The organism is Kluyvera intermedia, assembly GCF_021440345.1.
Classification (GTDB): Bacteria; Pseudomonadota; Gammaproteobacteria; order Enterobacterales; family Enterobacteriaceae; genus Kluyvera; species Kluyvera intermedia_A.
In genome coordinates this window covers 1-56944 of record NZ_JAKCNS010000058.1, presented here as the reverse complement: position 1 = coordinate 56944, position 56944 = coordinate 1, and the positions used below count along the sequence as shown (strand labels likewise).

At 55.4% G+C, this 56944-nt stretch carries 58 protein-coding genes; 13 read left to right on the top strand and 45 right to left on the bottom strand.

All coding sequences use genetic code 11. The annotated features are described in order from the left end of the window. Nucleotides 1-62: 62 nt before the first annotated feature. Entirely contained in the window at nt 63-644 is a 582-nt protein-coding gene (locus LZ634_RS16595) for a nuclear transport factor 2 family protein (protein ID WP_234507228.1), read from the top strand. 35 nt (nt 645-679) lie between these two features. Here the strand turns inward: LZ634_RS16595 and LZ634_RS16590 are convergent, their stop codons facing one another. Then, on the bottom strand, nt 680-1276 hold the full coding sequence (locus LZ634_RS16590) for a hypothetical protein (protein ID WP_234507226.1): 597 nt from the start codon (nt 1274-1276) through the stop codon (nt 680-682). A 234-nt stretch (nt 1277-1510) separates the two neighbouring features. Here LZ634_RS16590 and LZ634_RS16585 point away from each other — a divergent pair, with 234 nt between their 5' ends. Continuing rightward, a complete protein-coding gene (locus LZ634_RS16585) occupies nt 1511-2197 on the top strand; it encodes a helix-turn-helix domain-containing protein (RefSeq protein ID WP_234507224.1) in 687 nt (228 codons plus the stop codon). Here the strand turns inward: LZ634_RS16585 and LZ634_RS16580 are convergent. From LZ634_RS16580 to LZ634_RS16460, 25 genes are all read right to left on the bottom strand, one after another. After that, nucleotides 2194-3894, bottom strand: coding sequence for a PglL family O-oligosaccharyltransferase (locus tag LZ634_RS16580; protein WP_234507222.1), 1701 nt, complete (start codon nt 3892-3894; stop codon nt 2194-2196). The genes LZ634_RS16585 and LZ634_RS16580 overlap by 4 nt on opposite strands. Next, complete coding sequence (locus LZ634_RS16575) at nt 3895-4569, bottom strand: molecular chaperone (protein ID WP_234507221.1); 675 nt, start codon at nt 4567-4569, stop codon at nt 3895-3897. A 15-nt stretch (nt 4570-4584) separates the two neighbouring features. Then, entirely contained in the window at nt 4585-5103 is a 519-nt protein-coding gene (locus LZ634_RS16570; RefSeq protein WP_234507219.1) for a fimbrial protein, read from the bottom strand. Beyond that, nucleotides 5103-5642 (bottom strand): fimbrial protein, encoded by a 540-nt coding sequence (locus tag LZ634_RS16565; RefSeq protein WP_234507217.1) that lies wholly within the window; start codon nt 5640-5642, stop codon nt 5103-5105. Before LZ634_RS16565 ends, LZ634_RS16570 begins: the two co-directional genes overlap by 1 nt. 8 nt (nt 5643-5650) lie before the next feature. Then, a complete protein-coding gene (locus LZ634_RS16560; protein WP_234507215.1) occupies nt 5651-6664 on the bottom strand; it encodes a fimbrial protein in 1014 nt (337 codons plus the stop codon). A gap of 16 nt (nt 6665-6680) precedes the next feature. Next, nucleotides 6681-9311 carry a fimbrial biogenesis usher protein gene (locus LZ634_RS16555; protein ID WP_234507213.1) on the bottom strand — a complete coding sequence of 877 codons (2631 nt, stop codon included), beginning with the start codon at nt 9309-9311 and terminating at the stop codon, nt 6681-6683. A 25-nt stretch (nt 9312-9336) separates the two neighbouring features. Continuing rightward, nucleotides 9337-10044 (bottom strand): fimbria/pilus periplasmic chaperone, encoded by a 708-nt coding sequence (locus LZ634_RS16550; RefSeq protein WP_234507211.1) that lies wholly within the window; start codon nt 10042-10044, stop codon nt 9337-9339. Between the two features lie 40 nt (nt 10045-10084). Further along, the gene (locus tag LZ634_RS16545; RefSeq protein WP_234507209.1) at nt 10085-10390 is read right to left on the bottom strand and encodes a fimbrial protein; all 306 of its coding nucleotides are present in this window, start codon (nt 10388-10390) and stop codon (nt 10085-10087) included. After that, nucleotides 10374-10616: a hypothetical protein gene (locus tag LZ634_RS16540; RefSeq protein ID WP_234507207.1), complete on the bottom strand. Its 243-nt coding sequence runs from the start codon at nt 10614-10616 to the stop codon at nt 10374-10376. Before LZ634_RS16540 ends, LZ634_RS16545 begins: the two co-directional genes overlap by 17 nt. A gap of 52 nt (nt 10617-10668) precedes the next feature. Then, nucleotides 10669-11223, bottom strand: coding sequence for a fimbrial protein (locus LZ634_RS16535; protein WP_320673465.1), 555 nt, complete (start codon nt 11221-11223; stop codon nt 10669-10671). A 607-nt stretch (nt 11224-11830) separates the two neighbouring features. Then, complete coding sequence (locus LZ634_RS16530) at nt 11831-12139, bottom strand: hypothetical protein (RefSeq protein ID WP_234507203.1); 309 nt, start codon at nt 12137-12139, stop codon at nt 11831-11833. Nucleotides 12140-12569: 430 nt separating this feature from the next. Continuing rightward, entirely contained in the window at nt 12570-13496 is a 927-nt protein-coding gene (gene catA / locus LZ634_RS16525; protein ID WP_234507201.1) for a catechol 1,2-dioxygenase, read from the bottom strand. Between the two features lie 39 nt (nt 13497-13535). Then, the gene (gene catC, locus LZ634_RS16520; RefSeq protein ID WP_234507199.1) at nt 13536-13814 is read right to left on the bottom strand and encodes a muconolactone Delta-isomerase; all 279 of its coding nucleotides are present in this window, start codon (nt 13812-13814) and stop codon (nt 13536-13538) included. A gap of 11 nt (nt 13815-13825) precedes the next feature. Further along, nucleotides 13826-14938, bottom strand: coding sequence for a muconate/chloromuconate family cycloisomerase (locus tag LZ634_RS16515; RefSeq protein ID WP_234507197.1), 1113 nt, complete (start codon nt 14936-14938; stop codon nt 13826-13828). A 27-nt stretch (nt 14939-14965) separates the two neighbouring features. Next, complete coding sequence (locus tag LZ634_RS16510; protein WP_414467747.1) at nt 14966-16216, bottom strand: MFS transporter; 1251 nt, start codon at nt 16214-16216, stop codon at nt 14966-14968. An 84-nt stretch (nt 16217-16300) separates the two neighbouring features. Next, a complete protein-coding gene (locus LZ634_RS16505; protein WP_234507195.1) occupies nt 16301-16789 on the bottom strand; it encodes a flavin reductase in 489 nt (162 codons plus the stop codon). Between the two features lie 10 nt (nt 16790-16799). After that, complete coding sequence (locus LZ634_RS16500; protein WP_234507194.1) at nt 16800-17732, bottom strand: PDR/VanB family oxidoreductase; 933 nt, start codon at nt 17730-17732, stop codon at nt 16800-16802. Nucleotides 17733-17743: 11 nt separating this feature from the next. Further along, nucleotides 17744-18478 carry an SDR family NAD(P)-dependent oxidoreductase gene (locus LZ634_RS16495; RefSeq protein ID WP_234507193.1) on the bottom strand — a complete coding sequence of 245 codons (735 nt, stop codon included), beginning with the start codon at nt 18476-18478 and terminating at the stop codon, nt 17744-17746. A gap of 10 nt (nt 18479-18488) precedes the next feature. Then, on the bottom strand, nt 18489-18971 hold the full coding sequence (locus LZ634_RS16490; RefSeq protein ID WP_234507191.1) for an aromatic-ring-hydroxylating dioxygenase subunit beta: 483 nt from the start codon (nt 18969-18971) through the stop codon (nt 18489-18491). Continuing rightward, a complete protein-coding gene (locus LZ634_RS16485; RefSeq protein WP_234507189.1) occupies nt 18972-20282 on the bottom strand; it encodes an aromatic ring-hydroxylating oxygenase subunit alpha in 1311 nt (436 codons plus the stop codon). It lies immediately after the preceding gene. After that, nucleotides 20272-20826: a nuclear transport factor 2 family protein gene (locus tag LZ634_RS16480; protein WP_234507188.1), complete on the bottom strand. Its 555-nt coding sequence runs from the start codon at nt 20824-20826 to the stop codon at nt 20272-20274. The genes LZ634_RS16485 and LZ634_RS16480 overlap by 11 nt, the downstream gene beginning before the upstream one ends. Nucleotides 20827-20834: 8 nt before the next feature. Beyond that, on the bottom strand, nt 20835-21194 hold the full coding sequence (locus LZ634_RS16475; RefSeq protein ID WP_234507186.1) for an IacB protein: 360 nt from the start codon (nt 21192-21194) through the stop codon (nt 20835-20837). Between the two features lie 22 nt (nt 21195-21216). Then, complete coding sequence (locus tag LZ634_RS16470) at nt 21217-22344, bottom strand: acyl-CoA dehydrogenase family protein (protein WP_234507184.1); 1128 nt, start codon at nt 22342-22344, stop codon at nt 21217-21219. Between the two features lie 100 nt (nt 22345-22444). Next, nucleotides 22445-23569, bottom strand: a complete 1125-nt coding sequence (locus LZ634_RS16465) for an amidase (RefSeq protein WP_234507182.1) — start codon at nt 23567-23569, stop codon at nt 22445-22447. Nucleotides 23570-23902: 333 nt separating this feature from the next. Next, nucleotides 23903-24376 carry a MarR family winged helix-turn-helix transcriptional regulator gene (locus tag LZ634_RS16460; RefSeq protein ID WP_234507181.1) on the bottom strand — a complete coding sequence of 158 codons (474 nt, stop codon included), beginning with the start codon at nt 24374-24376 and terminating at the stop codon, nt 23903-23905. Nucleotides 24377-24632: 256 nt separating this feature from the next. Here LZ634_RS16460 and hpaX point away from each other — a divergent pair, with 256 nt between their 5' ends. After that, nucleotides 24633-26036, top strand: a complete 1404-nt coding sequence (hpaX, locus tag LZ634_RS16455) for a 4-hydroxyphenylacetate permease (protein ID WP_234507179.1) — start codon at nt 24633-24635, stop codon at nt 26034-26036. Nucleotides 26037-26075: 39 nt separating this feature from the next. Here hpaX and LZ634_RS16450 read toward each other — a convergent pair whose 3' ends face one another. After that, the gene (locus LZ634_RS16450; protein ID WP_234507177.1) at nt 26076-28196 is read right to left on the bottom strand and encodes a TonB-dependent siderophore receptor; all 2121 of its coding nucleotides are present in this window, start codon (nt 28194-28196) and stop codon (nt 26076-26078) included. A 162-nt stretch (nt 28197-28358) separates the two neighbouring features. Beyond that, complete coding sequence (locus LZ634_RS16445) at nt 28359-28613, bottom strand: GlsB/YeaQ/YmgE family stress response membrane protein (protein ID WP_052285463.1); 255 nt, start codon at nt 28611-28613, stop codon at nt 28359-28361. A 269-nt stretch (nt 28614-28882) separates the two neighbouring features. On the opposite strand from LZ634_RS16445, the gene ycgR reads away from it, so the two are divergent. After that, the gene (gene ycgR / locus LZ634_RS16440; RefSeq protein ID WP_234507176.1) at nt 28883-29614 is read left to right on the top strand and encodes a flagellar brake protein YcgR; all 732 of its coding nucleotides are present in this window, start codon (nt 28883-28885) and stop codon (nt 29612-29614) included. Here ycgR and emtA read toward each other — a convergent pair whose 3' ends face one another. Next, entirely contained in the window at nt 29615-30226 is a 612-nt protein-coding gene (emtA, locus tag LZ634_RS16435; protein ID WP_234507173.1) for a membrane-bound lytic murein transglycosylase EmtA, read from the bottom strand. Between the two features lie 93 nt (nt 30227-30319). Here emtA and ldcA point away from each other — a divergent pair, with 93 nt between their 5' ends. Both ldcA and LZ634_RS16425 read left to right on the top strand, forming a co-directional pair. Continuing rightward, nucleotides 30320-31234 (top strand): muramoyltetrapeptide carboxypeptidase, encoded by a 915-nt coding sequence (gene ldcA, locus LZ634_RS16430; protein ID WP_234507171.1) that lies wholly within the window; start codon nt 30320-30322, stop codon nt 31232-31234. 95 nt (nt 31235-31329) lie between these two features. Beyond that, nucleotides 31330-33063 carry a potassium/proton antiporter gene (locus LZ634_RS16425; RefSeq protein WP_234507169.1) on the top strand — a complete coding sequence of 578 codons (1734 nt, stop codon included), beginning with the start codon at nt 31330-31332 and terminating at the stop codon, nt 33061-33063. Nucleotides 33064-33154: 91 nt separating this feature from the next. On the opposite strand, the gene dadX is transcribed toward LZ634_RS16425, so the two are convergent. Both dadX and LZ634_RS16415 read right to left on the bottom strand, forming a co-directional pair. Further along, nucleotides 33155-34225 carry a catabolic alanine racemase DadX gene (gene dadX, locus LZ634_RS16420; protein WP_234507168.1) on the bottom strand — a complete coding sequence of 357 codons (1071 nt, stop codon included), beginning with the start codon at nt 34223-34225 and terminating at the stop codon, nt 33155-33157. A 9-nt stretch (nt 34226-34234) separates the two neighbouring features. Further along, a complete protein-coding gene (locus tag LZ634_RS16415; protein WP_234507166.1) occupies nt 34235-35551 on the bottom strand; it encodes a D-amino acid dehydrogenase in 1317 nt (438 codons plus the stop codon). Between the two features lie 320 nt (nt 35552-35871). Between LZ634_RS16415 and LZ634_RS16410 the strand changes: the two genes are divergently transcribed. Further along, entirely contained in the window at nt 35872-37404 is a 1533-nt protein-coding gene (locus tag LZ634_RS16410; protein ID WP_234507165.1) for a SpoVR family protein, read from the top strand. 58 nt (nt 37405-37462) lie between these two features. Here the strand turns inward: LZ634_RS16410 and fadR are convergent, their stop codons facing one another. Continuing rightward, nucleotides 37463-38182, bottom strand: a complete 720-nt coding sequence (gene fadR / locus LZ634_RS16405; RefSeq protein WP_234507162.1) for a fatty acid metabolism transcriptional regulator FadR — start codon at nt 38180-38182, stop codon at nt 37463-37465. A gap of 212 nt (nt 38183-38394) precedes the next feature. Here fadR and nhaB point away from each other — a divergent pair, with 212 nt between their 5' ends. Then, nucleotides 38395-39948, top strand: a complete 1554-nt coding sequence (gene nhaB, locus LZ634_RS16400) for a Na(+)/H(+) antiporter NhaB (protein WP_234507161.1) — start codon at nt 38395-38397, stop codon at nt 39946-39948. A gap of 138 nt (nt 39949-40086) precedes the next feature. Beyond that, nucleotides 40087-40617 carry a disulfide bond formation protein DsbB gene (gene dsbB / locus LZ634_RS16395; protein WP_234507160.1) on the top strand — a complete coding sequence of 177 codons (531 nt, stop codon included), beginning with the start codon at nt 40087-40089 and terminating at the stop codon, nt 40615-40617. Between the two features lie 264 nt (nt 40618-40881). On the opposite strand, the gene LZ634_RS16390 is transcribed toward dsbB, so the two are convergent. The 3 genes from LZ634_RS16390 to LZ634_RS16380 form a co-directional block, all read right to left on the bottom strand. Beyond that, nucleotides 40882-41328 carry a YcgN family cysteine cluster protein gene (locus tag LZ634_RS16390; RefSeq protein ID WP_112204301.1) on the bottom strand — a complete coding sequence of 149 codons (447 nt, stop codon included), beginning with the start codon at nt 41326-41328 and terminating at the stop codon, nt 40882-40884. Nucleotides 41329-41421: 93 nt separating this feature from the next. Next, nucleotides 41422-42081 (bottom strand): fumarylacetoacetate hydrolase family protein, encoded by a 660-nt coding sequence (locus LZ634_RS16385; RefSeq protein WP_234507158.1) that lies wholly within the window; start codon nt 42079-42081, stop codon nt 41422-41424. A 54-nt stretch (nt 42082-42135) separates the two neighbouring features. Continuing rightward, nucleotides 42136-42417, bottom strand: coding sequence for a YcgL domain-containing protein (locus LZ634_RS16380; protein WP_234507155.1), 282 nt, complete (start codon nt 42415-42417; stop codon nt 42136-42138). A 126-nt stretch (nt 42418-42543) separates the two neighbouring features. On the opposite strand from LZ634_RS16380, the gene minC reads away from it, so the two are divergent. Genes minC through minE form a run of 3 tightly spaced genes read left to right on the top strand, consistent with a single transcriptional unit; the run spans nt 42544 to nt 44359 of the window. Next, the gene (gene minC, locus LZ634_RS16375; RefSeq protein ID WP_234507244.1) at nt 42544-43251 is read left to right on the top strand and encodes a septum site-determining protein MinC; all 708 of its coding nucleotides are present in this window, start codon (nt 42544-42546) and stop codon (nt 43249-43251) included. A gap of 22 nt (nt 43252-43273) precedes the next feature. Next, nucleotides 43274-44086 carry a septum site-determining protein MinD gene (gene minD, locus LZ634_RS16370; protein WP_234507153.1) on the top strand — a complete coding sequence of 271 codons (813 nt, stop codon included), beginning with the start codon at nt 43274-43276 and terminating at the stop codon, nt 44084-44086. A 3-nt stretch (nt 44087-44089) separates the two neighbouring features. Further along, nucleotides 44090-44359, top strand: coding sequence for a cell division topological specificity factor MinE (minE, locus tag LZ634_RS16365; protein ID WP_052285609.1), 270 nt, complete (start codon nt 44090-44092; stop codon nt 44357-44359). A 77-nt stretch (nt 44360-44436) separates the two neighbouring features. Here the strand turns inward: minE and rnd are convergent, their stop codons facing one another. From rnd to LZ634_RS16340, 5 genes are all read right to left on the bottom strand, one after another. Further along, nucleotides 44437-45552: a ribonuclease D gene (gene rnd / locus LZ634_RS16360; protein WP_234507242.1), complete on the bottom strand. Its 1116-nt coding sequence runs from the start codon at nt 45550-45552 to the stop codon at nt 44437-44439. 81 nt (nt 45553-45633) lie between these two features. After that, entirely contained in the window at nt 45634-47319 is a 1686-nt protein-coding gene (gene fadD / locus LZ634_RS16355) for a long-chain-fatty-acid--CoA ligase FadD (RefSeq protein ID WP_234507151.1), read from the bottom strand. Nucleotides 47320-47526: 207 nt separating this feature from the next. Continuing rightward, complete coding sequence (locus tag LZ634_RS16350; RefSeq protein ID WP_234507149.1) at nt 47527-48108, bottom strand: Slp family lipoprotein; 582 nt, start codon at nt 48106-48108, stop codon at nt 47527-47529. A 37-nt stretch (nt 48109-48145) separates the two neighbouring features. After that, nucleotides 48146-48841 carry a tRNA (adenosine(37)-N6)-threonylcarbamoyltransferase complex dimerization subunit type 1 TsaB gene (gene tsaB / locus LZ634_RS16345; RefSeq protein ID WP_234507147.1) on the bottom strand — a complete coding sequence of 232 codons (696 nt, stop codon included), beginning with the start codon at nt 48839-48841 and terminating at the stop codon, nt 48146-48148. Between the two features lie 109 nt (nt 48842-48950). After that, nucleotides 48951-50861 carry an ATP-dependent DNA helicase gene (locus LZ634_RS16340; protein ID WP_234507145.1) on the bottom strand — a complete coding sequence of 637 codons (1911 nt, stop codon included), beginning with the start codon at nt 50859-50861 and terminating at the stop codon, nt 48951-48953. A gap of 206 nt (nt 50862-51067) precedes the next feature. Between LZ634_RS16340 and LZ634_RS16335 the strand changes: the two genes are divergently transcribed. Then, nucleotides 51068-51412, top strand: a complete 345-nt coding sequence (locus LZ634_RS16335; protein ID WP_234507143.1) for a RidA family protein — start codon at nt 51068-51070, stop codon at nt 51410-51412. Nucleotides 51413-51455: 43 nt separating this feature from the next. Here LZ634_RS16335 and LZ634_RS16330 read toward each other — a convergent pair whose 3' ends face one another. From LZ634_RS16330 to LZ634_RS16310, 5 genes are read right to left on the bottom strand one after another with little or no spacing between them, the layout of a single operon-like run. Then, nucleotides 51456-52595 (bottom strand): alginate lyase family protein, encoded by a 1140-nt coding sequence (locus LZ634_RS16330; RefSeq protein WP_234507240.1) that lies wholly within the window; start codon nt 52593-52595, stop codon nt 51456-51458. Nucleotides 52596-52602: 7 nt separating this feature from the next. Beyond that, nucleotides 52603-53697: an ABC transporter ATP-binding protein gene (locus tag LZ634_RS16325; protein WP_234507141.1), complete on the bottom strand. Its 1095-nt coding sequence runs from the start codon at nt 53695-53697 to the stop codon at nt 52603-52605. A gap of 10 nt (nt 53698-53707) precedes the next feature. Continuing rightward, nucleotides 53708-54547 carry a carbohydrate ABC transporter permease gene (locus tag LZ634_RS16320; RefSeq protein WP_004121979.1) on the bottom strand — a complete coding sequence of 280 codons (840 nt, stop codon included), beginning with the start codon at nt 54545-54547 and terminating at the stop codon, nt 53708-53710. A 9-nt stretch (nt 54548-54556) separates the two neighbouring features. Next, nucleotides 54557-55498, bottom strand: coding sequence for a carbohydrate ABC transporter permease (locus LZ634_RS16315; protein WP_234507139.1), 942 nt, complete (start codon nt 55496-55498; stop codon nt 54557-54559). A gap of 11 nt (nt 55499-55509) precedes the next feature. Next, nucleotides 55510-56799 carry an ABC transporter substrate-binding protein gene (locus LZ634_RS16310; protein ID WP_234507137.1) on the bottom strand — a complete coding sequence of 430 codons (1290 nt, stop codon included), beginning with the start codon at nt 56797-56799 and terminating at the stop codon, nt 55510-55512. Between the last annotated feature and the right edge of the window lie 145 nt (nt 56800-56944).

Sequence of the window (56944 nt, the reverse complement as noted above, 5' to 3'; positions counted from 1 at the left end):
ATTTGAGCTTACGCTAATTTGCGACCAAACTGAATCTCAGTTCACTTACAGGGGATCCTACAATGCAAACTACCGACACCGATCGCCAGCAGCTTAATGACTTGATGAATGGTTGGATCCATCGTGATTTAGGCGAATGGGCACAGCTACGCAATTTGTTCCACCCCGACGGCACCATTGAAATAACCTGGTTTGAGGGACTAGCCAGTGATTTTGTCGACGGTTCAATGCGGATGGGAGCATCCGATTTACGCACCAAGCACCTGATTGCCTCACCGCGAGTCACTTTTAACGCCGCTGGCAATAAAGCCCTGCTGGAAACCAACGCCATTATCATCGCTGAAAATGTCAAACTTAACTTAGGCTGCGAAAGTCATAACCGCTTCTACGACCTGGCGGAAAAAAGAGATGGCGACTGGAAGCTATTTCATCGACAAAGTATTTATGACATGGGGACCTTCACTTTCCCGCAAGGGATAGTCGAGATAGACCCAGCGACGGTGGCCAAATATCCGCGTGAATACGCTGCACTGGCATATCTGCTGGAAAAAAGCGGTTTCCCGCTTGGGCGGGAATTTGCCACTCGCGGCAGCAAACTCGAAGCCGACATGAAAGCGGCGGGTCAACATTGGCTGTCGGTGTAAAAAAAATTACCCGCAGTCTGTCGACGTTGCGCCGTCTACGGACTGCGGGTCAAAGCCATAGGATGGGCTATTTCAGCATTATTTTTATGGAGAAAAATTGCGCTGACCACCTTATAGAAAATCTTGCTGTTGTTGATGTTAAGTCTATTCATCACATCGCGCTTAATCGCACTAATTCTTTTTTCCGAACGCCCGGTTATCTTTGCCACCGTTTCCGGACGGACTCCCAGGCTTAATGACAAAATAATAAATAGCTGGTTATCAGAGAACGGGAAATCATGCTCTTGCTCTTTACCGGCATCTGTCTCGCTGCAATGTACGTCGATCAATACCTCGCAATGATTCTTCCTGGTGTTGTAGACAACCAGCCCGCGAGCCTTGCGTAACAGATAGCCAACAATCAACGGCGAGACCGACTCGGTCAGCACCATAACGTTTTGTCCGGCAAAGCGCGCAGCATCACTGAGCACCCGCTCAATTGTCTGCGAGATATCCAGATCGTTAAAGATCAGAATGCTATCGAGTACCACATTTCCCAGGGTATATATCCGCTCGCTACCCTCTTTAAACCGGAGCAATTCAGCAACACCATAATTAAGGAAGAAGTTATCACTATAACTTACAAGTTCCATTTGTTTTACTCCATCTCAACCTACGATAAAACATTAATCAATCATCTATATTCTTTCAACAACTGACTGCGTCCATAATTGGACAGCATTTTTATATAGTTAAATATATTTTTTGGTAAGTTGAGAGATTAGTCCTATGCCTTAAGATAAATCCAAATCAATCATTAACATCAGCTATAGAATCCGCTATCGCCGTGCTATACTTAATTCAATATTATTAGTAGGGAAATATAAATGTCGCAATCAGACGATTCGCCTCGTCCACTGCATGCCTTCGAGTTCGGTCAGCAGACAAAACCGCTACAGGCAATAATGGATCTCCATCAGGCACTGGCGCCTTTCGGTACCGCATTTACCTTAAAAGCATCAACCAAAATGTTACTCAGTGACGACCAGGAAACCGCATTCATTTTATTGATTTCTACCGGCTGCTTTTCCATCAGCCATAAGCAAGATGATTTACATATTGCTACGGCATTCTCCCCAACCGTTGTGGGGCTTATTGATGGCTATAGCCTATATTACGACGTCCAGTCCAGACCGCAGCACTATATCCGGGCCGAAACGGACTGCAGCGGCTGGGTTGTTCCACTGAATCTGTTTGTGGAAAAATGTGACGAATTAAGCTTATGGCACGACATCGCGCGCATTCTGGCACAGCGGGTAATGATGATGAGCGCCCGGGATAGCGAACTGGTTGGTAACGACGCCTACAGCAAAATTCGCTCGCTGTTGATGGAACTGTGGCTTTATCCAGAAGAAATTCGTCGGCAAATAAAAGTCTCTTCATTTATCCAACGACGCACCCGGATCTCTCGAAGCCGTATTATGGATGTATTGGCTGAACTTAAAAAAGGTCATTATATTGAAATGAAATCAGGCGTGCTGGTTTCGATGGAAAAATTGCCTTCCGCTTTTTAACGTAATTGAAAACGTTTATCTTCGGTAAATATTTTTCCTGCTTCTAATTGTAACAATTTACCCGTCATTGGATTCCCCATAAAGATATTCACGTTGATCAGATTATCGTACATATCGGCATCGACCCATAAATTTAACCAGCGTGTGGCTTGCGGGATAAAACAGCGCAGCGCATTAATATCGCCCGAATGCTGATATTCCACAATCAGTGCCGCCGCACGATCCTTTCTTAAACGCGCCGTCGCCAGCCCGGTTTCATGCAGCGCCAGCACGCTGGCGTAATGGTCGTCGGGTCGTCGCTCAAACTGGGTGAGGTTGCTTTGCTGACGCAGAGTGACCAACACGACGGCCGCCATGGCCAGACAAACCAATGCCAGCGGCGGCGCCAGCCACTTGAGGCCGCGGTGGCAGGCTTCAAGTGGCTGGCGTTGTTGCCCGGCCGCCAGACTCACCAACACAATAAACGTCAGCCAATGGGCACCGGACTGGTAAAAAGGATATTCAACCTGAGTATGTAAAAGCAGCGGCAGTATGCAGCACAAGCAGGCCAGTTTCTGCCGCGTGGCCGAGCGTAAAAAGATAACGACTCCGGCATAGGCCAATAACAGTAGTCCGCCCAGCGCCACGCCCCCACCTTCAACCCACCAATAGAGAATTTCATTATGCGGATGCGTCAGTACCAGCAGGCCGTTCTCAATCGGTTTCGCTCGGTCGGCAATAAAATGGCTAAACTGCCATTCGAAGCTGCCGTATCCCCAACCCGTAAGGGGAAAACGACAAATCATGTGCCATGTTTCACGCAGTATCATCAGCCGCTGCACGTTAGAACTATGATGCTGGGAAAGAGCCTGATGGAGCGAAACCTGCATCAACAATACGCCAGCAATCATCCCCAGCAGTGGCGTAAGAACCAGTAAACTTCGCCGCCAGCGAGACGCCCGCCGCCAGTAAAGCCCGCTCATCGCCGGGTAAATACACAGCGCGCTTAACCAGCCAATTCGCGAACAGATAAGCGTCAACGTGGTGAACAGCAGCATAATTATCGCGCTGACAAGCCCTGCGCGAACCGTCTCGCCATGGCGATTCGCAAACCTGAAAATGGGGGCGCCCATGAGAAACAGCCATACCGCAGCGCCGGTTGCCAGAAAAGAAGCGGTGACATTACGTTGTTGAAATACGCCAATATTCCCCGGATTGGCCCGCAGCACCTGTTGCTCAAACCCAGACAATACAGTTGGATGATACAGACCAAGCAGGCTATAAATGGCCTGAATCAATGCCGCAAAACCGATGCTGTACAGTAGAATTTCCCGCTGACGGGCGTTGAACCGGCAACGAATCAGCACCAACAGAAGTAGCACCCCAGCCCACAGTGCGACAAAGCGCGGGAGTGCATCCAGCAGCCACTCCTGACGCGGACACCAGGCGAGGGGCAACGTCATCAGCACCACGCCTGACAGCACCGCGTAAATACCGGGGATAAGCGTAATGGCCGTACGCAGCAGGAGCAGCGTCCCCACGCTTAATGTCAGCAGCAGTACCAGCCATACGCACAATGACGTCGGCATATCGCTGCCGCTGCCGCCCATATTCGGGATAACCAGGTGCATAACGCACAGATAAACCGCGGCCAGCAGGCCGACAATCAGCCAAACGGCGCTTCGTGAATCATCGCGTTGCATTGTATTAATAGCCATCTATAGCGTTCGTTTGATCACCGGCATCACCCGGCCATAATCGTTGATCGTTTGCCACTCGAGAGCGCAGGCCTGTGCCGCCGGGCAGCCGCTTACAGTCCGGGTCGCAAACGGTGCGACCATCCCGGCGTTGCTAAGCGCATTGCCGTTAATTCTTAGCTGAAACAGAGTGACGTAATAGGGCGTCGGGTTGCTCACCTGCAGCCCTGTCCCGGCCTTTTCCCAGCGCAATTGGGTATAGGCATCCTCTGCCCGTCCTTTCAGTCCAGTCGGGCGAAAAAAGACTTTCATCCGGCTACGGATAGCCACCTGTAGGGAATTCGTCGACGGTTTACCCTCGATTTCCGGAATGCTGGCAACGCTCAGCCAGAACAGGCTTTCGCGATCGGCGGGCAGGTCGCCGCCGGTACGCATAATACGCACAATATTGCTGTGCCCCGGCGGCAGAGAAAACAGCGGCGGCGTGGTAGTAAACGGAACCTGCGACGCGGATTTCCCCTGATCGTTAAGCACTTTGGTCAGCACAAGGTAGCGCTGCGCGGCGGTATTGTTCAGCGTAAAGCTGATGCTCGGTTTATCGGCAGCGAAAATAAAGCGCGTACCGTCGATAACCACACCGGCGCGCGCAGCGGTGCTACACACCAGGGCCACCAGCATAAGGGCTAAAAATTTCATCCGGGGAGTCCTTAATCACTGCCAGGTCAGCGTGAAGGTCGCGGTCGCGTTAGCCTCACCGCTGGTCACGCTGTTCGCAGTGGCAACATAGCGGGCATAAAAAGTGAACGGGTTGTCGGTACGCGCAGGGTCTATCTTGTAAGTCGTGGACGCCTGGTTTATCGGCAAACGTACGTGGTTTGCATCCTGAAGTTCAATCGCAATATCAGCGGCCGAACCGCTGCCGCTTGCCAGCGCCAGCAGCGTCTTATCGGCAGAACTGGGGACGCCGCCAAAAGTGAAGTCCACGCCGGAAGCCGCCGCGCCGCAATCCTGCAGGTCAATCACGAAGGCGACCGGCGATGAAGCGCTGCCGCTGGCTGAAAACTGTTTTGCCGAAATATCACCTAATGGCACGGTCTGTTCCTGGGTAGACGCGGAGACGACACAGGTATTGTCGAGGATGGTGCCCTGCACGTTTACCGTCCCGTCATGCGCCTGTGCCAGCGGGCTAACGGCCCAAATAACGAATAACAGCGGAGAGAGAGTTTTCATCACTGGTAGCTCAGGTCAAAGTACATGACTGATGATGCATTACCCGCTGTGACCGGCATTTTTGTTGCCTGGTAACGTAGGTAAAAGGTCAGGGTATTGTTATCGCCTTCGGCTAAAGGCTGGCTATCGCTGGCGGTATTAATCGCCAGGCTTTTCCGGTTGCGGTCAAGGATCTCCACCCCTACGCCGGAAGCCATTGCTCCTGCCCCGGACGTATCTGAAAGCGCCAGCAGTTTGCTGTTGTGACTGTCCGGAATGCCGCTAAACGTGACCGTCGCCCCCGCGATACCGCTGCTACAGTCGGTCAACCGAATCTGCAAATCGGCCGACGCCGACACATCTCCCACGCTATGGAAGGTATTGCTGCCAAAACTGCCGATAAACACGGTTTGGTTGGTGTCCGCCGTATTCACATCACAGGTTGCCGCCACCACCGTACCGCTCATGTCAATCGCCACGCCGTTGCTGGCGGCATGCGCGGTAAAGACCATCACGCTGCCAATGATGGCGACCAGCCAGGTAATCGTTTTATTCATCATGTCGCCCCCTAATCAAAATCGACCACGATATAGGCCTGGGCATGGAACACCCCCTGCAACGGCTTATTGCCCGTTGCACTTATCGGGGCGACGCTAAACGGCACCGTGGCGATGTAATTTTGTAGCTGGAAAGGAATGGTGCCGGTATTCGGGATAATCACGTTGCCGCTGTTGTCGGTAAACTGTACGGCGATATCTTTGTTGTCGGTGGCAATAGCGGTAGGTTCGTTGCTGTCCGCTGTCCCCTGAAAACGGAAGCTAAGGCTGGCCATTTCCGTCACCCCGCCCGAACATTTCACCGGCACCTGTTCTGTCACCGGCATAAATCCCGCAGGCTTTTGACCTTTCGTTTTAAAATTGCCCGACGAGAGAGTGCCAAAATCAATGGTAATGACCTGGTTACTGTTTACCTCACAGCTCTGCGGCACGGTAATCGAACCGCTGAATGAGATGGTGTAGACCGGGGTGCCAAACGATGACGTATTAGTCCGGTTGATATACACATTGAACAAGTTGGTCTGCGGGATGGTCACATTACCGACAAACGGTTTGGCTATTTTTATTTGCAGCGTAATGTTCGAATCCGATACCGGGAAATTACAGCCTTTCGGTACGCAGCTATCGCCCCCCATTTTGGCGTAATTCGCCGGAGCATAAATATCCCCCGCCACGCTATCAGTGACCTTCAGCGCCCCTTCCAGATAGCCATTGAGCTGCAGGTATTTCCAGTTTCCCGAGGTCTCCACCACCGGATAATTAGAGACGTAGGAACGATAGGTATAGGTGTTACTGTTGCCCGCCTCTTGTGGGCAAACCGCATTCATATGAATATCGCCGGAGCGCACCACCTGGGTGGTTTTCCCCGCCACGTTGGTATCCGCCGTTAATGAGGTGGTGACATCAAAGTTTTCGTTTTGCGTCGACCCAGTTGCATTGGAGCAGCTATTTAAGGAATCGGCCAAAGCGGTATTGGCCGCCAGCAGCAGCACGCTGCAAAACAACATCGGTATTATCTTCTTCATGGTCATCCCCAAAGGATCAATTACAGGTCGCCGTCACCCGGCTAAAGTCAGTCATCTGGTCGGCGCTGAGCTGATAGCTTGCCGAACATCGCTTATCAGCGCCCTGTCCCCATTGCGCCGTCAGTGCGCCGGACTGCGACAGTCCGGAGAGATAAACCTGACCGTCATCGCCCACCAGACTGCTCTGTTGGCCGTCGCTCAGCGTCACCGTCGCGCCGAACGGCAGCGGTTTTTTATGGTTAAGCAGCGTCATCAACACACGAGCACCCACATGGGCAGCAAACTCCGCCCGCGCCATCGCCCCCTGGGTCGGCACGACGTTCACCACCGCATCATCGATGTCAACGTTCTGCCCCAGGGAGTTGGTGTCCAACGCCACCCGGTTTTGTCGATAGGTCGTGGCATAGGGAACCACCGCATATCCGCGCCAGTCGGTTTTTATCCCGGTGGTATTTTCCAGCGCCACGCCTGCCGCACCCGGTGCTTTCACCAGGATATTGGTGTCGCCCAACGGTTGGCTCAGCGTAAGACCATCCCGGTGCAATACCGCACCGCCGCTGAGTCCGTAATTGCGCTGGTGATAGCCGTCGCTGTAGTTGTATCCGGCCTTGAGGTTGCCGTAAGTGCCCTGATAATTCAGGCTGGCGTTACCGCTGTTGCCAACGCCGTGGTTACCATCGCTTTCCTGCACGTTGTAGCTGAGATTATTTTCATCCAGCAGCGTGCCGTTCACGCCAGCCGTCTGCGAGGCCTTCCCGTGGCGGTCTGTTCTCATGTTGTAGGACGCATTAAGCGTATTAGCCGTGTGGTACATATCGGCGTTACCGTGGCGGGAAAGCCATTCCCCCAGCGGCAGCGAGACGTTAAAAGCGAACACCTGGTCGGCTTCATCTTCGCCCGGCGAGCGGTCGTAGTTCCACGTCACGCCGTATGAGATTTCATGCCAGTTGCCGTTGTAGCCAACCTGGATAAGTTTGTCGGTCTCATCGGTATGCCAGTAGCTTTGCTCGGAACCGGTGACAAAAAGCGACCCGTTCTCACCCACCGTCTGCGAGATGTTGATCTGCACTTTGCCTTTTTTGGTGTAGTAGAGGTTATAAAAGTCGGTCCAGTCGGGCTCATCCTGCTTACCGTCATGATCGTCATCCTGCCAGGCATCATCACCGGTATAGCCTTCCATATGCCGATAGGTGGTTTCATCGAGGGTATAAAAGCCCTGCGTCGAATAGCGATAACCGAGCAGCTGAAAGTTGGTTCCCAACGTATTGAGCGCCTTGGCATACAGAAAACGTACGGACTGACCTTCATGCTGGCTGCCGTCAATCAAGGTGCTATTGGCCTGAGTCACATCCATCGATATCGCGCCGATATCGCCCATGTTTAGCCCCAGCCCTAATGCGAACGCCCGATAATCTGCCGATGCCTGGCTGCCGCCATAGGCGGTAACGCCTTTCGGCAGCCCCCAGATTAAGGTGCCCTGCGCGAAATCGACGTCTTCTTGCTGATCGTTACTGCTGCGGTACTTCCCGGCGGTCAGCGCATATTTAAGATGGCCCTCGCGCTGCAATAAAGGCACCGCCGAGTACGGAACCGAATAGCTATTTTCACTGCCGTCCGTCTCCTTCACCGTCACCAGCAGATCGCCGCTTGATGAGGTTGGATAGAGGTCAGTAATAGTAAATGCGCCAGGGGAGACGTAGGTCTGATAAATGACGTAGCCGTTTTGCTTAATCGTCACTCTGGCATTACTGCGGGCTATCCCGCGTACCGTGGGCGCAAACCCCTTGAGGCTGTCGGGCAGCATATTATCGTCAGAGACTATCTGGGCGCCGCGAAAGCTCAGGGAATCAAAAACATCCGCTGGCGTATAGCTCTCACCCAGCGTCATCTCCGCTTTCAATGGGATCAGCGTTCTTTCGACATAGGTACTGATGTGCTCCCATTGACTCTGCGAGCTGCCCTCACCCTGGCTGTAGTTCCAGGTGGAATAATCCCGCAGACGCCAGGCGCCCAGATTCAGCCCACTTTGTAGATTGAGGTAATAACTGTCTTCATTACTGACGCCGCCGCTGTTGCTGCCGGAAAAATCGTAGTTCAGGGTCATGGCATTAATCCCCTGATCCCATTGCTCCGGCGGAATATAGCCACGCGCACTCTGCATCATTCCGGCCTGCGGAATGCTGATATCCAGTTTCAGATGGGCGAAGTCAAAACGCGTACTCGCATCGGGAATAGCCGCGAACGGCACGCATTGGTCCGCCGCAAGCGTCTTCAGCGCAGGGAAAGCGTTGGCATTTAGCCCCATCGCCTCCAGCCGCGTCAGCGTAAAGCACGGCGCTAACCCGGTATCGTCCTGACTTTTCTTGTCAGCCTGAAATTCAACATCCTCGCTGGCGACAAATTGCTGGTTGATATAAACATCAACCCGATATTTCCCCGGAGCCTGACCATCGCTATTTTCAAACTGCGAAAGATCGGCAACCGCCGAGCTGTCGCCGGAGAGAAACGCGGGATTAAAGTAATTATCCGCACTGGCGGTAAACGAAATAAAGCCCAACGCCGCCGGCAAAATATATCTGTAGCCGCGTTTACGGCACAGTAAAACCTGGGCAATCGCCCGGGCTATATAGCAAATACGAATTGTCATTATTTTGCCGACCCAATTCCGCGGGTTATTCGATTACTGCATTTTGCTTCGGCGTATTCGCGCCATAATCATTCACCGTCTGGAAGGTAATTTGCCCCCGAGCACTCTCCGGCACCACAATCGTACTTTGGCCCAGCGGCGGCACCATCGTCGCCGGCAATTCAGTGGTCCCGTCGTTGAAATGGACCAGCGTGATGTAATATGGTGACGGGTTTTTTATCATCAGCTGCTTCCCGTCCTTGTGAAAGCGTAACTTCTCCGGCGCCTCAGCCACGCTCATCGCCAGACCTTGCGGGCGAATAAAAAGTTTAATGCGGTTGAGTACCGCAATTTGTAAGGTGTTCTTAGTCGCGGCATCTTTATTCGCGGCCGGAATCGCTTTGACATTCATCCAATACAGACTTTCCCGGTCTTTTGGCAATGATTCGCGCGGCCCGATATACATCACCCGCAGCGTATTTTCTTTTTCCGGTTTAATCACAAACAGCGGTGGGGTGACGACAAAATTGCTGCTTTTTTTACTGTCCGAATTCTCGACCCACGACTGAACTAAAAAGACCCCTTTACTGTCGGTATTATTGACCGACAGCGAAATCTGTTCACTGCCCTGAGGATAAACAATCCGCGTGGCACCTAAGGCAATGCCACCGTAATCCGCAGCATGAGTCATCATTGAGGCTAGCGACAGGCTGATTATCGACAGCGCAGAACAGGTACGAGTAATAATGGACATAATGAGCCTTTAAATAGAAAACGCCTGCTGCGGCGAAAAATTATAGGTAAGTCAGCGTGAACCAGGTCTGAGCATCCGCTTCACCCGGCGAAATATTTGCCGCCGTCGCCCGATATTTAGCGATAAAGCTCAAGACCGTGGTGTCGTTATTTAACGAGGTAAAATGCTGCGGTGACGTATTCGGAATCAGCAAATTGCCGACGCTATCAAAAATGCCCACCCCAATATTTTTGGCGCTGCCCGCTCCGCCGGTGACGGCTAATACCGACGGATCTTTCACATCGGTGACGCCGTTAAAAGCCACACCGACCCGCTGGCTAACGTTGATATCACAGTCTTTCAGCACGATAGTGAAAGGCTGCGGATCGCCCCAGGAACCGACGCTGGTAAACGTGCTGGAGCGAGGTTTGCGCCTCGCTGTCGGTATCGACCACGCAGGCGGCTTCAACAACCGCACCCGAGAAATGCACATCGCCGCCGGGTACGGTGACAACATGATGATTCCCAGCCCACGCCAGTAGAGGCAAAAAAGCAAACAGCACAACCGCCTGACCCGACAGAGAAATATTCATCCCAACTCCCGTTAGCGAAAGCGCCATCCGTGGCATCTTATTTCCTGAAGGGTTACTGGTAGGTGACGTTAAAAGTCGCCGTCGCGTCTACGTCACCAGCACTCAGCGTGCCGGATGTCGCGATATAGTCCGCAGTAAACGCCATGGTGTTGTTGCCATCGATAAGGGTGGCTGCTTTCGACTCTTTCCCCAGATCCAACGCAGTACCGTCAGTATCATAGAGCTGCACGCCGACACCCTGCGCACCACCGGCACCCGCCGTGTTATCCAGTACGCTCGCGTTACCGGCAGCGGCCGGGCCGTTAAAGGTCACGGATGCCTGAGTCGAAACGTTGGTATCGCAGTCGGTCAGCTTGATGCTGAACGGGGTTTTCTGGTTAGCCACGTTGCCCTCAGTCGGGGTATCGCCAAATGCCGCCAGACGAACCTGCCCCATATTGACCGTTTGGTTGATGGAGTCTTCCGCTACGGCACAGGCTGCGTTAACCACAGCGCCGGTAAAATGAACGGAGCCACCGGTTACCGTGACGGGCCCGGTTCCACCACTGATGCCAGCAGCCATTGCAGAGCCGCCAACCATCATTAATGCCAGCGTCAGTCCTTTAATCGTAAAATTTTTCATGCTCATTGCCCTTGAATAGTCAAACCGAATATTTCCCTGATTTTCAAGACAAAAAGGGAACGTTCCCATTTAATTAAATAAATAGTATGTGAAGTCATTAGAATTTAAACCGCGTTGCCCACAGTACTCGCTATAAATAATATTTTGTCATCGGATCATCCTGACCCGACGCCGCTAATTATCTACAATATGATTAATCTTTTACAACGCCGTTTTTATCCGATACTGGACAGTGCGCTTTTAAATTGACAAGTAACCCTTAGAACAAAAAATAACAGGTGATTGTTTTTTAAGGATTATCTCGTTAATGGAAATGTTAATTTTTATGGTTTAATACCACCAAGGTGTTATTTGATCAGTGCGTAAAATGCCTATATCATTCTCTTTAGATATATTTTATCGAGACCGAAAAACGCATAAATTTTAAATTATTAAGAGTGGTGTGTATTTCAGAATATTTCTTTTGGGCCCGATATTTATCCCTTTAGCCGTTACTGATTTATTAAGTAAATGTTCTTATTTGGTGAAAAGGAAAAGACCTAAAATGTGCGCCAAAGTCAGCCTTCCCCTGGGGATGAGGAAGGCAAAAAACTCACAGATAGGTGATCGTCAATTCCTGGAGCTCAGGATGACCGTTCAATGAACGCTGAGTGACGGTAGCGATGCCCGGCATCGCAGAGATGTTGCCGATTGATTTAATGGCAACATGCTGAATGTGGTTGACGCCATTGTAGTAGCAGGAAATCTGTGCCTGCGAGCGCTGGAGCGCAACCCCGCAGCCCCCTTCCACGACCTGGCCGATAAAGCGAATTTTCCCGGAGCTAGCTCCGTTTTGCGCCTGCGCCACCGTGGCAAACGCCAGACCCATTACGGCGAGAAAAATGGTACGTACTGTTTTCATATTCTGACCCCACATCCTGTGAGTATTGTTAATATCGGCAACACCGCCAATGATCCTTTTACATCAACGCTATTTACATATTTATCGCTAAAACAAACGAGTGCTGAATTGACTATACCGCTCTGCGCCCTTCCCGGGTATCCGTCATTCTTCGTATTCATCGACATTGCTTATGATTACCAATCACTATTCGCGGTTAAGGATGAACTCATCCATAAGACAATGGCGAATAATTGGCCTGAATGCTGATATTGGTGGGACCGTAAGAGGTGATTAAATTGGCTAAAAAACCACCGGGAAATGTCACATTCCTGATATTTCACCGCCTAAAGATCCCCGCCTGTAACGCTATTATCCGGCAATGGCAAGATATGAACACTGTCATAAGGACAATCCCAGGGCGAGGTATTACCTCACCCTGGGCCGTCTTTTACTCCATCACGCGCGCGCGCTTAATCCGGCTCTCTTCAGTCGTTTGAGCGGAGTCCACCAGCGTGAAATCGAAGCTGACTTCAGTATGCGGCTGGTTAATTTTACGCGCCTGCGATAACTGCTCATCGGTGATTTTCACCGGATCGGCAATCAGCTCTTCGCGGGTGGCAAACGCAAAATCGTCCCACAGATAGGCATCGCCGTTGAGGTTAATCTGCGTGGTCAGGTGCTTATAACCCGGTGCAGAGACGAAGAAATGCACGTGCGCCGGACGATTTCCGTGACGGCCTAACTGGGTCAGCAGCTTCTGGGTTGGGCCATCCGGCGGGCAACCGTAGCCGCATGGCACGATGCTGCGCACCGCATAACGGCCATCGGCACCGGTCTCCACGCGGCGGCGCAGGTGATATTCGCTCTGGGATTGATCGAAGAACGAGTAGCCGCCCAGGGTGTTGGCGTGCCAGATATCGACAATCGCCCCGGCTACCGGGTTGCCTTCTAAATCGCGCACCTGGCCGTGCAGCCACATTGGCTCGCCCGGCTCGCTGCCGTCATCCATTCGCGCGTACTGCTGGCTGAGCGGCGCGCCTGCCACATACAGCGGCCCTTCGATGGTACGCGGCGTGCCGACATCCTGACCGGTTGCGGCTTCTTTTTCATCGGCACGCATATCCAGATAGTGCTCAAGCCCCAGGCCCGCCGCCAGCAGCGCGGCCTCTTTGCGTTCGCCCAGCTCGTTTAAATAGTTCACCGCCAGCCAGAACTCTTCATCGCTGATATCGAACTTCTTGATGGTCTGGCACAGGTCGCTCAGTACCTGATGCATAATGGCCTTGAAGCGTTCGTTGCCCTGTTCGGAGTTTAAGCCGCTGCTGATCGCCAGCAACGATTCCAGTTCGGTCTGTTTTGCAGGATTCACTGACATTGCATATTCCTCTTTTTTGTAGGGTAAGGTTTGTTGTTGTTAGTTCACGGCGGAGGGATGTCGGCACAGCGGCTGCACCGAAATCGCCATAAAGGGATACAGCGGTAGCCCGGTCAAAATATCGTGCAGCTCCTGGTTGTCGGCGACGTCAAAGATGCTGACGTTGGCGTAAAGCCCGGCGACGCGCCAGATATGCAGCCACTTGCCTTCGCGCTGCAGGCGCTGCGAGTAGGCTTTCTCCTCGGCTTTGATAGCATCGGCCTGGTCTTTGGGCATAGACGCCGGAATATTGACGGTCATTTCAACTTTAAACAGCATGCGGATGTCCTCTATTTTCGGGCGTAGAAACGCAATTTATCGTCATCGATTTCCACGCCCAGCCCCGGCCCCTGCGGCAGCGTGACCTGCCCCTGGCCGAAGGCGAGCGGCGTCACCACGATGTCGTCTTTGAGCAGCAGCGGCCCGAACATCTCGGTGCCCCACTGCATTTTCAGGGTCGACCAGGCGTGCAGCGAGGCCACCGTTCCCAGCGAGCCTTCCAGCATGGTGCCGCCGTACAGCGCAACACCCGCGGCCTGCGCCACGTGCGCCAGCTTCAGCGCCTGCGCCGGGCCACCGGCTTTGGCAATCTTCAGCGCATAGGCGCCGGTAAAGCCGCCGTTGGCCAGCGCGTAGCCATCGTGGCTGGTCGCCACTGCTTCATCGGCCAGAATCGGCAGCGTGAAACGCTGGCTCAGCGCGATAAGTCCCTGCCGGTCCCACAGCGGGATCGGCTGCTCAACCAGAGCAATACCGCCAGCCTGCAGCTGGCTCATACCTTTCACGGCGGTGGTGAAATCCCACGCCTGGTTGACGTCAACGCGAATGCTGACCTCATCTCCCAGCGCGGCTTTGATTGCCAGCGCGTGGCGGACATCGGTCGCCAAATCGCGGGCACCAATTTTCAGTTTGAAAGTGTCGTGCCGCCCTTCCGCCAGTAGCCGTTTTCCTTCGTCGATATCTTTCGCGGTGTCACCGCTCGCGAGCGTCCACAGCACCGGCAGGCGATCGCTAAGCGCACCGCCCAGCAGCGCGCTGACCGGCACGCCCAGCGCTTTGCCTTGCGCGTCGAGGAAGGCGGTTTCCAGCGCCGATTTAGCAAAGGTGTTGCCCTTCACGCTGGCATTCATCGTTTCGGCAAGCGCCGCCACGCCGCTGAAGGTCTGCCCGCACAGCAGCGGCGACAGATAGGTTTCAATCGCCAGCTTCATCGCTTCCGGACTTTCCGCGCCGTAGCTCAGGCCGCCAATGGTGGTCCCCTCGCCCCAGCCGACCACGCCGTCGGCACACTGCATGCGCACAATCATCAGGGTCTGGCAGCCCATCGTCGCCATCGACAGCTTGTGCGGGCGAACGGTGGGAATATCCACCAGCCAGCAGGCCAGTGATTCAATCGTTAACATCGGTTGCTCCTGCAAAGAAAAAAGGGATCAGGGTGTTGTTTTGCCCGATGGCAGGCTGCGTAGTGCGATCCACGCCAGCAGCGCGTAGGCGATAAGCAGCAGCGAAACCGGCCACGAAGCGTCGAAGGCCATCAGCAGCGCTACTGCCAGCATTGGCCCAAGTCCACCGGAGAAAATCGAGCCAACTTCATGCCCCAGCGCAAGGCCGGAATAGCGCACGCGCACCGGGAACAGATCGCTCATGATGCACGGCTGGGTGCCAATCATCGCGCCGTGACAGACCGGCAGGCCGAGGAACATCGCCAGCAAAATGTAGCCGTAGCTGCCGGTAGACAGCAGCCAGAAGAATGGGAACGCCATCACCAGCAGGCCAATCACGCCGATGTAGTACACCGGTTTTAAGCCAATGCGATCGGACAGCGCCCCCCAGAACAGAATCGAGAAAAACTCGACCAGCATGGCGAGGGTGACGGCACTGATTATCTCCCCGGTGCCAATGCCGATATGTTTGGCGTACACCACCGAGAAGGTGAAGAAAATATAGGACGCACCGTTTTCCGGCAGGCGCAGCGCAATGGCCTGCAGCAGCGCTTTCCGATGGTCACGAACCAGGATCAGCAGCGGGATCTTCTCGTGCTTGTCTTCAGGTTTGGCCTGGGTAAAGGCTTTGCTCTCGCGAATGTTTTTGCGGATATAGACGCCCACCAGGAAGATGACGATGCTCAACACGAACGGTACGCGCCAGCCCCAACTCATAAAGTCGCTTTCCGGCAGCTGCTGCACCAGATAGAAGGCAAACGCCGACAGCACAAAACCACCGGAGACGCCCATCTGGCTCCACGCGGTGTAGAACCCGCGCTTTTGCTCAGGGGCATTTTCGCTGAGCATGAGCACCCCGCCGCCCCACTCGCCACCGGAGGCCACGCCCTGGAGAAAGCGCAGAATAATCAGCGCCAGCGGCGCCCACAGACCAATCTGCGCGTAGGTTGGCAGCAGACCAATGACAAAGGTGGTCGCCCCCATCAGCGTCAAGGTCATGATCAGCGTCATTTTGCGGCTATAGCGATCGCCAAGATGGCCGAAAACAATGCCGCCGAGCGGCCGCGCCAGGAAACCGACCGCAAAGCCGGAAAACGCCAGCAGCGTGCCCTGCAGCGGGTCGCCGCCTACCGGGAAGAACAGTGGGCCAAACACCAGCGCCGCCGCGGTGCCGTAGAGGAAAAAGTCATACCACTCCAGCGCATTGCCCAGCACCGAAGCCATCACCAGCTTGCGCATCTGTTGCGCATCGTGGCGGGTCTCGGCGGGCGTGACTACGGTTTCAGAAACGACATTACTCATCCGGCATCCCTCTTTACATGGTTATGCTTCGTGACCGACGGCGTGATAGCGACGGTTGAAATAGACCAGCCCGCGCGGCTGCTCGCTGATGCGAATCGCCTGCACCCGGCAGTAGAAGACCGAATGGCTGCCCACTTCGTGGCAGTCATCGATCAGGCAGTCGAAGCTCGCCACCGCCGAGCTGAGCACCGGCGCGCCGCTGGCCATCACCTGCCAGCTGTCGTGGCAAAACCGTTCTTCCGAACGCAGGTTAGCGTTGGCAAATACACCGGACAGCGCCTGGTGATCGCTGGAGAGCACGTTGACGCACAGCGTGCCGTTTTGCTTAAAGTGCGCGTGGGCGAATGAATTACGGTTCATACACACCAACAGCGTGGGCGGCTGGTCGGTCACGCTACAGACGGCAGAGGCGGTAAAGCCAAATTTACCCGCAGGGCCATCGGTGGTGATAACCGACACCGCGCTGCCCAACTGCGCCATGGCGTTACGAAATTCGGTTTGCAGAGTCATTAGAAGATCCTCAAAGATCGATAATCAGACGGGCGCTTTTCGCCCGGGAACAACACAGCAGAATCTGATCGCCATCGGCCTTCTCATCGTCGGTCAGATAGTGGTCACGGTGATCCGGTTCGCCTTCCAGCACGTCGGTCAAACAGCTGCCGCAGATCCCCTGCTTACAGGAGACGCAGACCTTCAGCCCCGCCAGCGCCAGCGCTTCGACGATGGTTTGGTTGGCGGCAACCTGCACGGTAATGCCGCTGGTCGCCGCCACCACTTCAAACGGCTGGCCGCCGGTTTCCACCTCGGCGCTAAAGCACTCCTGGTGAATTCGATCCGGGTCGTAGCCCTGCGCGAGCGCGCGTTCATGAACGGCATCCATTAACCGCGCCGGGCCGCAGACGTAAACATGCGTTCCTTCCGGCACGTCGCACAGCACCGCGTCGAGGTTGATACGTTGTTCATCGCTACAGTGCAGATGCACCTGCGGCGCATAGGCCGAGGCTTCCAGCTGCGGGAGAAACGCCGCCTGATCCCGCGTTTTTGCGCAGTAATGCAGGCTAAACGTGCGTCCGGCGGCCAGCAGCTCTGCCGCCATCGCCAGCATCGGCGTAATGCCAATCCCCCCGCCAATCAGCAGGCTGTGACGCGCCTTCTCGTCAAGCGCGAACAGATTGCGCGGTTCGCTCACCGCAATGGCGTCACCTTCGCGCAGCGCATGCACCGCCAGTGAGCCGCCCTGCGATTGGCTGTCTTTGAGCACGCCGAGCTGATAGAAATGCCGCTCCTGCGGGCTGCTGCACAGCGAATACGGGCGCAGCAGATCGTCGCTCAGCTGCAGGTCGATATGCGCCCCGGCGGTAAATTCGGGCAGCGCCCGTCCGTCGGCATGCGCCAGCGTCAGCAGCACCACCTCGCCGCGCAGTTCGCGGCGGACTACCTGTAATGTCAGCATCAACCTCTCCTTTAGCGCATAAACAGCCCGCCGTTGATGTCCCAGGTTGCCCCGGTGACAAACGACGCGTGTTGAGAGGCCAGCAGCGCCACGGCGTGGGCGACAAATTCCGCCTCGCCGAGCGCGCCTACCGGGATCATCTGTAGCAGCCCGGCCATTTTCTCTTCCGGCACCAGCGCGTGAACGGTCGGCAGGTCCATCGGCCCCGGTGCGATGGCGTTAACGGTGACGCCGGATTTCGCCAACTCGCGGGCAAAGACTTTGGTCAGCGTCAGGATCCCGCCTTTCGACGCCGCATAGTGCGCCCCGGAAGCGGTGCCGCCATTTTGCCCCGCCAGCGAGGCCAGGTTGATGATTCGGCCGTAGCCGCGGCTGGCAAAATAGCGCCCCATCGTCTGGCAGCCGACAAAAGTGCCGCGCAGATTGGTGGAAATCACCCGGTCAAACTCATCAACGGTAATGTCCATCACCGGCGTCGCCAGCGTCAGCGCGGCGTTGTTGACCAGCACGTGCAGGCTGCCAAAACGCGCCACGCTGGCGTTAAGCGCGGCGTCAAAATCGCGCGGCTGGCGAATATCCAGCCCCAGCGCCAGCACGTTGTGGCTGTCCAACTCAGCGGCGGCGGCTTCGGCGCGGGCGGCATCAACGTCGGTCAACACCACCTGATACCCCTGCGTCAGCAGATGGCGGGCGATAACGTTGCCCAACCCGCTGGCCGCGCCGGTGACTAATACGGTTTGCGTCATAAACGGCTCCTTACAGGATGTAACCGATGCTGTGCAGCACATCGTCGCTGTTGACCAGGCGGATCACTTTCTGGCTTATCCGCCAGCCGTCGGCCTGCGGCTGCAGGTGCCAGGTGATATCGGCGGCATAGTGGCGGCTATGGCCTTTGCGGTGTTCCCACAATGACTGTGCGCCGCGCACTACCACTTCGCTGTCGCTGGCCTCCAGCAGGCGAAAACGCGACAGCGTGCGCAGGGTTCTGGCACGCGGAGTGGTCGAGATAGACTCGCCGCTGTACAGGCGTTTCACCCGTTTAGCGCGCATTTCGTGGTCGTCACAGGCGTAGTTGAGGGTGTTTTTGAAATCGATCTCCTGCGGATCGATTGGCACCACGTACAGGCCGTCGGGCTGCCACAGATCCAGCCAGGCATTGAATTCGCCCTGATCGAGGAGATCGCCTTCGAGGTTAATCACCGCGATGGCCTTAAACAGTACAGATTCAGCGGTCGTCATTTATTCCATCTCCGTCATCAGTTTTTTCCACTGCTGATAGGCAGCGCGCATCCCGGTCTCGGCGCTGACATCGCTGCGCAGACCGTCATCGGTGCGGTATTCGCCCGCCAGGCCGCGGTTGAGCATGATCCACAGATCGTCCCCGGCGGTGGCGCCGCGCTGAACGCGTTCCCACGCTTCCGAGTCATCCGGCGTGCCGAAGCCCATCGGCCCCTGGAAGTGCTCGTGCAGACGCAGGCGCGCCTGATTGGCGATTTCCGGGCCGCCGTCCATGGTTATCACCGCGTGGTGAATTTCGGTTTCATTGACCGACAGCGGTTGCAGGACGCGGAAGAACGCCATCGAGCAGGCGATGTTGGGGAAGATATTGAGGTTGAAGCCGGAGCCGCCGACCGCACGCACGATACGGCGCACCTGGTCTTCATCGTGGTCGGCGCGCAGGGCCTCGGCCAGTTCATTAAAACGCTCCGGGATCGGCGCATCGAGATTGGCTTCCAGATCCACCAGTTCCGGGATCATCACCATCACGCTGTGGCCGTTGCCGAGATCTTCGACGTAGCCGCTGCCGTCGACAAAGTTGAGCATCTCTTCGGTCTGCTTATCGACCGAGCTTAAGAACGAGCGGTGCACCACCGGGAAGTGGTAGCCGTCGGTGGTGTTCTCGAGCTGGATTTTCCAGTTGCCCGGGAAGCGGAATCGATGCGCCGGGCCGGTTTTAATCGGGTAGCCCGCGCCCTGCTTCATAAACAGATCCATCCACTTTTTCGCCGCGCCGAGGAAATCTTCCAGCGGTTCAATACGATCGTTAAAGGTGGCGAAAATCATTCCCGCGTACTGTTCGGTGCGCAGTGATACCAGCCCCAGCTCGCCTTTTTCCAGCTGGTCGGCGTAGCTTTCCGGATGCGGCACGCCGCGCAGGCTGCCGTCCAGCGCGTAGCCCCAGCCGTGGTATGGGCAGACAAAGCTGTTGGTTTTGCCGCTGCGGTGTTCGCACACGGTGGCCGCGCGATGGCGACAGCGGTTCAGCAGCGTGTGTACGGTGCCTTTACGATCGCGCACCACGATAACCGGCTGGGTGCCGATCTCGGTGGTTTTAAAGCTGCCGGTGTCGGGGATTTCGCTGGCGTGCGCTACCCAAACCCAGGTTTTGCCGAAGACTCGGTCCAGCTCCAGCGCAAACAGCTCTTCGGAGGTGTACAGCGAGGTGTGTACACGGTCGTGCTTCACCAGCGATGCAATCTCTTCGCGGCTCGGCGCGTTGGGCATCGTAGTATCGATATTTTTCACATTAATGAGGTGGTCACACTGCATGTCCATTCTCCTGCACGTCTTCGACGGTCTGATGGTTTTCCGGCACCGGGAGCGTGTCCTCGGCGTGCCAGTGGCTTACGGGTCGGCTAAACAGGTTGCGGGTGGTGAAATGGTGCATCACCATCTCCCCCGCTTCGCGCCGAAAGGTGACGTTGATTTCAGCGGCGTTGAGATGCGCGCCGCCGGCGCTAAACGCCGAGGTTTGCAACATCAGCCAGCGGCCGTGCAGCTCGCCGTCGGCCGATGCGCTAAGCGCCTCGGAGCACAGAAAATGCGCGTTCATGGCGAAGTGGGCCGGTTTACGCACATACCCGGCCATCATGGCGATAATCGCCGCGCGCCCGACATGACGCCCCAGGCGCGTGGCATACGGTTCGCCCACCCCTTCCCAGCAGGCATCGACGGTGAACAGTGCGCCGATGGCGCGTACGGTGTCGCTGTCGTCGAGCCGGTCGCACAGGTGCATGTACTGGCTTATGCTCACGCGGGCGGCCTGCTGATCTTCGAGCTGCTGTAAGCGCTGCGCATCCTGAGAGGTCATCATCGACTCCGTTAGCTCTGAATAATCAGTTCGCGGCCAACGCGGGCCTCGATTTTGCAGTACTTCCACAGCTTGCTACCGCCGTCGCCAACGGGCGTGGTGCGGAACAGGTTGCAGACGGCGGCGACGTTCTCCAGCGCCTGAGCGTCGGCCAGCACGTAGGTAGTCCACGGGGCGGTGGTCGACGGGCCAACCATCAGTTGGTCATCGTCCATGTTGCCGATAACGGTGATCCCCGGCGTTTCATCAATGCCTTTCATCATCACGCCGAAAGCGGCCCACACCTGCTTGGCTTCCGCCGCGCTGGCATCGAAAAAGTTCTGGTTCACGCCGATGCAAAACAGCACGCGTAAGGTTGTGGTCTGGCTCATCTGATGCTCCTTAAGTTAAAAATCACAGGTAGCCGGGCTGCGGCTTGCCACCGAAGAAGACGGTGCCTGCGTTGAGATATGAGAGATCGCCCATAAAGGCGTGTTGGGTAATGACCATGGTGTCGCGCACGTAGCGCTGCAGCGGGCTGGTCATGGTGACGCCGCCCATGCCGTTTAACGCCAGCGCCTGACGCGCCACGTCGGCGGCCACGCGCGTCACGTGAGTCGATGAAAGACGCAGCGCGTTAATCTGCTCGCAGCTGGCGTCATCGCCGGACAGCAGCTGTTGCCAGACATCGTCGATAGCGTCATAGAACCAGGCGCGGGCGGAACGTAAGTCCGCCTCGCAGCGGGCAATTTGCATCTGCGCCTGCGGGCGGTCGGCCAGACGCGGCGCGCCGGTCACCGACTGCTGGCGATGGGCAATGGCGTAGATTTCGTTGAGCGCCGCACGCGCCACGCCAAGCGCCACCACTGACAGCACCTGGGTAGCCAGCGACAGCACCGGATAGCGGTACAGCGGGCCGTCGAGATTCAGCGCGCCGCCGCGAATAAAGGTCCACTCCTGCGGTACAAACACATCGTCCACCAGCAGATCGTGGCTGCCGGTACCCGCCAGACCGACGGTGTTCCACACCGGATCGATCTGCACGCTGGCACGCGGTAACACCGCCATGCGCGGCAGCGGCTGTTCGCTGTCTGGCAGAATGCCGACGCCGAGTACCGAGGCGCCCATACGGCCGCTGGCAAAGCTCCAGCGCCCGCTGACCCGGTAGCCACCATCGGCCTGCCGCGCCTTTTGCGTGGGGAAAATACCGCCGGCGAAGACCACATCCGGGCCGTCACGATAGAGTTCTTTCAAGGTATCGACCGGCAGCGCACCGAGATAAAACGGGCTCATGCCGAAGCTTGCCACCCAGCCTGCTGAACCGTCGGCGGTGGCAATCTGCTCAATCAGCTCACAGAACTGCGCCGGGGAACACTCGTCGCCACCGTAAATTTTCGGCACCAGCGCACGGTAGACGCCGACCTGTTTAAAGCGGCTGATAATGTCGTCAGAAATATGACGTTGATGCTCAAAATCCTGGCTACGAGTCGCAACTTCGCTTAACAGCGGCTCTAGCGCTTCACGGGCGTGGACGGCAGACATAGCGTTCTCCGGTTGTGGTCGCGGCGGGCGCAGAGCGCACGAGGCCGCAATGAGTCGAACTCACTGAGTCATCAGGAATAAAGAAAAAGAGAGTGTGCGGTTAGCGACGTCGTCGCGCGGTCAGCCACTCGGCGGCTTGCACCAGCAGCCCTTCAGCCCCTTTACGGGCCACCAGCTGGAGGGCAATCGGCCTGCCTTGCAGTTCGCCTGCCGGAAGCGTCAGCGCCGGGTGCCCGCTGAGGTTGAACGGGCGTACCAGGCGAGTCAGGTTGACCACGCTCAGAGGATCGGCCGCTTCGGCAAGCGTCGGCGGCAGCTCCGGGAGCGTAGCCAGCGCCAATAAAGGGTTTTTCTCCAGCAGCGCATCGACATCGGCGGTAAAGCGCTGGCGGATCTGTTCAGCTTCTTCCAGCGCCTGCTGGCTGACCGTTTCACCGGCGCGAATACGCGTGGCAACATCCGCAGACACCGCGCCAGACGTCAGTAATGGGCTAAAGGCCTGCCAGTTTTCATGGCTGATAATGGCGATGCCGGCGCGGTGCGCATCGGCAAGCGTGGGCAGTTCTGCGCGATGCGGCTGCACGCCCGCATGGGCAAGGAATTGCGTCAGCAGCGCATCGATTTCCGGCAGCGCGGCGGCAATAAAAGCCACCTCGGGAAGATCGGCAAGAGGGGCGGCAACCGGCAGATTAAGGTGATTCAGCGCCAGGCGCAGGACATGGGCATCGCGGGCAAACAGGCCGACGCAGTCCAGCGAGCTCTCGGCGGGCAATACGCCTTCGCGGCTGAGCACACCGTAGCCCGGCTTCAGCCCGAGAATACCGCAGCAGGCGGCAGGCATCCGCACCGAGCCGCCGGTATCGGTGCCCAGCGAAAAGTCGACTTCACCGGCAGCGACAACCGCCGCCGAACCGCTGGAGGAGCCGCCGGGGATCAGCGCTGGATAGAGAGGATTGACCGGCGTACCGCCCCAGGCATTAATCCCGGTGACGCCAAACGCCAGTTCATGCAGCGTGGTTTTCCCCGCCAGCCGACAGCCGCTGGCGAGAAGCGTTTCGACCACGCCGGCGTGCTGTACTGCGGCGGTCGTTTCCGCCAGCGCCGGACAGCCCGCCTGAGTGCGGTATCCCGCCACGTTGAGGGTATCTTTGACGGCAAAACTAAGCTCTCCCTCACCGAGGGTAAAGCGTTCGACAAACCCATTGCTCTCGTAAACTGGCTGCATGATTAACACCTTAACCAGAAAAAATGAATCATATTCAGGCGAGCAGTCGATGCTGCTTTTTTGTCCTGAGTTGCGTTAAATCAATACTGGCAAATTTAGATGAATATTCAAGTAATATTTCACGCTAATTTTACGCGCACGCAACAATTCATTAACCTTTAAAAGACCATGGTTAATCTCGCAGTTTGATGAAATATAAAGCAAATTAGTGCATATAGGCGGGCATGGCCTGCGAAGTGAATTTCGCAGGCCGTGTTTAAAAGGTGTTTATTTACAGGTGGTTATAAATATTTTCTACGCGAGTCACAATTTTGTCATTGTGGCGGTGAAGGGTCAGAGTTCGTTGAGATTATCGAGGACTCTGGCCAGCGACTGGTTCATTTTTTCAACCTGACTGGCGCTCATTCCTTTAAAACCTTTATCAAAAATCTTGCCCACCAGCGGCATGGCTTCCGCCACTTTCTGCTGCCCGGCTTCGGTCAGCATCACCACCGTTACGCGGGCATCGCGCTCGCTGCTGGCGGTGGTCACCAGGCCGTCATCGCGCAGGCGGCCAACGATTTTGGTCACGGTAGGCATTTTCGCCAGCGCATATTCCGAGATTTGCGAAATGCTCGCTTCGCCATACTGGTGGGTGATCATCAGCACGCGAAAGCGCGATACGTCTAGCGCTATCTTTTTGAGGGCGATTTCTACGGTCTGGGTGTAGCGCGCATAGACGTTAACAATCCAGTAGAACGGAAACTCTTCCCGGTGAAACTCGGTCTCATCAGACAGACCGGCAGGATTCTTCTTTGTCGGACTCATGCGTTTCCTTACCCCAAATGCAACAGATTTGCCGATTATACCCTGTGTCTGTGCGCCCGTCCTGACACCATTACGTCCACTCCGCTTCCCTCTTGCATGTTTACGCGACACAGATCGCATTATGATTCATAAATGCCACACACATAACAATTACGTATCATTTTTTACACACAAAATTGACACTCATCATGGCTATTTTCTATACGTTAGCAGCCTGTACCTCACTCATACTAATAAACACAATGTGGAGCTTTTGATGAACGATAGCCCTTCTACGGAACAGACCCGCTCCGGGCCGCAAACCTCAGCGCAAATACCGCTGAATCCCCGCCAGCAGGCGGTTATCAATAAACTTTTTCGCCGTCTGGTCGTTTTTTTGTTCGTGCTGTTCGTCTTCTCCTACCTCGACCGCATCAATATCGGTTTTGCCGGTCTGACGATGGGCAAAGATCTCGGCCTAACCAGCACCATGTTTGGGCTGGCGACTACGCTGTTTTACGTGATGTACGTGGTCTGCGGGATCCCCAGCAACGTGATGTTGACTATCGTGGGCGCGCGGCGCTGGATTGCTATCCTGATGATCGTCTGGGGGATTGCTTCTACCGCCACGCTGTTCGCTACCGGGCCGAATAGCCTGTACGCGCTGCGCATGCTGGTGGGGATTGCCGAAGCGGGCTTCCTGCCGGGCCTGCTGTATTACATGACCTACTGGTTCCCGGCGCACTACCGCGCCCGCGCCAATGCCCTGTTTATGATTGCCATGCCGGTGACCATGGCGCTGGGTTCGCTGGCGTCCGGTTATATCCTCAATATGGACGGCATGCTCAATTTGAAAGGCTGGCAGTGGCTGTTCCTGCTGGAAGGTTTCCCGTCGGTACTGCTGGGGCTGGTGGTCTGGTACTGGCTGGATGACAGCCCATCGACCGCAAAATGGCTGACCGACGACGATAAAGCCTGTCTCAACGAGATGCTGGAAGCCGATAAACAGCAGGCGCTGCAAACTCAAAACGCCATTGCGGCGGCCTCGGTGGGGCAAAAAAGCGTGATGCGCGAGCTGTTCACGCCGGTAATTATTCTCTACACCCTCGCCTATTTCTGTCTGACCAACACCCTGAGTGCCCTGAGCGTCTGGACGCCGCTGATTTTGCGCAGCTTTAACGCCGAAAGCAGCAACGTCACCATCGGATTACTCAGCGCCATTCCGCAGGTGTGTACCATTGTCGGGATGATTTGGTGGAGTAAACGTTCCGATCGCTACAACGAGCGTAAGCTGCATACCCTGCTGCCGTATCTGTTTGCCGCCGCCGGTTGGATTCTCACCGCCACCAGCCCGAATCCGCACCTGCAGTTTACCGGTATTGTGATGGCATCGATGGGGGCGTTCGCGGCGATGGTTATTTTCTGGACCACGCCGGACAGAGCCCTGTCGCTGCGCGCTCGCGCGCTGGGGATTGCGGTGATAAACGGTACCGGGATGACCGGTGCGGCGCTGGGGCCGTTGCTGATGGGCTGGATGAAAGATGTCACCGGCAGCTTTAACGCCGGGATCTTTATGGTTGCCGGCTTCCTGGTGCTGGGAGCTATCATCGTGGCGTTTATTCCGATGAAGACCGTGGCGAAACCGGTGATGAATGCCGGAACCGCGCCAGAGTCGGCGTAAAGGATTGTCCGGGCGATAAAAGTCGCCCGGACATTTCACTTAGAAGGTGTAGCTCGCCCCGACCTGTACCGTACGGTCGCGGCCAATCCAGCAGTTGCTGCTGTCATAGCAGGTAAACGTCTCTTTATTGGTCAGGTTCTGCGCGCTGGCTTTGAGCATCAGCCCGCTCAGGCTGCTGTCCACCGCCGACATATCGTAAGAGAGCGACATATCGTACTGCGTGGTGCCCCCCAGCTTCCCTTCATCGTTAGCCTGTGAAATCTCCATCGGACCGGTATAGCGCACCCCGCCGCCTACGGTCAGCCCGCGCACGATGCTCTGGTCGAAGGTGTAATCGCCCCACAGATTAAACGCATTTTCCGGTACCTGAGTCGGGCGTTTGCCCTGATAGGTCTCGTCTTCGGTGTTGATGGCGTGGGTATAGGCATAGTTGGCTATCAGGTTAATGTTGTCGGTTGGACGGCTAATCGCCGACAGTTCCGCACCGTTCGACTCAATCTCCCCGGTCTGGTGGTAGTTCCAGCTTGGGTCAGCGCTCAGCACGTTTTTCTGACGAATATTAAACACCGAGGCGGTAAAGGTCGTGGCGTAGTCAGCCAGCAGATACTTCACGCCGCCTTCCAGTTGTTTACTGGTGGTCGGTTTCACCTGATCCGCCGTCAAGCCACGGGCCGGTGAAATGGGTTTGAAACCTTCCGAGTAGCTGATGAACGGCGAAATACCGTTGTCGAAGGCATACAAAACGCCCAGGCGTTTGGTCACGCGGTCTTGCGAGATCCACTCTTTCTGGTCGCTATTGAGGTAGTCGGTGGTGCCTGACTGGTACTCGTCGTAGCGCAGGCTGGCGAGGATATTCAGGCCGCCGTAGGCAATTTGATCCTGCAGGTAATAGCCTTTCTGGTTATAGGAAAGTCGGTTTTTCTGTGCAGTATAAAGACCTAATGCATCTTCATGGACTAGGCCAAAATCCGGATTGCGCATATCAAGATTTGGCGGTGGAGTTAAATAGTTTGAATAGCGGTAGTGGTAATGCGAGTTCAGCTTCTGATAGTCAAACCCGGCCAGCAGATGGTGCTGCCAATCGCCCAGCGCCAATGTGCGCGTGAGCTGGTTATCAATGTTAAAGCTGTGCAGATCTTCATCGGTGGTATAGGCCGCACGGCTGATGTCATAGACCGCCGTCGCGCTATTGCCGGTGGAGTAAACGCTCTGCTGATGGGTGTCGATATCAAAGTAGCGCGCTTTCTGTGCAATGCCCCAGCCGCTGTCAAACTCATGCTCGAAGCTATAGCCAATCATCCATTGGCGCTGCTTGAAGCCGCTCCAGTCATCACCGGCAAAGGCGCGTTTATCCGCATATTGGGAGCGGAGATAGGAGAGCGGCAGCGGGTTCGACGGCGTCAGGCTCGGGGTGTTTTGCGCCAGCGCGTCAATGGTCAGGCGCGTTTTGTCGCTCGGCTGCCAGGTCACGCTCGGTGCCAGCAGATAATCTTCATAGCGAGTGGTATGCGGCTGATCGTCGCCTTCGGTGGCTTTGCCCAGCAGGCGGTAGCTCCAGTCGCTGTCGGCGAGCTGTCCGGTGGAGTCGATGTAACCCTCTTTCAGATTACGGGTACCGGTGTTAAAACCGATTTCTGTCCGCGGGGTGGTCTGCGGCTTTTTACCCTGAATGTTCACCAGCCCGCCCGGCGAACCGTTGCCGTAGAGAACCGACGACGGCCCTTTCAGAATATCGACGCTCTCAATCAGCAGCGGATCGATCCGCGCTTTGGTATTGCCGGTGACGTTATACGGTAGCTGTAGGCCGTTGTAGTATTCGTTATCGACGCTAAAACCGCGGATTTTATACTCGCTCATGTAGGTGGTGCTGCCGCGTGATTCGGTGGACACCCCCGGTGCATAGCGCAGAATCTCGTTCACCGAGGTGGCGTGACGCTCGCTGATTTCATGCTGACTAATGGTGTTGATGACCTGCGGTGTTTTACTTTCCGGTACCGCCGACTTGGTGGCACTGTTGGTCCAGCCGGGCAGTTCACTCCCCTCACCGTTTGCCGAACCGGTGACCACCATGGTCGATTCCTGGGCAGCATACCCCTGTGTTGAAAGTGCTAGCGCAATCATCCCGGAAAGCGTACAAACGCGAAGACCTGTCTTATTCATTATGTGTGGCTCAAATCAAATAAAGAACGATAATTATTATCATTAATATTTGTAATTCAACGCCAAAATAAACAGGGCTTTAGGAGTGTGATGCAGGTAACAGATTTGATGAAACGACAACGGCCCCTTTCGGGGCCGTTGTAAGGTAAAACGCGGGAAACATTATTCGCGGCGAATCAGGCGGAATACCGCCAGTACAACAATGGCGCCCACTACCGCTACCAGGAAGCTGTGCAGATTAAAGCCACTGACGCTGCCGCCAAGACCAAACGTGGTCGCTAACCAGCCACCGACAACGGCACCGACAATACCCAGGATACAGGTGAGGAAGAAACCACCCCCATCACGCCCCGGCATAATCAGTTTGGCAATAACACCGGCAATCAGACCAAAAATAATCCAGGCAATAATACCCATTTTTCCCACCTCTTCAGTTCCATTAACACCAATAAAAGCGCCGTCATTCTGCGCCGCTAATGTTTCAAGTATAGGTAATTGTTCTTAAAAAGCCTGGTTCGCCGATGATATTTTATGCAGATAAATACGAATATTGACGTAGGCACTGCCTTAAGTGCTTTACGCAGCCGAAACCGATAGAAATGTTAAAAAATTTTACGAGGAGGCTGAAGTTCTGTTTTTCAACGCCGATAGATAATTGAGAGTCTGCCATTCAGGAGCCATTCCCGGTGAGTGAGCACAACACACAGTTTCTTAAGCAAAACCCGTTAGCGGTATTAAACGTTCTGCGCGATCTTCAGCAGGCTAACGCCGCGCTGCGCGTGAGCTGGTCTTCGCGCCAGTTTATTAGTCGTATTCTCGACGTCAGCCAGCAGCAGTTGATTATCGACTTTGGCAGCCGTGAAGAAGATAACAATGCCGCCTTGTCGGCGAATAATATCGCCATGGTTGCAGAAACAAATGGCGCCAAAATCGAATTCACGGTGCCACGAATGCAGGTGGAGAATTATCAGGGCCTGCCCGCCTTCGTGATGCCGACGCCACCTGCGGTATGGTGTATCCAGCGCCGTGAGTATTTCCGTATTCCGGCCCCGCTGTATCCGCCTTATTACGGCTGTGCCGCCCTGCCGGATAAAAGTACGCTGCGTTTTCGTCTGTTTGATTTGTCGCTAGGTGGGATGGGCGCTTTGCTGGACGCGCCGCCGCCGGAGATGCTGGTTCCGGGAATGGAGCTTAGAGAGATTGAACTGGATATGGGGCAATGGGGGCGTTTTCGCTTTGACGTCCAGCTGCTGGCCATCAGCGAGCGCAAAGTGGTCGACAGTAAGAATGAGACGATTGTGACGCCGCGCCTGAGCTTCCGTTTTCTGTATATGAATCCGGTGTTGGAGCGCTCGCTCCAGCGAATTATTTTTTCGCTGGAGCGTGAAGCGCGCGAACGGGCAAATAACGTTCGCTGACTACATGGCATCCATGGCTTTCTGTACTTTCCAGATATAGCGTGGCGCCTGAGGCGCAGGATGGTTCTTCACTACGTGGTCGAAGAATTCATCCGCGTCCAGATCGTTAATTTTAGAAATCGCCTTTTTCCTGTCGGACGAGAAGGTGCGCAGCAGCGCGCCCGCGCCGTTGGCATAGGAAACGACCAGCGCATACTGCATAACTTCAGGATCGGTAATCCCCGCCAGCGAGCCGTGTTCCAGAATGCTCAAATAAGCCGCGCCCATTGAGATATTCCGCTCCGGGTTTTTCAACTCACTGGTCGACGGCTGACCGCTCCAGCCCATGTGGCGATAAACATCCAGACCCGACGTTGACGCTTTAAGCTGCATCAGCCCCACCGCATTAGATTTACTCACCAGCGTCGGATTACCGCCGGATTCTACGGCAATAATGGCGGTGATAAGGCGCGGGCTGACGCCCCAGGCGGCACCGGCTTTTTCAGTAATTGGCATCCACTGCATTGCGCGTTTCACCGGAACCTCAGGATTCCACGGTGGATTGCGGTAATCCGATTTAGAACTACACCCGGCAAGTAATACAATTAAAAAAGCAAACCATCTTAATTTCACGCATCTATCCTTTTAGCTGAACTTTGCTGCCGTTAATGACAACCACTGGCTCAGGCGGCATGATACCCGTTTCATTCTCAGCAAGGAAATGCCATGTCTTCGTTTCATCTCATCGCCCCGTCCGGCTACTGCATCAACCAGACCGCCGCACAGCGTGGCGTTACGCGGCTGGAAGCGTCCGGGCATCAGGTGGCGAACCAGCAGGTGATTCCTCGTCGCAGCCAGCGTTTTGCCGGAACCGAGGCCGAGCGGCTGGCGGATATTAACGACCTTGCCACGCTTAGTGGGGAAAACCAGATTGTGCTGGCGGTGCGCGGCGGCTACGGCGCCAGTCGTCTGCTGGAGAGCATTGACTGGCCGTCGCTGATAGCCCGCCAGCAGCGCTCGCCGCTGTTAATCTGCGGCCACAGTGACTTCACCGCGATTCAGTGCGGTTTGTTAGCCAAAGGCAACGTCGTGACCTTTAGCGGTCCTATGCTGGCAGGCAACTTCGGCGCAGAAAACCTCGACGACTTTACCGAAGAACACTTCTGGCGCGCGCTGCGCAGCCCTACCTTAACCATCGAATGGGACGGCGACGGGCCACAGTGCGCCGCCGAGGGAACGCTGTGGGGCGGAAACCTGGCGATGATCGTCTCGCTCATCGGTACGCAGTGGATGCCGGAAATCCGCGATGGCATTCTGGTGCTTGAAGATATTAACGAGCATCCGTTCCGCGTTGAACGCATGCTGTTGCAGCTGCTGCATGCCGGTATTTTGCCGCGCCAGCGCGCCATCGTGCTGGGGAGTTTTACCGGGGCTAGCCCGAATGATTATGACGACGGTTATGATTTAGCCACCATGTACAACTACCTGCGTTCACGGCTGTCGATTCCGGTCATTAGTGGGCTTGATTTTGGCCACGAGCCGCGCACCGTGACCCTGCCACTGGGCGCCAACGCGCAGCTTATGCACAATCAGGGGCATTCCTCGCTGATGGTCACCGGCCATCCGGTATTAGCCGAATAAAAAACAATAATCACCGCTTATTAATTCAATGTTTGCGCACTAATTATGGTAACGTTTTGTAACTAGCTTGTACGTTATCGGGGAGTGCGTGAACATTGGACGCCGCGGCAGTCATTAGTCTCTTTATTTTGGGTTCGGTCTTAGTAACCTGCAGTATTCTCTTAAGCTCATTTTCTTCTCGTCTTGGTATTCCAATTCTGGTTATCTTCTTAGCCATCGGCATGCTGGCGGGCGTTGACGGCATCGGCGGCATCCCCTTCGATAACTACCCTTTCGCCTATATGGTGAGTAACCTGGCGCTGGCGGTTATCCTGCTGGACGGCGGGATGCGCACTCAGGCCAGCTCCTTTCGCGTCGCATTAGGCCCGGCATTATCGCTGGCCACCGTTGGGGTTCTCATCACGTCGGGACTCACCGGGATGATGGCTGCCTGGTTATTCAATTTGAATATGATGGAAGGAATGCTGATTGGCGCAATTGTCGGCTCCACCGACGCCGCGGCGGTATTCTCACTGCTTGGCGGTAAAGGGCTGAACGAACGCGTGGGGTCGACGCTGGAGATTGAATCCGGCAGTAACGATCCGATGGCGGTGTTTCTCACCATTACCCTGATTGAGATGATCCAGCAGCACGAAACCGGCCTCAGCTGGATGTTCCTCGTGCACATCATTCAACAGTTTGGCCTCGGTATCGTGATTGGTCTTGGCGGCGGCTATCTGCTGCTGCAGATGATCAACCGTATCGCCCTGCCCGCCGGGCTGTATCCGCTGCTGGCGTTAAGCGGTGGGATCATGATTTTCGCCGTCACCACGACGCTGGACGGTAGCGGTATTCTGGCGGTGTACCTGTGCGGCTTCCTGCTGGGCAATCGGCCTATTCGCAACCGCTTTGGCATTTTGCAGAACTTTGATGGCCTGGCGTGGCTGGCGCAAATCGCCATGTTCCTGGTGCTGGGCCTGCTGGTGACGCCATCGGATCTGTTGCCGATAGCCATTCCGGCGCTGCTGCTCTCCATCTGGATGATTTTTATTGCTCGCCCGCTGTCGGTCTTCGCCGGGCTGCTGCCGTTCCGCGGCTTTAATCTACGCGAGCGCACCTTTATCAGTTGGGTTGGGCTGCGCGGTGCGGTACCTATCATTCTCGCCGTATTCCCGATGATGGCTGGCCTTGAAAATGCGCGGCTGTTCTTTAACGTCGCCTTCTTCGTGGTGCTGGTGTCGCTGCTGTTGCAGGGAACTTCGCTGTCGTGGGCGGCGAAAAAAGCCAAAGTCGTGGTGCCCCCGGTGGGCTGGCCTATCTCCCGAGTTGGCCTGGATATTCACCCGGATAATCCGTGGGAACAGTTCGTCTACCAGCTCAGCGCCGACAAATGGTGCGTGGGGGCAGCACTTCGCGATCTGCATATGCCGCAGGAAACGCGCATTGCCGCACTGTTCCGCGACAATGTGCTGCTGCATCCAACCGGCAGCACGCGTCTGCGGGAAAACGATATTCTGTGCGTCATCGGCCGTGAACGTGACCTGCCATCATTGGGCAAAATGTTCAGCCAGTCGCCGCCGGTCGCACTCGATCAAAGTTTCTTCGGTGACTTTATTCTCGAAGCCGGGGCTAAGTTTGCCGACGTGGCGCTGATTTACGGTCTGGACGGCGGCGAGGAGTTTCGTGATAACCAGCAGTCGCTCGGCGATCTCGTAGAGCATTTGCTCGGTGCAGCGCCGGTGGTCGGTGACCAGGTCGAGTTTGCCGGTATGGTGTGGACGGTCGCAGAGAAAGAAGAGAACCAGGTGCTGAAAGTCGGCGTCCGGGTCGCAGAAGAAGAGAGCGAGTGATTGCTGTTGGCCGGATAGCGTGACGCCAATCCGGCCAACCAATGACGTTCTGCCCAAAAGCCCGGTTGGCATCGCGCCACCGGGCAATAAGTTACACTGTCACGACAGGAACGCGCGGCGCAACCGCACACATCAACTCGTAGCCCACCGTTCTGGCGCTGGCCGCCACTTCATCAATCTTAATTTCCTTACCCCACAACTCAACCGGGGTGCCGATCCCAGCTTGCGGACACGGCGTTAAATCCACCGCCAGCATATCCATCGAAATCGCCCCCACCGTCCCGGTGCGAATGCCATCAACCAGCACCGGTGTGCCGTTGGCGGCAATACGCGGGTAGCCGTCGGCGTAACCGCAGGCGACGATACCAATCCGCTGCTCTTGCGTCGCCCGATAGCGGCTACCGTAGCCTACCGCACCCCCCGGTTTTAGCGTCTGAACGCCGATTATCTCGCTGCTTAGCGTCATCACCGGCTTCAGGCCGCTGTTGGCGATGTCCTGCCACTGACCTGACGGCGATGCGCCGTACAGTACAATCCCCGGGCGCACCCAATCAAAATGCGTTTCCGGATGCCATAGCGTGGCCGCCGAGTTGGCTAGCGAGCGTGGGCAATCCAGCCCTTCTGCTGCCTGCTCAATCCGCTGCATCGGTTCGGCTACACCATCGGTATTTTCCGCCTGCGCGAAATGCGACATCAGGGTCATTGAGCCGACGTTGCTCATGCCACGCAGCTGCTGCCAGACGGTGTGTACCCGCTCCGGGGCAAACCCCAGGCGGTTCATGCCGCTGTTCACCTTCAGGTAAATATCGATGGGTGAATGCAGTCGCGCGTTTTGCAACGCCTTAAGCTGCCAGTTGCTGTGGACGCTGGTAGTCAGGCGATACTTATCAAACAATTCCAGTTCATCGGCATGGAAAAAGCCTTCAAGCAGCAGAATTGGCCCTTTCCAGCCGCGCTCGCGCAGCAAGATGGCCTCTTCGAGATTGAGCATCGCAAAGCCGTCGGTTTCTCGCAGGGCATTCCAGACCCGCTCTAATCCATGTCCATAGGCGTTGGCCTTCACCACCGACCAGATACGGGCATTGCCCGCCGCCCGGCGGACAATGGCTAAGTTATTACGTAACGCCTGTAGGTCGAGGCTGGCAAGCACGGGACGTGACATGCGTTCTCCTTATTGGTGTGCGCCATGCAGGTGCTGCGCGCGGGCGGGCGTGAATCCCGGTGAATAACGAGCCACGCTCAGATCATCATAGGGAATGGCCGGGGTGCGGCCAGACATCAAATCGCTGAGCAACTGGCCAGAGCCGCAGGACATGGTCCAGCCTAGCGTGCCGTGTCCGGTGTTGAGCCACAGGTTTTTAAACACCGTTTTACCAACGACCGGCGTACCGTCAGGCGTCATCGGACGCAGCCCGGTCCAGAAGGTCGCTTCGGCGATTTTACCGCCGCGTGGGAACAGATCCCCCACCACCATCTCCAGCGTTTCCCGGCGCGGTTGCAGCAGTTCAGTATTGAAGCCGACAATTTCCGCCATCCCGCCGACGCGAATGCGGTTATCAAACCGGGTGATGGCAATTTTGTAGGTTTCATCAAGGATAGTCGAAACCGGTGCGCCGCTCTCTTCTACAATCGGAATCGTCAACGAGTAGCCTTTTAGCGGATAGACCGGAATATCCACCAGCCCTTTGAGCATCGCCGTTGAATAGGAACCAAAGGCCATCACGTAGGCATCGGCAGTCACGACTTCATCGCCGCACTTCACGCCCACGATACGGCCACCGTCCTCAATCAGGCTGTCTACCGGTGTATTAAAGCGGAACTGGACGCCCGCCTGTTCGGCCATTTTCGCCAGCCGCTGGGTGAAGAGCTGGCAGTCACCGGTTTCGTCATTGGGTAGACGTAGCCCGCCGGTTAGCTTGTGCGCCACGTCGGCCAGCGCCGGTTCAACTTCAGCAAGCCGGGAGGCCTCCAGCAGTTGATACGGAACGCCCGCGTCTTCCAGCACCGCGATATCGCGGGTGGCGCTCTCGTATTGCTGAGCGGTACGGAACAGCTGCAAGGTGCCGCCCTGGCGGCCTTCATAGCTGATACCGGTGGTGTCGCGCAGAGTTTTCAGGCAATCACGGCTGTATTCGGCGAGGCGGACCATCCGCCCTTTGTTTTCCATGTAGTGGCGCGTGTCGCAGTTACGCAGCATCTGCCACATCCATTTTAACTGGAAGCCGGTGCCATCGAGGCGTATCGCCAGCGGCGCGTGGCGCTGGAACATCCATTTAATCGCTTTTAACGGCACGCCTGGTGCTGCCCAGGGCGCGGCGTAGCCCGGTGAGATCTGCCCGGCGTTGGCGGCGCTGGTTTCTAACGCCGGCCCCGCTTCGCGGTCAATCACCGTAACCTGATGCCCTGCCTGACTTAAATCCCCGGCGCTGGNNAAATACCCGGCGCTGGTGACGCCCACGACTCCACTTCCCAGTATGACAACGTGCATAGCCACTCCAGAATCAGTAAAAGAACAATCATCTAATTACAAATTGATAACCTAGATGAAAATATTATTCAACATAGGCTTTTTTTATGGTGACTTACCTCACAGAGTGCCCACGGTGCGGGGATAGCGAGAAATTGCGATCTCCTGCTGCCCGTTATTTTTTGTCAGCATAAAATCCTGCAAAGGAGGCAAATAATCGTCCAGAAAATGAATTAATCATGAAGAAAAAAAATGCTGCTTGTTACAGATTTTCTGCGGTGTTCTATTCTTTATTTGAGGCTCTCCACACAGAGAGAGTCGCCAACAATGAGGGCGCGCTAATGGCTACGATTGACTCGATGAATCAGGACGCAACTCGTCTGAGCGATGGACCCGACTGGACGTTTCCGCTGCTTGAAACCTACCTGGCGGAGATCGACCGGGTAGCGAAGCTGTATCGACTGGACACCTATCCGCATCAAATCGAAGTCATTACCTCCGAGCAGATGATGGATGCCTATTCCAGCGTAGGGATGCCGATTAACTACCCGCACTGGTCATTTGGTAAAAAGTTTATCGAGACCGAGCGCCAGTACAAACACGGGCAGCAGGGTCTGGCGTATGAAATCGTCATCAACTCCAACCCGTGTATCGCTTACTTAATGGAAGAGAACACCATTACCATGCAGGCGCTGGTGATGGCGCACGCCTGCTATGGCCACAACTCTTTCTTTAAAAATAACTATTTGTTCCGTAGCTGGACCGATGCCAGCTCCATCGTCGACTATCTGCTGTTTGCGCGTAAATACATTACCGAGTGCGAAGAACGTTACGGCGTTGACGAAGTGGAACGGTTGCTCGACTCCTGTCATGCGCTGATGAACTACGGCGTTGATCGCTATAAACGTCCGCAGAAAATCTCACTGCAGGAGGAGAAAGCGCGCCAGAAAAGCCGTGAGGAGTATCTGCAAAGTCAGGTGAATATGCTGTGGCGCACCCTGCCGAAGCGCGATGAAGAGAAAGCTTCTGAGGCGGCACGCCGTTATCCTTCTGAGCCGCAGGAAAACCTGCTGTACTTTATGGAGAAGAACGCGCCGCTGCTGGAGCCGTGGCAGCGCGAGATCCTGCGTATTGTGCGCAAAGTCAGCCAGTATTTTTACCCGCAGAAACAAACCCAGGTGATGAACGAAGGCTGGGCGACTTTCTGGCACTACACCATCCTCAACCATCTGTACGATGAAGGGAAAGTGACCGAGCGTTTTATGCTGGAATTCTTACACAGCCACACCAACGTGGTATTCCAGCCGCCTTACAACAGCCCGTGGTACAGCGGAATAAACCCTTACGCGCTGGGCTTTGCCATGTTCCAGGACATTAAACGTATTTGTCAGAATCCGACCGAGGAAGACAAATATTGGTTCCCGGACATCGCAGGTTCCGACTGGCTGACGACGTTGCATTTTGCGATGCGGGATTTTAAAGACGAGAGTTTTATTAGCCAGTTCCTGTCGCCGAAAATCATGCGTGATTTCCGCCTGTTCACCGTGCTGGATGACGATCAGCATAACTATCTGGAAATTTCGGCCATTCACAATGAGGAAGGTTATCGGGAGATTCGTTCGCAGCTCTCCTCCCAATATAACCTCAGTAATCTGGAGCCGAATATTCAGGTGTGGAACGTTGATCTGCGCGGCGACCGTTCGCTGACGCTACGCTACGTGCCGCATAACCGCGCACCGCTGGATAAAGGCCGTCGCGAGGTGCTCAAGCATGTACAGCGCCTGTGGGGCTTTGACGTGCATCTGGAACAGCAGAACGCTGACGGTAGTATTGAGCTTCTGGAGCGCTGCCCACCGCGTCCTAACTCGCTGTAGCGGCTAAATGCAAAACACCCCGGCATAACCGGGGTGTTTTATTTTACGTTGGCGGTGATTAACGGCCGTGAATAGCCAAATCGCCCGGCAGATTTTTCTGCATCCGATGCCAGATCTCGCCACTGTCGTGACCATACCGGCGCACCGTTTCATACACTTTATCGTGATCGCCCTGCTCGCACAGTTCAGCCAACCGGTGATAGAAGCCCAGTGCCAGGCTGCGCGCTTCCGGGCTGGAGAAGTAGTGACGACCCAAGCGGGTGTACAGCCCCTTCATGCCGTTTAAGATCAAACCGTAAATCGGGTTGCCGGAGGCAAACGCCAGACCGCGGAAAATGCCGTAATCCAGCTCGGCAAACGCGTCGGCGTAGTCTTCGACTTCACGCGCATTGGCCAGCACTTCCAGCGCTTTTTCCGGATGTTGACGGAATGCGGTGCGAATATAGATGGTCGCGATGTTGGTACGCACGGAGAGCAAATTATCAATCAGCTGCGGTACGCTATCGTGATCGAGGCGTGCCAGCGTTTCGAGGATATTGAGCCCGGACGTTTCCCAGAAATTATTGACCTTCGTCGGCTTGCCGTGCTGAATGGTTAACCAGCCGTCGCGAGCCAGACGTTGCAACACTTCACGTAAGGTGGTGCGAGTCACACCAATTAATTCAGAGAGTTCACGTTCAGCAGGAAGAATTGAACCTGGAGGAAAACGGTTATTCCAGATACTTTCAACAATATACTCTTCCGCGAAACCCGCCGGGCTTTGCGCCTTAATAACCATAGTAAAAATTCCATTACACAGCGTTGCAATTGGACTCATCATACCAGAGCCAACATAGTGCAGATAGCGCAACGATGGAATTAAAAAGGGATCGCCGTTTCATTTTTCACATTTCTTTTTTAGCACGGAAACCATCCTTCCCGGGCCATTTCTGGCAGTGAACCGGAATAAATGGTAAAAAATGTCATCTTTTCAGGAGGAAAACGGTTGTCATGGAAATTTCTTACGGTCGCGCCCTGTGGCGTAACTTTCTCGGCCAGTCACCGGACTGGTATAAGCTGCTACTGATTATTTTCTTAGTCATCAATCCATTAGCCTTTTTACTCAACCCATTTGTCGCCGGATGGATGCTGGTGGTTGAATTTATCTTCACGCTGGCAATGGCGCTGAAATGTTATCCACTCATCCCCGGTGGTCTGTTGGCTATCGAAGCGGTATTTATCGGCATGACCTCGCCCGAACACGTGCGCGATGAGATTGCAGCCAACCTGGAAGTATTGCTTCTGCTGATCTTTATGGTCGCCGGCATTTACTTTATGAAGCAGCTGCTGCTGTTTATCTTCACCCGCCTGTTGCTCAATATCCGTAGCAAACGGCTGCTCTCTATCGCCTTCTGCCTCGCCGCCGCTTTTCTCTCGGCGTTTCTCGATGCGCTGACGGTAGTGGCGGTCATTATCAGCGTCGCCGTGGGCTTCTACAGTATCTATCACCAGGTCGTCTCCTCCCGCCCTGACGATGTCGATCTGCTTGATGATAGCCATATCGACAAGCATAACCGTGAAGTGCTGGAGCAGTTCCGCGCCTTTTTACGCAGCCTGATGATGCATGCAGGCGTCGGCACCGCGCTTGGCGGCGTGATGACTATGGTTGGCGAACCGCAGAACCTGATTATTGCCAAGGTCGCGGGCTGGCATTTTGGTGAATTTTTCCTGCGCATGTCGCCAGTCACCGTTCCGGTCTTTTTCTGCGGCATCCTGACCTGCTTCCTGCTGGAGAAATGTAAAGCCTTTGGTTACGGTGCTGAACTCCCCGACGCAGTTCGCAAAATTCTCTATGACTTCGACGAGCGCAGCCGTAAACAGCGTACGCAGCAAGAGACTATGCGCCTCATCGTGCAGGGCATTATCGGCGTCTGGCTGGTTCTGGCGCTGGCATTGCATCTCGCGGAGGTGGGCCTGATCGGCCTGACGGTGATTATTTTCGCCACCTCGTTCACCGGCATTACCGATGAGCACGCTATTGGCAAAGCCTTCACCGAAGCGCTGCCGTTTACGGCCCTGCTGACGGTCTTCTTCGCCGTGGTGGCGGTGATTATCGACCAGCATCTATTTGCGCCGATTATCGACTTCGTGCTACAGGCATCGCCGCATGCACAGCGTTCGCTGTTCTATCTGTTTAACGGCGTGCTGTCATCGATATCGGACAACGTTTTTGTCGGTACTGTCTACATTAACGAAGCCAAAACCGCGCTGGATAATGGGGCCATCACCCTGCCGCAGTTCGAGCTGCTGGCGGTCGCTATCAATACCGGAACCAACCTGCCGTCGGTGGCGACACCAAATGGCCAGGCCGCGTTCCTGTTCCTGCTGACCTCGGCGCTGGCGCCGTTGATTCGGTTGTCCTACGGGAGAATGGTATGGATGGCATTGCCTTACACCCTCGTGCTGACGCTGGTGGGTCTGCTGTGCGTGGAGTTTACCCTCCAGCCAGCAGTTGATTGGATGATGAGCCAGGGCTTATTAGGGCTCCCGGCAATAAGCCACTAAATTCACTGCGCTTCTCCATGCCGGCGGTTTTCTCGCCGGCATTGCATGACCATTTACGAATTATTGCGTATAGCCAGATGGCACGGCTAACGTTTTCGTTTACACTGCGTTTTCAAAGCTCGTTCCAGGGAAATGATTATGTTGCGATATTTAAACCAGAGCTCACGTGGCCGCAGTGCCTGGTTATTAATGGCGTTAACCGCTTTTGCGCTTGAGCTAGTGGCATTATGGTTCCAACACGTGATGCTGTTAAAACCGTGCGTGCTGTGTATTTACGAGCGCTGCGCGCTGTTTGGCATCATGGGGGCAGGATTGGTTGGTGCCGTCGCGCCGAAGAGTCCGCTGCGTTACATTGCGATTTTTATTTGGATCTACAGCGCATTTCGTGGCCTGCAGCTGGCGTGGGAACACACCATGATCCAGCTTCACCCGTCACCGTTTATGACCTGTGATTTTATGGCGCGCTTCCCAAGCTGGCTGCCATTGGACAAATGGTTACCGCAGGTGTTTGTCGCTTCAGGCGACTGCTCGGTTCGTCAGTGGGAGTTTTTAACGCTGGAGATGCCGCAGTGGCTGGTGGGTATTTTTGCCGCCTATCTGATTGTGGCGCTGCTGGTGCTGATTGCCCAACCGTTTAAACCGAAAAGACGCGACCTGTTCGGCCGTTAATCGTTTTCATTGCCAGCTGCAGAGTATTGCGGCTGGCATTCCTTCCTGACTAATTCATCAACGCCCAAATACCGTACCCCGCCGCACACAGCAGTCCCCAACCGCTCAGGTTTATCACTACTGCCAGCATTAAGAGTCTTATTGAACTATTCATCAGGAACCTCATACCAATGCGAATAGAGTCACTATCGGCACGGTACGACGTTTACCCAGCGATTTTGTTACTAAAAAGTAAAAACAAAGCAATATCGCGGAAATTGCGAATTAGTCAGCCCATTCGGGTTTGTTCATGATGTGGTCCTGCCAATCGATCACTTCGGACTCTTTCACCGCGATATGGCGCACGGAAATACGCTCGCCGTGCATCGCCGCTTTAGAGCCGGCGATCAGCGGGTGCCACTGTGGCAGCGGCTGCCCTTCCGCCAGCAGGCGATAGGCGCAGGTATGCGGCAGCCACTCGAAGGTCGGTAGGTTGTCGCGCGTCAGCTTGATGCAGTCAGGCTCGTACTCGAAACGACGCTCGTAGTTACGGCACTGGCAGGTTTTGATATTCAACTGACGACAGGCAACGTTAGTAAAATAGATTTCATCGGTGTCTTCATCCATCAGCTTGTGCAGGCAGCACTGTCCGCAGCCATCGCACAGCGACTCCCACTCGGCGTCGGTCATATCGTCAAGGGTTTTGCTCTGCCAGAAAGGTAATTCGCTCATCAGGATGTCCACATCAAAAATCGGGTTGCATCTTATAACCAGTCTGGCACAGGGATGCAAGTTTTGCCGCCCGATTGGGGCGGCAAGAAGGGATTACAGCACGCGGGTCGTCAGGGATTGGCCGTTAAACTGCACTTCCAGTTCGTCGCCGCTGTGCAGCGGGCCGACGCCTTCCGGTGTCCCGGTCAGCACCACGTCACCCGGTTTCAGAGTGAAGAAGCGGCTCATATAGGCGATCAGCGGCACAATTTTGTGGATCATGTCGGCGGTCGTGCCCTGCTGGCGCACTTCGCCGTTTACCGTCAGGCCCAGCGTGGTATTTTGCGGGTCGCCGCTAAAAGCAGAAACGGGAATAAAACCGGAGATCGGACAGGAATTATCGAACCCCTTCGCTTTCTCCCACGGCTGGCCGGCTTTTTTCATTTTGCCCTGCACATCGCGCAAGGTGAGATCCAGCGCAACGCCGTAACCGGCAATGGCCTGCTGTACGTGGTCCGGCGTGGCCTGGCGCAGCGTGCCGCCAATCAGTACCGCCAGCTCAACTTCATGATGCACAGAACCCAACCCCTGCGGCAGGATCAGCGGCTGGCGCAAATCGCACAGCGCCGTTTCCGGCTTAATAAACAATACGGGTTCTTCCGGCGTCGCGCTGCCCATTTCCTGGATATGTTTTGCATAATTACTGCCAACACAAACAACTTTGCTTACCGGGTAATCCAGCAGAGCACCCTGCCAGTTATGATGCTGATACATGCGTTTCCCTTACTCGTTGTTACCATGGACATACATCTGCCGGAAGCGAATGAATTAATCGCCCTTATTTTGTGAGTCGGCCAGATGCTGTTTTAACAGATTTTCAGGCGGCGGCGGGAGCTGTAAATAATACCCCTGCTCAACTAATGCCTGTTTTACCTTTTCCCAATCGGCATTGACCGGTTTCTTACGTCCGTCCAGCGGCAGGACCATTGCCAGCTTCGGCTGACCGAATCCCTGCATTAATTCCGCAGGCACACGTGAGAAGTCGTCTTTTTTTTCGACATATAAATAGGTTTGATCGCGTTTAGTACTACGATAAATCACACAAAACATACTTTTACTCTGAATTAGGACTGTGGTTGCTTGCTTGAATATATTAGTGACTATAACATGCCTGATAGTCTTCGGAATATCATCGCGTATTATGCGATGATAAATAGCAAATTGAGTAAGGCCAGGATGTCAAACACGCCAATCGAACTTAAAGGCAGTAGCTTCACCTTATCCGTGGTTCATTTGCATGATGCAAATGCCGAGGTTATTCGTCAGGCGTTAGAAGACAAAGTCGCCCAGGCTCCGGCTTTTTTCCGTCATGCACCGGTCGTGGTTAACGTCAGCCGCCTTGAGGAGTTTACCCAATGGCGCGCAATCCAGCAGGCAATCATGTCTGTCGGCTTACGTATTGTCGGCGTCAGCGGCTGCAAGAACCCGCAGTTCAAAGCCGCAATCGACCAATCGGGCCTCCCTTTACTCACTGAAGGGAAAGAAAAAGTCACCCGGCCGCAGCTCGTTGAGCCACCAGCACCCGTCGAACCACCACCAATTGTTAATTCGATCACAAAAACGCGAATGATTGATACGCCGGTACGTTCCGGTCAGCGCATTTATGCACCAAACTGTGATCTGATTGTAACAAGCCACGTGAGCGCAGGGGCGGAACTTATCGCCGATGGCAATATTCATGTCTATGGCATGATGCGCGGTCGCGTTCTGGCTGGTGCCGGCGGAGACCGGGAAGCACAGGTATTTTGTACCCACCTTGCGGCGGAGCTGGTCTCCATTGCAGGGGAATATTGGCTGAGCGATCAAATCCCAGCCGAATTTTATGGCAAAGCGGCGCGTCTGCGTTTAGACGATAACGCTTTGACTATTCAACCGTTAAATTAATCCCTTTTAACAAGGAATTTCTATGGCACGCATTATTGTTGTGACTTCAGGTAAAGGGGGCGTGGGTAAAACCACCTCCAGCGCGGCCATCGCGACTGGTTTGGCGCAAAAGGGAAAGAAAACGGTCGTTATCGATTTTGATATCGGTCTGCGTAATCTTGACCTGATCATGGGCTGCGAACGTCGTGTAGTTTATGATTTTGTTAACGTTATCCAGGGCGATGCCACGCTGAATCAGGCGTTGATCAAAGATAAGCGCACCGAAAATCTCTTTATTCTCCCCGCTTCCCAGACGCGTGATAAAGATGCGCTGACCCGTGAAGGCGTCGAGAAAGTGCTCGACGAGCTGAAAAAGATGGAGTTCGACTTCGTCGTCTGCGATTCCCCTGCGGGTATCGAAACCGGCGCGCTGATGGCGCTGTACTTCGCCGACGAAGCTATTATCACCACCAACCCTGAAGTCTCGTCCGTACGTGACTCCGACCGCATCCTGGGTATCCTGGCGTCAAAATCACGCCGTGCGGAAAATGGTGAAGACCCAATCAAAGAACACCTGCTGTTAACGCGCTACAACCCTGGCCGCGTGAACAAGGGCGACATGCTGAGCATGGAAGATGTGCTGGAAATCCTGCGCATTAAGCTGGTCGGTGTTATTCCAGAAGATCAGTCGGTACTGCGCGCCTCAAACCAGGGCGAGCCGGTTATTCTGGATGAAGTGTCTGACGCGGGCAAAGCCTACGCGGATACCGTAGATCGTCTGTTGGGAGAAGAACGTCCTTTCCGCTTCGTTGAAGAAGAGAAGAAAGGTTTCCTCAAACGCCTGTTCGGAGGATAAATCATGGCATTACTCGACTTTTTTCTCTCACGGAAAAAGCATACCGCTAACATTGCTAAAGAACGTCTGCAAATCATCGTCGCGGAACGCCGCCGCAGCGATGCAGAACCACACTATCTGCCGCAGTTACGCAAAGACATTCTGGAAGTGATTTGCCGCTACGTGCAGATCGACCCGGAAATGGTCACGGTGCAGCTGGAGCAAAAAGACGGGGATATTTCGATTCTGGAACTCAACGTCACGCTGCCGGAAGCAGAAGAGTCAAAATCCTGACTTTCGGTGGTGTACGAAAAAGGCGCTAGAGATAGCGCCTTTTTTGTTTTTGCTGCACTCACGCAGAGCGCAGTAAGTTAGCGCGGATATTGCGCTAACAGTGCGTCCAGACGCCCTGCCAGCAGTTCACCGCGCCAGCCGGAAATCATCTCCGGGGCGGTGGTGCGCGGCTTCAGCTGCCAGTGCCAGTTCAGCAGTTGGTTAATCTGGCGGCGCGATGCCAGCATCTCGGCGCTCACGCCGTTTTCCTGCCCCACGTCCTGCACCAGCGCCTTAATCTCTTTAAACGCTTTGCGGTAGCCCGACATATCCATCAGGTTGAGCAATGGCTCCGGCAGCGACGATTCCGGCAGCGCCTGCGCTTTCTCAACGAGGCTCAGCAGCGTTTTACCGTGGAAGCGAATTTCGCTCCCCGACAGCCCCAGGCTATCGAGTTCACCGAGGCTACCCGGCATATAGCGCGCCACGCTCCACAGGTGCTCTTCGCGGACCACAAAGTTAACCGCCAGATCGCGCTCACGGGCTTTACGCAGGCGCCAGTCAGCCAACAATTGCAGGCAGGCCAGCTGACGGGTACGCAGCTGCCAGGCGTTGGTAATGTCACGCCATGCATCGCTCGGGTCGGTCACTTCCTGACGACGCTGCTGCATCAGCTGGCATTCGTTCAGCGCCCACGCCAGACGACCCGCCTGTTCGGTTTCAGCCATCAGCTTGTGGGCAATCGGCAGCAGATACCAGACGTCGGCGGCCGCATATTCACACTGACGCGTGGTCAACGGACGCGCCAGCCAATCGGTGCGCGATTCGCTCTTATCAAGCTCAACGCCGGAATACTCGGCAACCATCGCCGCAAAGCCCCAGGACATTGGGCGACCACAGAAAGCGGCCAGCACCTGGGTGTCAATCAGCGGCTGCGGCATCGCGCCAAAGGTATTCATGAAAACTTCTAAGTCTTCGCTACCCGCATGCAGGTATTTAGTGATGTCCCGGTCCTGCAAAATCGCCTGCAGCGGCGACCAGTCAGTAATACCCAGAGGATCAATCAGCGCCGTACGCTCACCGTCAAAAAGCTGAATCAGCCCCAGCTGCGGGTAGTAGGTGCGGGTACGGACAAACTCGGTATCCAGCGCCACAGCGGTTGTCTGACGAACCGCATCGCACAAGGTGCTGAGCTGGTCGTTGGTGGTGATCATCTGATAGTTCAAATCGTACTCTCTTATTTTTTGCCAAAAAAAACGCCAGCAGAGCTGGCGTTAGGCATCATGACTCGTGGCTTATCCCTTATTGTCCACTTTGGCACGGGCTTCGTCACGTAATTCTCGTCGTAAAATTTTCCCGACGTTCGACTTCGGCAGTTCATCCCGGAATTCAACCAGTTTCGGTACTTTGTAGCCGGTGAGCTGGCGGCGACAGAAGGTGATCAACGCCTCTTCGGTCAGGCTGGCCTCTTTTTTCACCACGAAAATCTTCACTGCTTCGCCGCTGTTGCCGGACGGAACGCCAACCGCCGCCACTTCCAGCACGCCGGAGTGCTGCATGACCACGTCTTCAATTTCATTCGGGTAAACGTTGAAGCCGGAGACCAGAATCATGTCTTTCTTACGGTCAACGATGCGCAGGAAGCCTTCGTCATCCATCACCGCGATATCGCCGGTATGCAGCCAGCCATTTTTGATGATTTCATCGGTCGCATCCGGACGCTGCCAGTAGCCTTCCATCACCTGTGGCCCTTTCACGCACAGTTCACCCGGTTCGCCGGTGGCGACTTCATTATCGTCATCATCGACTAGCTTCACGTCGGTAGAAGGCACCGGCAGACCGATGCTACCGCTGTGGTAATCGATATCGTGCGGGTTCACGCTCACCAGCGGCGCACATTCGGTCAGGCCGTAACCTTCCAGCAGATATTGCCCGGTCAGCTTCACCCAGCGATCGGCAACCGAGTGGTTAACCGGCATCCCACCGCCTGCAGACAGGTGCAGAGTAGAAAAATCGAGCTGCTGGAAATCTTTGTTATTCAGCAACGCATTGAACAGCGTATTCACCCCGGTCATGGCGGTGAATGGGTACTTCGCCAGCTCTTTGACCAGCCCCGGAATATCACGCGGGTTGGTTATCAGGATATTTTTACCGCCTAACTCAATAAACAGCAGGCAGTTCATCGTCAACGCAAAGATGTGGTACAGCGGCAGCGCGGTGATGACGACTTCTTTACCTTCATGCAGCAGCGGCCCGTAGGTGGCTTTGACCTGCTCGAGGTTGGCCAGCATATTACGGTGGGACAGCATCGCCCCTTTCGCTACGCCAGTGGTACCGCCGGTGTATTGCAGGAAGGCAATATCATCCGCTTTCACTACCGGTTTTACGTACTGTAAACGGTAGCCGGAATGCAGCGCACGACGGAAAGAGATAGCGTCCGGCAGATGGTATTTCGGCACCAGTCGTTTAATGTACTTCACCACAAAGTTAACCAGCGTTCCCTTAGCGGTAGAAAGCTGATCGCCCATACGGGTCAAAATCACGTGCTTCACCGAAGTCTTGTCCACCACCTTTTCCAGGGTGTGGGCAAAGTTCGAGACGATAACAATCGCCTGGGCACCACTATCGTTAAGCTGGTGCTCCAGCTCGCGCGGGGTGTACAGCGGGTTGACGTTAACCACGATCATCCCGGCACGCAAGATACCGAACAGCGCGACCGGATACTGTAACAAGTTAGGCATCATCAGCGCGACGCGGTCGCCCTGCTTGAGCCCCAGCCCCTGCTGGAGATACGCGGCAAAGGCGCGGCTGCGCTCTTCAAGTTTACGGAAGGTCATCACTTCGCCCATGTTGACGAAGCCAGGCTGATCCGCGAAGCGGGTTGTTGCCTGTTCAAACAGTTCCACCAGGGATTGATAGCGGTCAGGGTTGATCTCTGCCGGGACATCGGCAGGATAACGGTTGAGCCAAACCTTATTCAAAGCATCACCTCTAAAATACGTATTTGTCGTCATCACAACCCCAATTGGCAAACTTTCGTTAACATAATATTAACTCAGCGTACCAGTTTAAGAATCACTCGAAATTAAGGTTGCGAAGCACGTCACTCTTTATTTTTTTTATATCCATTACAACGAAGAAACAGCGGGCTAGCCGCTGTTTCTTTTTTGTCTCTCAGACTGCAGATCTTATTCAGTTACGACGTTCCGGACTTCTGCGGGCCCCGTGTTATACCAGCCCCAACCACCGTAGCCGTAGTTCCAGGGGCGAGCACCAAAGGCCCACGGGTCAATGGGCTGTGGCGGCATCACCACCTGCTGGGTAACGCGCCAGCGTTTATAGCCCGTCGCCTGCATGTGCAGGAAGGTATATTTGGTGGTACCCACCTTCCCTTCCAGCGTCCCGACGATAGGGCCGACAACCGTCACCAGTTGACCACGGAAGTCCACCGGGTCAAGGAAACCGTTAATATCGGCATAGATACGCCCGCGAGAGGCTTCACCCAGCGTTGGCCGCGCGCCGCTGTCGAGAGGGACAGTGGCAATCTCCAGCCGGGTGCGCCCCTGCTGGTTTTCAATACCGACCACCGTGCCGCCAAAGCGCGACTCCTGGCCCACATACAGTTGCGGCGCGGACATAACGCGTACCAGGTCCTGCTGCGGCGTGGGGCTACTGCCCTGAATGGCATCAGGCACGGTGACACAACCGCTTAACGCAACCGCGATAAGCCCTGCGATAACACCCCGAATGACCCTTTTTTTAACTGCCATGATGCTGCTCCTATTCTCAATATCTCTCTATTGAGATTCATTCGCGGCCAGGAAGTTTCTTCCACGCAACTTCATTACGCAAATAAACTGGTTCCGCTTTGTCGACGGCGACCGTTTTGCCCTGTTCCAGCAGTTGGCAGGCAATAGGGAGCATATCTTCAGCTTCCGGCAGCAGCACATCGCCATCGCTCAGCGTCACGTTCGCGCCCTGGGTCATATCAGGCCATGCGGCCCAGCCGGTTCCGACAGTCGCCCACTCGCCTTCCAGCTCGGCCAAGCGCTGCTGTACCGCTTCTGGTTTGAGCACCGCTTCGGTGGCTTCACCGTGCCAGACACCCTGCGCATCACGCTGATATTCAGCCCAATACACTTCTCCCATACGCGCATCGATGGCGGCGAGCACGCGGGACGCGCCCTGCTTACGCCATGCGCCCTGCGCCATGGTCGCCAGCGTCGAAACGCCGATCATCGGCAGCTCGGCGCCCAGCGCCAGCCCTTGTGCGATACCAATACCGATACGCACGCCGGTGAAGCTGCCCGGACCGCGACCAAACGCCAGCGCGTCGAGGTCGGTCAGGCTTACGCCGCCTTGGGTGAGAATATCCTGCACGATAGGCAGAATACGTTGGGTGTGTTCCCGAGGACAAAGCTCGAAGTGGGCACAGGTATTACCATCATTCCACAGGGCAGCCGAACAGGCTTCCGTGGCGGTATCGATAGCCAGAATTCGCATGGATTAGTCGCGCTCTCGCAGTTATATACGCCTTATCTTTCAGATAGCCCGGTCGATTTGGCGTAGGGGTCAACAAAATGGCGCGCATCTTATCACACTTTAGCGCGCATTACCGCGTCGATGACAGCGCCAGGAAGCGCACCGCCCGGCGAATATCGCGGGTACGCGGCGCAGGCGGCAGACTGGCGAGGAACGTGGCGCCGTACGGGCGCATCACCAGGCGGTTATCACAGATAACCAGCACGCCGCGATCGGTGACATCACGAATCAAACGTCCCACGCCCTGTTTAAGCGTAATCACCGCATCGGGAAGCTGCACGTCATCGAAAGGATCGCCGCCGCGCAGACGGCAGTCTTCCATCCGCGCCTTAAGCAGTGGATCGTCTGGAGAGGTAAACGGCAGCTTGTCGATGATAACCAGTGACAGTGCGTCACCGCGCACGTCCACCCCTTCCCAGAAGCTGCTGGTTGCCACCAGCAGGGCGTTGCCAGCGCTGACAAACTGTTGCAGCAGTTGACCTTTACTGGTTTCCCCTTGCAACAACACCGGTAAAGTCATGGTGGCGCGGAACTGTTCGGCCAGATCGCGCATCATGGCGTGCGAGGTGCACAGCATAAAGCAGCGGCCGTTGTTGGCTTCAATCAGCGGGCGCAGCATGGCGGCCAGATGGCGCGCAGCCCCCGGCTGATTCGGCAGCGGCAAATTACGCGGCACGCACAGCAGCGCCTGGGTCGCGTAATCGAACGGACTCGGCAGCAGCATTGACTCGGCGTTTTCAATCCCCAACCGCTCGGTAAAGTGGTGCAGATCGTCGTTCACCGATAGCGTCGCGGAGGTGAAAATCCAGCTACCCGGTTTCGCCGCCATCACCTCTTTGAATTTATCCGCCACCGTCAGCGGGGTCAGCGCCAGCGTGAAGTGGCGCGAGTTGCATTCGTACCAGTAGCTAAAACCTGGGGTATTAATCTCTTTTAAACGCTTCAGCCGCGCGCGATACAGGGTGGCCCGTTCAAATGCCACATCAAGCAGCGCCGAGCGGCCGAGCGACAGTTTGGCCACGTCGTAGCAAAGCTCCAGCGCGTCATCCAGCAACAGCAGCGCGCGCTGGACGTTGTTATCGGTTAGCAGCTCGCGCAGATTCCCGCGATAGCCCGGATCGCCCACCTGCAGACGGAAATCCTGGGTCGCCTGCGCCAGGCGGTCGGCACACTTTTGCAGCTGCTGGGTATCTTTGAGTTCGGTCCGGTAGGCAATGGTGACGTCTTTCGCCAGATCCAACAGCTGGCGGCTGGAAAGCGACTGGCCGAAATACTGGCTGGCAATATCCGGGAGCTGATGGGCTTCATCGAAGATCATCACTTCAGCTTCTGGGATAAGCTCGCCGAAGCCGCTCTCTTTGACCACCATATCGGCGAGGAACAGGTGATGGTTCACCACCACCACGTCGGCATCCATCGCCTTTTTACGCGCCTTCACCACAAAACAATCCTGATACTGCGGGCAGTCGCTGCCCAGACAGTTATCGTTGGTGCTGGTGACCAGCGGCCACGCCTGGGAATCTTCGGCAACGCTGACGCAGGTGCTGATATCGCCATCGATGGTTTGATTGGACCAGCTGCGCAGCAAAATCACGTCACTGAGTGTCTGCACCGGGAGATCGCCGCCCGCCAGCGCCTGTTGTTCAAGACGTTCAAGGCACAGGTAGTTGGAGCGGCCTTTCAGCAGCGCCAGTTTACCGCTATAGCTAAGCGCTTTTGACACCGTGGGCAGGTCGCGACTGTAGAGCTGATCCTGTAGCGCTTTCGAGCCTGTCGAGATAATGACCTTTTTGTTGGCACGTAATGCGGGCGCCAGGTAGGCATAGGTTTTACCGGTACCCGTACCGGCTTCCACCACCAGCGGTTGACCATCGTCAATCGCCTTCATGACGGCGTGTGCCATCTGGCGCTGCGGTTCACGCGGTTTAAAGCCGGTTATCGCCTGCGCAAGCTGGCCGTCTGCTGCAAAATCGTCCGTCACGTTACCCCCTGGAAAAATTCCCAGTGATTATGTCAGGCCAACCCCGCTTATGCCAGTCGAAGTCGTGACGCAGCGTCGACAATGTGGCAGTCTTAGCGCGTTTGTATACCTCATATTTTGAGCCGCATCCGCGGGGCAGCGTTTATTTAGCGCCCTTGATGCCGCTTAAAAGATAAGTGTACCCGTGATGTTAAAAGGAAATTGAAATGACAATTGTACGTATTGATGCTGAAGCGCGTTGGTCTGACGTCGTTATCCATAACCAGACGCTGTACTACACTGGCGTACCCGAAAACCTGGATGCCGATGCCTTTGAGCAGACAGCAAATACGCTGGCGCAAATTGATGCGGTGCTGGAAAAACAGGGCAGCAATAAGTCACGTATTCTCGATGCCACCATCTTCCTGCCTGACGGCGATGATTTTGCCGCGATGAATAAAGCGTGGGATGCGTGGGTGGTTGCGGGCCACGCGCCGGTGCGCTGCACCGTGCAGGCAAAGCTGATGAACCCGCGCTATAAAGTCGAAATTAAGATTATCGCTGCCGTCTGATAGCGTAAGGCTTCCCCGGACAAAGCCGAGGAAGCCGCTCATATCAGCCAGGGCACCACATCAGCTGTTCTTTGAGCTGTAGGGTTTCCTGAGGCAGACATTTCAACACATCGCGATAGCTGACCGCCTGTTTGGCATAGCCCCGAACCGACTGCAACAACACGCGCAGCGCGCTGTCCCAGACAATCCCCTGTAAATCGCTGTACGGCCAGAGATCCGGTTCACGGACAAACGGCACCAGGTAATCAATCCCCTGCTTCACGCCACGCCCATCGCGGATGGTATTCCAGCGGTCAAACTCGACGTGCTCGGCATAGCGGTTGAGCAACAGATGCGCTTCGAGGTTAAACAGCGAATAGTGGAAAGGAATGGTACGTTCCAGCTCCATCGTCTGTTTACCGTCCTGGTCAATTTGCGCCGCCATACGCTGGGTGATCCCCTGCTCGATAATCCGCGCCGCCAGCCCTTTATCGCCGTAGAACAGCGCATTCACCGTACGCTGGGCGTCGTACCAGGTGCCGTGGTTATTGTGCCAGACGTATTCCGAATGGCCGATTTCGCTGTAGTACATCCAATGGTTAAAGTCGCGGAACCACTGATGCAGGCCGATGATATCGTCGGTATCCAGCACGCTGGCGGTGTTAATCAGACCGATAGTGTCGACCACCATCCACAGCAGGCGCGTGTCGATAAGCCCGGTGCCGCGTCCGGAGACGATCCCAGGGATCGCCTGACCGTAATTCAGATGCGGATTCATTCGCGTATCCGCATCAAGGAACCAGCAGCGAATTTGCTGCGCGGCAGCCTGCGCGTACTGACGCTGACCGGTAAAGTACCACGCCAGCCCCAGCGTCAGGCAACGCTCGCACATGCGAATAATGCGCGAGGTGTCGGTGTCGTTGTTTTCACACTGCGGGTTAATGTGCCCGTCGCGGCGAATATACGGCAGCCCGTTGGGCCGCCGCGGGTTTGGCCACCAGTAGGTGCCCAGACTGTAGTAGTCATGCGCGTCACCGCTCGCCGGACGCAGTTTTTTATGCACCACGCTTTCTGGCGGCTCACGCCTTAAAACATCGGCTTCCGAGACCAGTTTGCTCAGCGCAAGCTGCAGCGGCGAGAACGGCTGCTTTAAGCCCGCGCGGGCATTTTCCAGACAATTTTCATCAAGGGTGTACAGCTTCATCGCCACCTTAATTTTCCTCCCCACAGGCAATACGTACGCCGCTTTGCGCATCGAAAAGATGCACGCCGGAGAGCTTCGGCTGCAGCCAGATGTTGTCACCTTCTTTGACCGGCAAGCGCTGCTTAAACACGGAAGTAAACGCCCCGCCGCCGGTGTCGCAGAACAGCTGCATATCCGAGCCGGTATTCTCCACCGCCGTGACTTTCGCGGCTAACGCATCGTCGCGCGCTTCATGCACCACGTTCACCTGCTCAGGACGAATGGCATACACCACCTGCTGGCCATTTTTCACCGGTAATCCCGCAGGCAGCGCCAGCAGCGAACCGTCTTTCAGCCGCAGGCTGGTGACGCTGCCGTTTAACACCACTTCCCCCGGCAGTTGATTGATTTCCGGCGAACCGATGAACCCTGCCACAAACAGGTTTGCCGGCTGGTCGTACAGCTCCAGCGGCGTGCCCGCCTGTTCGATGCGCCCGTCGCGCAGCACCACGATCATCTGTCCCATGGTCATCGCTTCAATCTGATCGTGAGTCACGTATACCGACGTGGTTTTTAACCGGCGGTGCAGTTCACGAATTTCACCGCGCACCTGAGTACGCAGCTTGGCATCGAGGTTCGACAGCGGTTCGTCAAACAAGAACACCTGCGGTTTACGCACGATAGCGCGCCCCATCGCCACGCGCTGACGCTGACCGCCGGAGAGATCTTTTGGCAGGCGCTCTAACAACGGTTCCAGCCCCAGCAGCGCCGCCGCTTCGTTGACCTTCTGGTTAATATCGCTCTTCGGTAAACGCGCCATCTTCAGCGCAAAGCCCATATTTTCGCGCACCGTCATCTGCGGATAGAGCGCATAGCTCTGGAACACCATCGCGATATCACGCAGCTTCGGTTCCACTTCGGTGACGTTGCGTTCGTTAATGTGCACTTCACCAGCGGAAATTTCCTCCAGCCCGGCAATCATGCGCAGAAGCGTCGATTTGCCACAGCCGCTCGGGCCAACAAGGACGCAGAACTCACCGTCCGGGATAGTCAGCGACACATCTTTAATGACGTGTGCATCACCATAAGACTTCCGCACGCTATTCAGTACAACAGATCCCATCGGTAACTCCTTATCCTTTGACCGCGCCGGACATAATCCCGCGATTGAAATGTTTTTGCAGACCCAGATAGACAATGATGCTTGGCAGCATCGCCAGTAATGTAATGGCGATAAAAATGTTCGGCGTAATGCTCTCATCGGTACGCAGCGTGCCGAGGATCACCGGAATGGTGTTGAGGCTGTCCTGGTTGACCACAATCAGCGGCAGCAGGTACTGGTCCCAAATCATAATGAAGCCAAACGTCACCACCGTACCCAGCGCCGGTTTCACCAGCGGCAGAATGACGTGGAAGAAAATCTGCCATTCGTTAGCGCCATCAATACGGGCCGCCTCTTCCAGCTCTTTCGGGATGGCCGACATAAATTCGGTCAGCACGAAGATGGAGAACGCCCAGCCCACTACCGGCAGAATCATCCCGAGGTAGCTGTTGTACAGCGAGGCATCGATAAACGGCAGTCGCCAGTTGATAATCATGTACAGCGGAATGGCGATGACCTCTTCCGGCAACATCATGGTGGAGAGGATCACCAGGCTCACCAGCGCCACGCCGCGGAACTTTTTACGTGCCAGCGCATAGGCCGCCAGCGCGCTCACCGACACCTGTAGCACGGTGCCGAAGAACACCACCAGAATCGAGTTCAGCAGATACTGCCAGACGCCGATATCCATCCAGGCAAAGATGAAGTTCTCAAATGAGAACTGATTTGGCCAGGCCAGCAGTTCACCCGGTTTCACCGGCGCGCCGCTAAAAGCGGTGGCGACAATGCCCCAGAACGGTCCCACAAAGACAATCAGTAACAGCGCGTAGATGCACCAGCGTCCTGCGGTATCCCAACGTTTACTTAACATCACGGCTCCTTAGTAACGTGCGATACGTTTTTTCAGCGTCAGATGACAGATGGTTAAGATCACCGTGAAGGTGAACAGCAGGAACGACACCGCCGATGCGTAGCCATAATCAAACTGCTCAAAACCAAGTTTATAGATGTGGGTCATGACCATTTCCGTGGAATTAGACGGCCCGCCGCCGGTGGTGGCATACACTTCAGCAAACACGCGGAACCCACGAATAAAGGAGAGCATCAGCACCACCGACAGCGCCGGGATCATCCCAGGCAGCGTGACGTAGCGCAGGCGGTTCCACCAGTTCGCGCCGTCCACGTTTGAGGCGTCGTACAGGTCGCGGCTGATCCCCGCCAGACCGGCGATGAATATCACCATGTTGTACGGCACCGCCTTCCAGATATGCAGCAGCATGATGACCCATAGCGCCTGATCCGAGCTGGCAAGAAAGCCCTGATCGGCCACACCAAACCAGCTCAGAATATGGTTCATCACCCCGTTCGGCGTTGGGTTGAACAAAATGCGCCACATTTCTGCGACGATTGCCGCACTGGTTACCGCCGGTAAAAAGATGGCGGTACGGATAAAGCGCAGATGACGCGCCGGGCCTTCCAGCAACATGGCGAGGAAAAACGCCAGGATGGCAGCGGCAAACATGGTAACCAGCACGTACAGCAGGGTGTTAACCACCGCCGAATGCAGCTCAACATCGGCGAATGCGCGGGTGAAGTTGGCAAACCCCACCCACTCATCCGGCTGATTAAAGTTGACCTTGTAGAAGCTCATCACCAGACCCTGAATCATCGGGATGAACTTAAACCAGCTAAAGATAATCAGCGCAGGGGCTAAAAACAGCCACGGAATGAGCGCTCGTTTACGTTTTGACGTCAGCCATCCGGTAGCGTCAGGCGAAGCGGCTTGCTTTAGCGGCGAGGACTTCGTCTCATGCAGCGTCATAACTCAATTCCTCACTTAGCCAGCACATTTTGTTTTTCCAGCTCGGCGTTCACCTTGCCATCGATAACCTTCAGCTCAGCGCGAATATCGCTGTTGCAGTCGGCAAAAATACGGTTAAAGCCATCGGCGGCTACCTGGCGTACCGGTGTCCAGTTGGGGATCTGCGGCACATAGCGCCCCTGCTCGTTATACAGGCGGGCGAAGGTTTCCCAGCGCGCATCCTGATAGACGGCTTTAACATCGACATTCTTGTTCACCGGCAGACGAACCACCGGAATATGCTGGCTGCCTTTGCCCATGCCAATTTCCTGGCCTTCCTGCGAAATCATGAATTCGATGAATTTACGCGCTTCTTCTTTCTGCTTACTGCTCTTCATCATGAAGACCGTGGTCCCTTCGGCAAGAGTCGCTTCACCTTTTGGTCCAACAACCGGCACAACGTCAAAGTTGTCTTTGCCTGGGTCTTTATCAAACAGTGCAATATGGTATGGGCCGCTGAAGAACATGCCGCTCTGGCCGGAGCGGAAGGATGGGATAACGTCAGCGGTGGTGGCATTAATAGCCCCAGGTTGCGTCACTTTTTCGCACATCATGGTGCGCATAAAGGTCATCGCCTGAGCCACTTCCGGCGTATCGAGCGTGGCACTGAACTTACCGTTGTTGTCTTTGACAAAATCGCCGCCCGCCTGCCAGATAAAGCTGCTCATAAACCAGCTGGCGTAGCCACGGGTGGTAGAGGCTGGAACGATAAAGCCGTAGGTATCATTTTTGCCGTTACCATCCGGATCCTGAGTGGTGAACGCTTTGGCCAGCGTCTGGATATCGTCCCAGCTTTTCGGCAGCGGCAGGCCGAGCTTTTCACGCCAGTCTTTACGCACGAAAAGTGCGAAGGTCTGCGCGGAGGTTGGCACGCCGTAATATTTTCCGTCGATATAGCGGGTACTGTTCCATGCGGTCGGATAAAGATTATCACCACCGCTTATCGTTTTAGGGTCAATCTCTTGCGCAATACCGAGTTGGATGAATTGCCCCAGCGATGCCGCATCGTTAAAGATCAGGTCCGGTAACGCGTTCCCGGCTGTGGCACGCGCCAGGCGCTGCTCAAAATCGGTAGTCGCGTTGAAGTACTCAATTTTGATCCCGGTTTTTTCTTCGAACTTCTCCGCCTCTTGCTTGTAGATGTTTTTGGAGTCGTTACTTGCGCGGATCCAGACGTTAAGGGTCGTGGCGGCGTAGCTCTGCCCGACGCCAAGTCCCAGTGCAGAAAGAAGTAATATTGAACGTAATTTATTCGCAGACATGATCGCATATCCTTTATTGTAGGGTGCAAAGGCAATTAAATTCGCAACGGATGCATTTTCCGGGTAAGAGAAAATGCATTTCGACATTAATACAACATGCGTAAAAATTTATTTTCCAACATTAAATAGAATTATATTTTTCAAT

Bases quoted from the DNA above. Each gene is read 5' to 3' on its own strand.
- LZ634_RS16570 (WP_234507219.1), bottom strand. From the start codon at position 5,103: ATGAAAACTCTCTCTCCGCTGTTATTCGTTATTTGGGCCGTTAGCCCG.
- dadX (WP_234507168.1), bottom strand. From the start codon at position 34,225: ATGTCACGTCCCGTGCTTGCCAGCCTCGACCTACAGGCGTTACGTAAT.
- LZ634_RS16510 (WP_414467747.1), bottom strand. From the start codon at position 16,216: ATGCGCAAGCTGGTGATGGCTTCGGTGCTGGGCAATGCGCTGGAGTGG.
- LZ634_RS16465 (WP_234507182.1), bottom strand. From the start codon at position 23,569: ATGCAGCCAGTTTACGAGAGCAATGGGTTTGTCGAACGCTTTACCCTC.
- LZ634_RS16490 (WP_234507191.1), bottom strand. From the start codon at position 18,971: ATGACGACCGCTGAATCTGTACTGTTTAAGGCCATCGCGGTGATTAAC.
- LZ634_RS16450 (WP_234507177.1), bottom strand. From the start codon at position 28,196: ATGAATAAGACAGGTCTTCGCGTTTGTACGCTTTCCGGGATGATTGCG.
- LZ634_RS16325 (WP_234507141.1), bottom strand. From the start codon at position 53,697: ATGGGATCTGTTGTACTGAATAGCGTGCGGAAGTCTTATGGTGATGCA.
- catA (WP_234507201.1), bottom strand. From the start codon at position 13,496: ATGTCAGTGAATCCTGCAAAACAGACCGAACTGGAATCGTTGCTGGCG.
- LZ634_RS16335 (WP_234507143.1), top strand. From the start codon at position 51,068: ATGACAATTGTACGTATTGATGCTGAAGCGCGTTGGTCTGACGTCGTT.
- hpaX (WP_234507179.1), top strand. From the start codon at position 24,633: ATGAACGATAGCCCTTCTACGGAACAGACCCGCTCCGGGCCGCAAACC.
- minC (WP_234507244.1), top strand. From the start codon at position 42,544: ATGTCAAACACGCCAATCGAACTTAAAGGCAGTAGCTTCACCTTATCC.
- LZ634_RS16555 (WP_234507213.1), bottom strand. From the start codon at position 9,311: ATGACAATTCGTATTTGCTATATAGCCCGGGCGATTGCCCAGGTTTTA.
- LZ634_RS16320 (WP_004121979.1), bottom strand. From the start codon at position 54,547: ATGTTAAGTAAACGTTGGGATACCGCAGGACGCTGGTGCATCTACGCG.
- LZ634_RS16390 (WP_112204301.1), bottom strand. From the start codon at position 41,328: ATGAGCGAATTACCTTTCTGGCAGAGCAAAACCCTTGACGATATGACC.
- LZ634_RS16565 (WP_234507217.1), bottom strand. From the start codon at position 5,642: ATGATGAATAAAACGATTACCTGGCTGGTCGCCATCATTGGCAGCGTG.
- LZ634_RS16385 (WP_234507158.1), bottom strand. From the start codon at position 42,081: ATGTATCAGCATCATAACTGGCAGGGTGCTCTGCTGGATTACCCGGTA.
- nhaB (WP_234507161.1), top strand. From the start codon at position 38,395: ATGGAAATTTCTTACGGTCGCGCCCTGTGGCGTAACTTTCTCGGCCAG.
- ldcA (WP_234507171.1), top strand. From the start codon at position 30,320: ATGTCTTCGTTTCATCTCATCGCCCCGTCCGGCTACTGCATCAACCAG.
- LZ634_RS16480 (WP_234507188.1), bottom strand. From the start codon at position 20,826: ATGATGACCTCTCAGGATGCGCAGCGCTTACAGCAGCTCGAAGATCAG.
- LZ634_RS16590 (WP_234507226.1), bottom strand. From the start codon at position 1,276: ATGGAACTTGTAAGTTATAGTGATAACTTCTTCCTTAATTATGGTGTT.
- catC (WP_234507199.1), bottom strand. From the start codon at position 13,814: ATGCTGTTTAAAGTTGAAATGACCGTCAATATTCCGGCGTCTATGCCC.
- LZ634_RS16495 (WP_234507193.1), bottom strand. From the start codon at position 18,478: ATGACGCAAACCGTATTAGTCACCGGCGCGGCCAGCGGGTTGGGCAAC.
- LZ634_RS16460 (WP_234507181.1), bottom strand. From the start codon at position 24,376: ATGAGTCCGACAAAGAAGAATCCTGCCGGTCTGTCTGATGAGACCGAG.
- LZ634_RS16550 (WP_234507211.1), bottom strand. From the start codon at position 10,044: ATGTCCATTATTACTCGTACCTGTTCTGCGCTGTCGATAATCAGCCTG.
- tsaB (WP_234507147.1), bottom strand. From the start codon at position 48,841: ATGCGAATTCTGGCTATCGATACCGCCACGGAAGCCTGTTCGGCTGCC.
- LZ634_RS16350 (WP_234507149.1), bottom strand. From the start codon at position 48,108: ATGGCAGTTAAAAAAAGGGTCATTCGGGGTGTTATCGCAGGGCTTATC.
- LZ634_RS16475 (WP_234507186.1), bottom strand. From the start codon at position 21,194: ATGAGCCAGACCACAACCTTACGCGTGCTGTTTTGCATCGGCGTGAAC.
- LZ634_RS16585 (WP_234507224.1), top strand. From the start codon at position 1,511: ATGTCGCAATCAGACGATTCGCCTCGTCCACTGCATGCCTTCGAGTTC.
- dsbB (WP_234507160.1), top strand. From the start codon at position 40,087: ATGTTGCGATATTTAAACCAGAGCTCACGTGGCCGCAGTGCCTGGTTA.
- LZ634_RS16310 (WP_234507137.1), bottom strand. From the start codon at position 56,799: ATGTCTGCGAATAAATTACGTTCAATATTACTTCTTTCTGCACTGGGA.
- LZ634_RS16470 (WP_234507184.1), bottom strand. From the start codon at position 22,344: ATGTCTGCCGTCCACGCCCGTGAAGCGCTAGAGCCGCTGTTAAGCGAA.
- rnd (WP_234507242.1), bottom strand. From the start codon at position 45,552: ATGATCACCACCAACGACCAGCTCAGCACCTTGTGCGATGCGGTTCGT.
- LZ634_RS16445 (WP_052285463.1), bottom strand. From the start codon at position 28,613: ATGGGTATTATTGCCTGGATTATTTTTGGTCTGATTGCCGGTGTTATT.
- LZ634_RS16580 (WP_234507222.1), bottom strand. From the start codon at position 3,894: ATGGCTATTAATACAATGCAACGCGATGATTCACGAAGCGCCGTTTGG.
- minE (WP_052285609.1), top strand. From the start codon at position 44,090: ATGGCATTACTCGACTTTTTTCTCTCACGGAAAAAGCATACCGCTAAC.
- LZ634_RS16595 (WP_234507228.1), top strand. From the start codon at position 63: ATGCAAACTACCGACACCGATCGCCAGCAGCTTAATGACTTGATGAAT.
- fadR (WP_234507162.1), bottom strand. From the start codon at position 38,182: ATGGTTATTAAGGCGCAAAGCCCGGCGGGTTTCGCGGAAGAGTATATT.
- LZ634_RS16540 (WP_234507207.1), bottom strand. From the start codon at position 10,616: ATGAATATTTCTCTGTCGGGTCAGGCGGTTGTGCTGTTTGCTTTTTTG.
- LZ634_RS16560 (WP_234507215.1), bottom strand. From the start codon at position 6,664: ATGAAGAAGATAATACCGATGTTGTTTTGCAGCGTGCTGCTGCTGGCG.
- LZ634_RS16330 (WP_234507240.1), bottom strand. From the start codon at position 52,595: ATGAAGCTGTACACCCTTGATGAAAATTGTCTGGAAAATGCCCGCGCG.
- LZ634_RS16575 (WP_234507221.1), bottom strand. From the start codon at position 4,569: ATGAAATTTTTAGCCCTTATGCTGGTGGCCCTGGTGTGTAGCACCGCT.
- LZ634_RS16530 (WP_234507203.1), bottom strand. From the start codon at position 12,139: ATGAAAACAGTACGTACCATTTTTCTCGCCGTAATGGGTCTGGCGTTT.
- LZ634_RS16410 (WP_234507165.1), top strand. From the start codon at position 35,872: ATGGCTACGATTGACTCGATGAATCAGGACGCAACTCGTCTGAGCGAT.
- LZ634_RS16485 (WP_234507189.1), bottom strand. From the start codon at position 20,282: ATGCAGTGTGACCACCTCATTAATGTGAAAAATATCGATACTACGATG.
- minD (WP_234507153.1), top strand. From the start codon at position 43,274: ATGGCACGCATTATTGTTGTGACTTCAGGTAAAGGGGGCGTGGGTAAA.
- LZ634_RS16315 (WP_234507139.1), bottom strand. From the start codon at position 55,498: ATGACGCTGCATGAGACGAAGTCCTCGCCGCTAAAGCAAGCCGCTTCG.
- LZ634_RS16505 (WP_234507195.1), bottom strand. From the start codon at position 16,789: ATGACTCTGCAAACCGAATTTCGTAACGCCATGGCGCAGTTGGGCAGC.
- LZ634_RS16515 (WP_234507197.1), bottom strand. From the start codon at position 14,938: ATGTTAACGATTGAATCACTGGCCTGCTGGCTGGTGGATATTCCCACC.
- LZ634_RS16380 (WP_234507155.1), bottom strand. From the start codon at position 42,417: ATGTTTTGTGTGATTTATCGTAGTACTAAACGCGATCAAACCTATTTA.
- LZ634_RS16500 (WP_234507194.1), bottom strand. From the start codon at position 17,732: ATGCTGACATTACAGGTAGTCCGCCGCGAACTGCGCGGCGAGGTGGTG.